This window comes from Mesorhizobium sp. M0276 (assembly GCF_040321755.1).
In the GTDB taxonomy this organism is placed as follows: domain Bacteria; phylum Pseudomonadota; class Alphaproteobacteria; order Rhizobiales; family Rhizobiaceae; genus Mesorhizobium.
In genome coordinates, this window is sequence record NZ_JAMYSC010000022.1 from 57,672 (window position 1) to 114,307 (window position 56,636).

Genomic DNA, 56,636 nt, shown 5'->3' on the forward strand with positions numbered 1-56,636 from the left:
TGTCGATTACCAACTGCAATTCGCCGCTGGTCTGGGACGCCACCATGCTGGACGCGATGAAGGTCTATGCGCGCAGCAACCAGCCGGTGATCCTGGCGCCCTTCGCGCTGTGCGGCGCCTCGACCTCGGCCTCCGCCGTGGGGGCGGTCGCGCAAGTCAACGCGGAAGCGCTGGCGGGTGTCGCCTTCACCCAGCTGTTGCGACCAGGGTCGCCGCAGATCTACGGCCAGTTCATGGTCACCGTCGACATGAAGACCGGCGCTCCGATGGGCGGCACCCCGGAGGCCGCGCAGATGATGTATCTGATGGGTGCGCTGGCGCGGAAATACAAACTGCCGTGGCGCACCTCAGGCTTCCATGTCGGCTCGAAGCTGAACGACGCCCAGGCGGGCTACGAGGCGAACATGCTGATGCATGCCGCCATCCTCTCCGGCGCCAACTACATCTGGCATTCCGCCGGATGGCTCGAGGCCGGTCTGAGCTGCGGCTATTCGAAATTCGCGACGGACTGCGAACAGCTTGTCGGCTGGTACAAATATGCCGGCGGGCTTCCGTTCGACGATTTCAAGGAGGCGATGGCGGCAGTCCGCGAGGTGGGCCCGCAGGGCCATTTCCTCGGCACCAAACACACGCTCGAACATTTCGAGTCGGCCTTCTTCATACCCAGCATCATGGACTTCAATTCGTACGAACAATGGAAGGCTGAAGGGGCGAAGGACCACGACACGCGCGGTCGCGAGAAGGCGCGCAACATGCTCGCCGACTATGAGGAACCGAAGCTTGACGAGGGCATCGCCGACGGCCTGACGGATTTCATCGCGCGGCGCGAGGAGCGGCTGCCGGACAGCGTCAGTTGAAGACGTAACGGGAACAAAAGGGAGGAAAAAATGACACTCTTCAGAAGCAATGGCGACCGCGTCCCGGGCGCTATCGAGGCAATGGCGAAAGAGACGCGTGCAGGCCATATGGACCGGCGCGAATTCCTGGCGCTGGCCAGCGCCTTCGGCGCGTCGACGGCTTTCGCCTACAGCATGATCGGCCTTGCCGAGCCGACCAAAGCCCTGGCTGATGAACCGAAAAAGGGCGGAACGCTGCGTGTCGCGATGTCGGTCAAGGCGCAGAAGGATCCGCGCACCTATGACTGGACCGAGATGGCAAACGTCACCCGCAGCTGGCTGGAGCCGCTCGTCCGCTACACGCACGAGTTCACCTTCGAGCCGGTCCTGCTCGAAAGCTGGGACGTCAATGACGACGCCACCGAATACACACTGCATCTGCGCAAAGGCGTCACCTGGAACAATGGCGATGCCTTCAACGCCGATGACGTGGTCGCCAATCTGAACCGCTGGTGCGAGAAGGGTGCGTCCGGCAATTCCATGGCGGCACGCGTCGGCGCGCTGATCGACACAAAGACCGGCAAGGCCAAGGATGGCGCCATCACCAAGGTCGATGACCTCACGGTCAAGCTGAAGCTGACCGAACCCGACATCGCGATCATACCGGGCTTCACCGACTATCCGGCGCTGGTCGTGCATCGCGACTTCGACAAGGATGGCGCCGACCCGATCAAGAAGCCAATCGGCACCGGACCTTTCGAACTGGTGTCTTATGCGGTGGGTACGAAGGCGGTCGTCAAGCGTCGCGAGAACAGCAAGTGGTGGGGTGGCGAAACGCCGCTCGACGGGGTCGAGTTCATCGACTACGGCACCGACTTCAACGCCACGCTAAATGCCTTCGAGTCCGGCGAGATCGACCTCGATTTCGAAACGCCGGCCGACTTCATCGACGCCCTCGACAAGATGGATCTGGTAAAGTCGGAGGTCGCGACAGCGACCACGCTCGTTGCCCGCACCAACATCACCCACAAGCCCTATGACGACCAGCGGGTGCGCAATGCGCTGCAGATGGCCGTCGACAACAATGCCGTCATGCAGCTCGGCTACGCCGGGCTCGGCACGGTCGGCGAGAACCACCACGTCGCCCCGATCCATCCCGAATACTATCCGCTGCCCAAGAAGACACGCGATGCCGCCGCCGCCAAGAAGCTGATGGCGGATGCGGGGCAGGCCGACTTCGAGCACGAACTGATCACCGTCGAGGACGAATGGCAGAAGAACACCGGCGATGCGATCGCCGGCCAATTGCGCGATGCCGGCATCAAGGTCAAGCGTACGGTGCTGCCGGGCTCGACCTTCTGGAATGACTGGACGAAATATCCGTACTCGATGACCATCTGGTACATGCGGCCGCTGGGCGTCCAGGTGCTGGCGCTCGGCTATCGCACCGGCGAAGCATGGAACGAAACGGCCTATGCCAACCCGGATTTCGACGCCAAGCTGAAGCAGGCGCTCTCGCTGGCCGATCCTGCCAAGCGCAAGGAAGTGATGAAGGACGTCGAGCAGATCTTGCAGGATTCCGGCGTCATCATCCAGCCGTTCTGGCAGAAGCTCTACTGCCACATGAGCAAGAAGGTGAAGAACTACGGAATGCACCAGACCTACGAAATGGACTTCCAGAACGTCTGGCTGGACGCCTGATTTAACTCCCGCGACTTGCAAGCAAATGCTGCCGGCACCTATGACAAAGGTGCCGGCAGCCCGTAAATCACTGACAAGCAATTGGCGTAGGCAAAATGTCCGACGACGAGATCATCCTTTCCGAACTTTCCGACGACGAGTTGGTGCAGCAGATGCACGACGATCTCTATGACGGGTTGAAGGAAGAGATCGAGGAAGGCACCAACATCCTGCTCGAGCGCGGCTGGGCGCCCTACAAGGTGCTCACCGAGGCGCTGGTCGAAGGCATGCGCATCGTCGGCGAGGATTTTCGCGACGGCATCCTGTTCGTTCCCGAAGTGCTGCTGTCGGCCAATGCCATGAAGGCCGGCATGTTCATCCTGCGTCCGCTGCTCGCCGCCACTGGTGCGCCGAAGCAGGGCAAGATGGTGATCGGCACCGTCAAGGGCGACATCCACGACATTGGCAAGAACCTTGTCGGCATGATGATGGAGGGCGCCGGCTTCGACGTCATCGACCTCGGCATCAACAATGCGGTCGAGAAATATCTCGATGCGATCGAGAAGCATCAGCCAGACATCATCGGCATGTCGGCCCTGCTGACCACGACCATGCCCTACATGAAGGTCGTCATCGACACGATGAAGGAAAAGGGCATCCGCGACGACTATGTCGTGCTGGTCGGTGGCGCGCCGCTGAACGAGGAATTCGGCAAGGCCGTCGGCGCCGATGCCTACTGCCGCGACGCGGCGGTGGCGGTCGAGACCGCCAAGGATTACATGAAGCGCAAGCACAATGTTCGCGCTTCATAGCCCCAATGCAATTTTCCGTCCTTCGTGGAAGGCGTAGGGCGCCTGGCGCGGGGCGACGGCGTCGCCGACCTCCAGGAAAGGCTGGGACGTATTTTCCAACTCTTTCGCCAGCCAATTCGCCGCCACATTGGTGGTTGCGAGAACAAGGCAATCGCCGGGCACAAAGCTCTCTTCACTGGTGTTGTGGTCAACGATGGTCGCGCCATCCCCGTGCCATTCCAGCACGCTGACATCCACCAACCAAGTGACGCCGAGCTGGCGCAATGTCCGCCGCAGCGGGAAATCGGCAGCCGTGCGCTGCAGTTCCTTGCCGATCAGCGGATCGGCCGTGAGAATGGTCACCTGATGACCATCCTCGGCAAGTTTCCAGGCTGTACCGCCACCGCGCCAACCGCCTCCCTCGTCCAGCAAAAGCACGCGCTTGCCTGGTCGCGCAACGCGAGCCATGACGGATTCGATCGAGAAGACGTTGCCTCTTTCGATGCCGGGCAGGCTCGGCATTGCCGGCAGCGCCTTCTGAAAGCCGGTTTCAGGAGACACGGACCCCGTGGCCAGGATGACGGCATCAGCCTGGAATGAGGGGATTTCCGACGCCTCGACATAGGTGTTCAGTCGCACGTCGACATTCAGTTTGCTGAGCTGGCGCTCATACCACCCAAGGAGGTCGAGGATTTGGCCGCGGCGCGGTTGCAGTCCGGCAAGCAGAAAGTTCCCGCCCAATCTGCTGGAAGCTTCGGCCAGCACGACGTCGTGACCCCGCTCGGCGGCAACCCGAGCCGCTTCGAGGCCGGCGGGGCCGCCGCCGACGACAAGTACCCGTTTCTTGATAACAGCGGAGGTGAACCGGTCACCGCCCCATTCAAACTCGCGCCCTGCAGAGGGATTGATAAGGCAGCTGATCCAGTAGTCGCGCGAACGACGGCCCCAGCACATTTGGTTGCAGGATATGCATCCCCGCACGTCCTCTGGCCGGTCTGCCGCAGCCTTGCGTGACAGATGCGGGTCGGCGATCTGGCCTCGGACGATCGAAACCAGATCGGCAGCTTTCTCGCCGAGCACGGTTTCGGCGTTTTCAGGCGTCCTGATATGGCTCTCGGCCACCACGAGGGCCGTCTTGACCACGCCCTTGAGGGTCGCCGCAAGATCGGCGCCAAGCTTCTCCGGGTAGAGAAAGGTCGGCATTATCTTGTAGAAATCGAGGTAGCTGCCGGTTCCGCAGGTCACGTAGTCGATCAGCTCCTGCTTATCATGCAGCCGAACGATCTCCGCCAGCTCCTGGCGACTGAGCGCGACAGTGTAGTCTGGCTCATCGCTGACCGAGAGCCCAACGATAAAATCTCGGCCGCAAGTTTCGCGGATGCGGGTCAGGATCTCGCGGGAGATCCGCGTGCGGTTTTCGAGCGAGCCTCCCCACTGGTCCTGGCGTTGGTTTGTCCAGGGTGTCCAGAACTGATCGACCAGTCCAAGATAGGAGGCCCAGACTTCGACGCCATCGAAGCCGGCCTCCCGGCAGCGGCGCGCGGCCTGGACAAAGCCGTCGATGGTCTCCCAAATCTCATCCTCGGACATAGCGTGGGAACCGTCGCTGTCATGGTAGCTTGGAAGGCCCGAGGGCGACCAATGTGCATGAAACGAGTTGTCCGAATCGCCATGCGCACCGACATGATAGAGCTGCTGGATGGCGATCGCCCCGTGGTCCTTGATCGCGCGCGTGACCTGCTGGAAATGAGGAATGACGCTATCATCGCCAGGTCGAAAATTGCCGCGTGTCAGTACGGCGGCCTGATGGACGGGCATGGGCTCGACAACAATCATGCCGGCCCCGCCGATAGCTCGTTCAGCATAGTAGGCAACGTGTCGTTCGGTCGGCACGCCATTTTCGGCCATGTTGGCCGTATGAGCCCCGAACACGATCCGGTTTCGCAGCGTGCGGCTGCCCAGCTTTACCGGCGAGAAGAGATGCGGAAAGAGTTTTGACATAGTATCTCACCAGCGGTCGGAGGGAGGCACGGCTCGTGCGGCTGTCAGGTGGCTTGTCCCATAGCCACAGATTTCTGAAGCGCTGCAGCAAGGCCGCCTCGCACGGCTGCTTCAAATCCGGCTGCGCGCATGGCCTCGATCGCTGCCGCGGTAGTGCCGCGGTAGTTGACGAAAGTCTGGACGATATCTTTGGGGTTTTCTGCGCGAGCCGCGAGGAGTTTGCCGGTTCCAATCAGCACCGCGCTGACGCCCCGCCGGGCAATATCTGGGTTCATTCCTCGGCTGACCGCATCGTCGATCATCGCTGCCGCCAAAAGCGCCGGAAAGGCTGGGCCGGAGCCTGTAAGGCCCGTCATATAGTCGATATCTGCTTCGCTTTTGACCTCATCGGCAGCACCACAGGCCTCCAGAATACGGCGAACGACATTGCGGTCATCCGCGGTGACCTCCTGGGAGCCTATCCAGGGACTATAGGAATACCGCACCTCTGCCGCTGCATTCGGAAGCGTGCGGACGACACGGTCGGTCTTGAGACGTTTAGCCAATTGGTCGAGAGGGATTCCGGCCATGACCGACATGACGAGCTTGCCATACGCAGAAATCTCGATAGCAGGCCAATCCTGGGGGCCGACCGATACGATGATGACATCAGATCGATCCGCCAGCTCCTGATTGTCCCTGGTCCATGTTGCGCTTGGCTGAAAGCCGGGTTGCCCGCTTCTATGAGAGAGAGTGAGTTGCTCGGGGGACACTATTTGCGCATCGATGATGGCCTCGGCGAAGGCGCGTCCAAGCCAGCCACCTCCGCCGATTATTCCGATGCTCAAGGGTTCGCCCATTGTCAAACCTGCCTCACCCCCCCGAATAGCCATGTCTGGCGAAGAACCGGTCTAGCTCGCGCTTCTGCGGGGCCTCACCTGTAAAGATCTCTACGTACCCGGGAATGCGGTTCATGCGGTTCGCGAGATCTTCCTTGGTCTGCATTGAGATGTAGCCAATCTGCACAAGGTAGATTGTGCGCGCTCGAACATCGGCTGAGCTTTCCTCGTAACCGAAGCGGACGAACATTTGGCTCATTGCATTGAGACGCGCCTGGTCGGCTTTATGCACCTCTGCCAGAATGTCAGGAGATTGAAGCGCCCAGCTTCTGACTGCGAACTCGAACTGTGAATCGAACAAGGACTTGTCGAGCCAGCAGTCGAAAACGTTTAGCATCGCTTCGGCGACCGTCTCGGCATAGGCCTCAGCCTGCTTTACGAGGTTGCCAGTGTTCTTGTCCCGCCAGCGGGTCACGAGGGAAGCCAACAGTTCTTCTCTATCCTTGAAGAACCAATAGAAGCTGGTGCGCGACAAGCCCAACTTCTTGGCCAATGGCGAAATTCTCACAGAGTCGACGCCGGATTCCAGAAGCAAGTCGTAGGCGGCTTCAAGCCACCCCTCCGGTGATCCGCGCCATCCGCTGTCGTTCGAAATTTGCTCCATGAGCGACGAACCTAACAAACTGTCAAAGGGAAAACCAGAAAAATGTACATCGATGTCTATTTAGTCGACGCCTCGGCTTCGAAACTTGACATATATGTACATTTTCGAATAGCGTTCGCATATACCGTCCCATCCCGGAGTCCGCCAGATGTCGAACGATCCCCTTCTGCAGCCGTACAAACTCAAGCATTTGACCCTGCGCAATCGCATCATCGTGACGTCCCACGAGCCGGCTTATCCGGAGGACGGGATGCCGAAGCAGCGCTATCTTGCCTACACGGTGGAAAGGGCTAAGGGCGGTGTGGCGATGACGATGACAGCCGGGTCCGCGGCGGTTTCGAAGGACAGCCCCCCGGTCTTCAATAACCTGCTCGCCTACAAGGACGAGATCGTGCCGTGGATCAGGCAGATGACCGATGCGGTGCACGAAGAGGGTGCCGCCATCATGATCCAGCTAACCCATCTTGGACGGCGTACACGCTGGGACAAAGGCGATTGGCTTCCGGTTGTGGCGCCGTCCCATCATCGAGAAGCCTCGCACCGCTCATTTCCCAAGAAAATTGAAGACTGGGATATCGAACGCATCATAAAGGACTTCGCGGACGCAGCGGAGCGAATGAAAGCAGGCGGGATGGATGGCGTCGAGCTCGAGGCTTACGGCCACTTGCTCGACCAGTTCACGTCTCCTCTCACGAACGAACTTGACGGTCCTTATGGCGGTGCGCTTGATAACCGCATGCGCTTCTGCATGGATGTCTTGAAGGCGATCCGGTCACGGGTCGGCGAGGACTTCATCCTGGGCGTTCGCTATACCGCGGATGAATGTCTTCCCGGCGGCACTGGCAAGTCGGAGGGCATTGAAATCTCCAAGCGCCTCAAGGAAAGCGGACTTATCGACTACCTCAACGTGATCCGCGGCCACATCGACACCGATGCGGGCCTGACCGACGTCATTCCGATTCAGGGAATGGCGAATGCGCCGCATCTTGATTTTGCCGGCGAGATTCGTGCCGCGACCAACTTCCCAACCTTCCATGCAGCGAAAATACCGGATGTGGCGACGGCGCGCCACGCGATTGCATCGGGCAAAGTTGACATGATCGGCATGACGCGCGCCCACATGACTGACCCACACATCGTGCGGAAGATCATCGAAAAGCGCGAAGACGAAATCAGGCCCTGCGTGGGTGCCAACTATTGCCTTGACCGCATCTATCAGGGCGGAGCGGCATACTGCATTCACAACGCCGCGACCGGCCGCGAACTGACCATGCCGCACATCGTCCCCAAGGCAGAAACCCGCAGGAAAATTGTCGTGGTCGGCGCAGGTCCGGCTGGCCTCGAGGCCGCCCGCGTGGCGGGTGAGCGCGGACACGAGGTCGTGGTCTTCGAGGCCGCCAGTGGGCCGGGTGGGCAGATCCGCCTGACAGCGCTGAGCCCGCGCCGCAAGGAGATGATGAGCATCATCGATTGGCGCATTGCCCAGTGCGAAAAACATGGAGTGACCATCAAGTTCAATAGCTGGGCGGAAGCAGAAACCATCGAGGCGGAAAATCCGGACGTCGTCATCATAGCGACGGGCGGGGTGGCGCATACCGACGTCCTTTCCAAGGGCAACGAGTTCGTGGTGTCGTCATGGGACATCATTTCCGGAGACGTGAAGCCGGGAAGCAATGTCCTCATCTTCGACGACGCGGGTGACCACGCGGCACTCCAGGCCGCGGAATTCCTCGCTGGCGCGGGAGCCAAGGTTGAGATCATGACACCGGACCGGTCCTTCTCACCCGAGGTCATGGCTATGAACCTCGTGCCCTACATGAGATCTCTTCAAAAACTCGATGTGACCTTCACCGTTACCTATCGACTCGAGTCTGTTGAAAAGAATGGCAACCAGCTCATTGCAAACGTCGGCAGCGACTACGGCGGAATATCCAAGCAGCGCGTCGTGGACCAGGTTGTCGTCAATCACGGCACCCTTCCGCTCGACGACATCTATTTCGAACTGAAACCGAAATCGACCAATCACGGCGAGATTTCGCATGATGAGCTCATTGCCGGACAAGCGCAGTCGGTGGTGCGGAATCCGCAAGGCCTATTCCAGCTCTTCCGCATCGGAGATGCCGTTTCAGCTCGCAACACCCACGCTGCGATCTACGACGCACTTCGCTTGGCGAAAGATATCTGATTGCCGGGCGGCGGACGACAGCGTTCGCTCTTCATAACAAGGGTTCGGTCATGGTCAGAAGTGACGCGCTGCAATATTTTCTAGACACCGCATTCGTGGCATTCGACCGGTTCTCCCACGACCTGCGGTCGCGCCGATCGATCATCCAGCTCTTCGCCCAAGCGGAGGTTCCCGGGCCTGAAAGGACCACGGCTGGGAGCCGTTTGCCAGTCTGTTCCTATCTCGGCCCGGCGTTGGCAGAAGAGACGGTTCCGTCCACACTTCGCAATCTGGTCGAACGCTTCAAGGCGATCGAGCCGTTGCTCGAATGGCGGCTGAAATCGAACCCCGACCCGTCTGCAAGCAGCAATTTCCGCGACGGTCATGCCAACGCGATGATACTTGGCCCCGGCGGCATTGAGGACAGAAACGATCTGTGGCTCGGCGTCACGTTGATGGCGCCTCACGTCCGCTATCCCGACCACGATCATCCGCCGGAAGAGACCTACCTCGTGCTTTCACATGGCGAGTTCAAGCAAGCCGACAAGGATTGGTTTTCGCCGGGCACCGCAGGTTCATTCTACAATCCGCCGGGCATCAAACACGCCATGAGATCGCTGGATGCGCCGCTGTTCGCTTTCTGGGCGCTGTTGGTGGATCAAACTCATCACTGAGCTTGGCCGAAACCCGGCCGCGGCTCGAGGAAGCAGCCAATCAAGGTTGCCCTGTCGGTGAAGCGCGTTTCATCAATAGCTTCGCCTATCGACTTGGGTTGACCGCGGACCGTCAAGGCGCCGCCGCGCCTGAAGAGGCACCTTGATCAAAGATCGCGGAATGGTTGCTATACGTCGACTTTCACATGGCCGACCGGGTTCGAACAGCAAGCAAGGATATAACCGTCGGCAATCTCTTCGTCGGTGTGTCAATTACCACCGAATCGGACCCTGGTTTTTCGCGCAAAAGGAATTTTGTACGCCGATCCACACATTGCGCAGCCTGACTGCTCCTTTGCCTGCATACCGGTTGGATGACGCGCGAGACGGCGACGCACTTCAAGCTGTCGGCGGAGCCGCAGTTTTCCCGTAACCGCCCGATTGTCACCGCCTGCCTGACATCCTCGTGATGGCGTCGTTTGCGGCGTGTCTTGTGCGACGTTTGCGATGCGTGTCGAGATTCTTGGTGCTGAACGGCGGCGTCGCTGGGGTGATAAGAAGAAGCTCGACATCGTCATGTCGGTTGGAATTGAGGGGCGACCGTGACTGAGGTTGCCGAGCGGCATGATGTGACGCGGCAGCAGATTTACATCTGGCGGCGAGAGCTGAGGAGGAAGGGGCTCTTGTTGCCGTCGGCGGGTCCCATGTTCCTTCCCGTGGACATGCCCGTGGCGCAGAGCGAACCCCGTATGGGCAACGGCACTGACAGATTGTCAGCGTCGCTGGTTGAGTTGCAACTATGCTGTGGGCGGAACCTGCGCTTTGACAGAGAGATCGATCTTGCCACTCTGACCCGGCGAACAATCGCGGCCGGATCGAGAGCGAGCTTGCCAAGCGGCGCGGTGAATTGGAGCGGATGATCGACCTCGGATCAAAGGCGTGATCTCGGCCGATCGCGTGGTCGAGCGCAAGGCTCCGCTCGACGCCGAGATTGCTTGACTTGAGGCCGAGCTTGTCGTCGCGCCGCCGATCAGTGCCGTGGAACTTCATCCGGGCGGGCGCCTTCGCCTTTGAAGGAGAGGTTCCGGCGCGGGCGTTCCAGACGACCTTCGAGCGCCGTGAAATGCCGCTTCCCACCGAGACGCCATTGGCGCTGACGACGGGCTTCGCCGAGGCAAAGCAAGTCCAGTGGGCGGCGTTTCTGAGACGGACCGAGGTCGCCCTCGCACAAGAACCACTTCGGAAATCCAGGCGCGCATCGCCGAGCTTGTCATGCCGCCCACGATCGCAACGACGGAGGCTGCGCCTTTCAATGCGCGTTGGGCGGCAGGCCGTCCCTGGGTCGACAGATAAACATTTGCGCAACATCAATGCAGCCAGTGCCGAGACCTGCCGAGACCCCGATGGCATTGGTTTTCTAAGCGCGATATGGTTTGATGACGCTGGTTTTAGAGGCAGATTCGGGCGCGTCGCCAGAGGACGAGAAGGGCATAAATCGTCCGACTGGTCCCGATAGTTGGCGAAACCTCATAAAATTTTCACGGCGATTTTCCTTTTAAATTCAATACTGTAACTTTTTGACGGGCCCAGCGTCGGAATCTTCTCACCGTCAGACTAAATTTGTCAGCAATTTCAGTTGGTGCATGCTGTTTAAACAATTGAGTGGGAATGCTTGCCGGGCACTTCTGCGGCGATCCTGCCTCAGGTGAGCCCGTGCCGGACGAGATGGCGAACGACCGGCGAAAACATCTGCTGGCCGATATAAGATCCGGTGTTCGCCTGCTCGAAGAGTGTTTCGGCGGCTGCCGCATCCTCAACTATGGGGATACCTGCCTGGCGCGCTTGAGCCATTATCTCGTGGGCGGCGCGGCCCTGACCCTTGCCGACGACCGTCGGCACAGGCGTTTCGCCCTTAACGTAGCGCAACGCCACGGCGCGGTCGGCGGACGCGAAAACGATGACGGCATTTTTCACGCCCAGCTTCGCAGGTTGCATCACCGTTTCGCGCCGCTGTCGCTGCTGTTCATGGCGGATCAATGGATCTCCTTCGAGATCCTTGTGCTCGCGCTTGTATTCAGTTGTCGTCATGCGCATGTCGCGAAGGAACAGCCAGCGCTGAATGGGAACATCGATCAAGCCGATAACGACAAAGGCCAGGGCAGCGGCAACTCCAAGGGGCGTCAGCACCGCCTTGATAATCGGCTCCAGACATGACTGACCGCAGCCTGGCGCATCGAAGAGCGGCTGCAGCCATTCGGCCAAGACGAATACGAACAGGCTTGCCAGCAACACCACCTTGATCAGGCCCTTGATGAACTCGACGACGTTGCGGAGCGACAGGACTTTCTGAAGGCCCTTCGCCGGGTTTATGTGATCGACCTGCGGCTTGAGCTGCTCAAACGAGAAGACCGGCCCGAATGTCCCCAGCATGCCGAAGGCCATGGTGAAAACGACAACGATCCCGACCAGCGGCAATGTCGCAAGCATCAGCAACGAAAACGAATGGCGGATGGCCCGCAAACTGACCTCCTCGAACGAGCCGCCGGGCACCGTCACGGTCTGCACGAGTTCCGAAAGGCGGCTGAAGAGCATCGGCCAGGAAAAATAAAGATACGCGAGCGCTGCGAAAAGCGTGAAGCCGGAGACCAGGTCGCGGCTTTGCGAAACCTGGCCTTTGCGGCGGGCGTCACGAAGCTTCTTGTCGGACGCTGGTAATTTCTTTTCCTCAGCTTCTTCGGCCATGTTGCAATCTTATCGCACTGTCGTGGTTCCAGTGGGCCGCGCTGGCCTGTGTAAGGTGGGGCGGGCTTGAATACGGAGAGGTGGATATGCGGTTGCATGCCGTATTCTTGCCCGTCGTCATCGCGCTGGCGCCGGCGAGAATGTCCGGGCGACATTGTCGAGATCCCTTGCCTCGTCGACGCCGCGTGCCTCGCCCATCGCAACAATGCGGGTTCCGAAAATATGGAGATTTGTCGCTGAGTTCGGCTGCATTGCATGCTTCGCTTCATTGGCGGGCGTGACATCGGGCGTGACGCGGAATTGGGCCGTTGCCTCGATCTGCTCATCGGTGGCGATCGCGATGAGGTTGGTCAGGCCGGGTTTGAGGCCGTACACATAGACCATGCTCGGCGACACGACTTGAAGGTCTGCAATCGTGGTGTCGGCGATGAGGACGGATTCGACCGGTTCGTAGATCCGCAGCAAGCGTCCTTGCCCGACCGGCAGGTCGAGCGCTGGCTTGCTCGACAAGGGCGAAACCTTCTGCGCCGACGCGTCGGCAAATGTGAACAAGACTGCCAGCAGGAAGCCAACCGTCGCGATAGCGAGCCGGCGCAAATCTGTCCGCCTGGCGACAGCGGCTGATCGAACGCTTGCTGCGCTATCGTGGATTGTCATGCCGTTCCTCTCCTGATTCCCCAAATGTCCCCGTCCGTCCGGCTGGCGTCATGAGGTTGCCTCTTGCCCGGCCTTCGGCTGAGCCGATGGCAACGACTGGGAGACGCTGCGCGCGCCGGCTTTGCCCGAGCGGCCCGAGATCGTGGCCAGCGGCTGGACGTTGAATTCTTGCGCGAGTTCCTGGAAGGACAGAACCGGAAGCTCGATGGCATTGTGCATGAGCAGGCTACGCATATGACGCCGCACATCCATCGCGGCGAGGACCACCGGCGAGACATCGGTGGAGTTCTGCGCCAGCGCCCGCTCGATTTCGGTGACCAGGGCCTGCGCATCATCGTCGGAAAGATTCAGGAATGTCCCGGTCGAAGTGCTTTGCACTGCGTTTCGCAGGATATCCTCGGCCGACCGCTGCAGGACATAGGCGGCGATGATGTTGGTGCGGCCGGCGGAGCGGAAGCTGATCTGGCGTTTCAGGGATGTGCGAACATATTCCGTCAGCAGGACGACGTCCTGCTCGCGCTGGCCCCATTCGATCAGGGCTTCGAGGATCAGGCGCAGATTGCGGATCGGCACGTTTTCACCGACGAGCCGGCGAAGCACTTCCGCGATCTTCTGCAGTGGCACGATCTCCTGTGCCTGCCTGACCAGGTCTGCATAATCCGGCTCCATGTCCGACAGAAGCCTGCGTGTTTCCTGAATCCCGACGAAATGGCCGGCATAAAGCCGAAGCGAATTTCCGGTCCATCTGGCCGCTGTTTCGGCCGGTGTGGAGAAGGCGAAGCCGGCTTCCTTCAGCACCGATATGTCGCTGTCATCGACCCACACGAATTTGCGCTGACCGGCAACCGAAGGACCTTTTTCGTAGGTCACTTCGAGCAGATCGAGATGCGTTGCGTCCGCTTCGACAAGAACGCGGTCGGCTGGAATTTCGGCATCCAGGATGGGTGCTCCTTCCAGATCGATGCGGATGCTTCGTGGTGAAAGCATCTCGTCGACCTGCGTGCCGATAGCCGGAACGTCGATACCGAGATCGCCGAAGAGTTCGCGGCGCACGCCGTCGGCGAGCGCGGCGAATTCGGGCTCGGGAATCGAGCGTCCGAGTTCTGTTCCGAGGCGTACCACGACGCGATAGGAAGGAGGCAGTATTCCGGTGGGGATTGCTGAAAGCGAGGCGGAATTCCCCGACCGTTCGGGCAGCTCGCCGATGTCCTTGGGCTCGGATTCCTGGGCTGTGCGCCGATTGACTGCATAGGCGCCCGCTCCGAAGCAGGCACCAAGCATCAGGAACACGATAAAGGGGAAGCCCGGCACCATGGCAAGGCCGACCATGATCACCGCGGCCAGCGCGAGCGCTCGGGAATCCCGCAGGAGCTGGCTGGTTATTTGCTGGCCAAGATCGCCAGTTCCGTCGGCGCTGCCGACGCGCGTCACCATCGTACCGGCGGCCACGGCGACGAGCAGTGCCGGTATCTGCGCCACCAGCCCGTCACCCACGGTGAGCAGCGAGTAGGTGGCAGCCGCGTCCCCCAGGGACATATCGTGCTGCAGCGTTCCGACGGCGAACCCACCGACAAGGTTGACCAGAATGATCACGATCCCGGCGATGACGTCGCCCTTGACGAATTTCATGGCGCCGTCCATCGCGCCGAACAGCTGGCTCTCGCGCTCCAACTGCTGGCGCAGACGGCGTGCCTCCGCCTGGTCAATGTCGCCGTTGCGCAACTCGGCATCGATACTCATCTGCTTGCCCGGCAGCGCATCGAGCGTGAAGCGCGCGGCCACCTCGGCGACGCGTTCGGCACCCCGTGCAACCACGATGAACTGCGCGACGGTGATGATCAGGAAGATGACCAAGCCCACCGCAATACTGCCGCCGACGACGAAGGTACCGAAAGCGGTAATGATATCCCCGGCGTCGGCCTGGAGCAGGATCAGTCGCGTGGTCGTGATCGTGATGGCCAGCCGGAACAAGGTGGCGATGAGGATGACCGACGGCAGCGACGAGAACTGGAGCGGATGAGAAACGTAAAACGAAGCCAGCAAGATAAGCACGCTGATGGCGATATTGGCGGTGATGAGAATGTCGACGAGGAATGTCGGCAACGGGATAAGCATCATCACCACTGCGACGAGCAGCAGGACGGCAATGACCAGGTCGCTGCGGCGTGAAAGCCTGGCCAGGAATCGCAGAAGTCGCTCCGATATGGTCATTCAACACCTCGGTGCGACAGGAAGCTCAGCAAGGCACTGCGCGCCTCGGTCTTGCGCCCGGCCACGAGCAAGGCGCGACTCTTCAGCAATGCAAGCGCCGGGTGGTCCATTCCGTCCAAGGTCTCCAGCCTGGCGATCGTGGCAAGCGCCTTTTCCGCCTCGCCATCGAGTATGAGCAGGTGCGCCAATGTCCGCAGCACGCCGGCATTTCCCGGCGAGAGCTGTGCAGCGATAAGCAGGTACGCCGCGCCCCGCTTTGCCTGCCCGTGACATCCATAGAGATAGCCCAAGACATGCAGCAGGTGTACGGTGTCATGCGGGTCGGTCAGATTTCGATTCCTTCCTGCATGCGACCAAGCAGATCGCGATGACGCTCGATTTCATCCTCCATCAGCGTTCTGGCGAGTGTCTTGAGTTGCTCGCCGCCCTCAAGGTCAGGGACCAGGTGCGTTACAAAATGCTGGAGAATTGGCACGGAGCGCCGCAGGATGGCTGGCTCGGGAATATTGGGCATGACGAAGTTGACGAGTATCTCATCGAGCGATTCCCCGGCGGCACCCTGAGAGCGCTGGAATTCCGCAGTTTCTGACATTTCCGTGCCAGCGGCTGACTTCGTTCCCTGGGCACGGTTTGTGGCTTTGTCGGCGCCATTCATCCGTCGCCGGTGGATCGATTGACCGCGTACGCTTTCGGCCTGCCGGACCTCGCGGCCGGGTGTGTCAACCCTTGCCGTGTCGAACCGCGGCCCTTCAAGCCGGCGGTTCACGGATATTTCAGCGCGACCGTGGCGCCGCCCTTGGTCAGGAGAAGTTCCGTCTCGCCGATGTGCTTTATGGTCCAGCCGTCATTCGTGAATGCGCCTTCGTGATAGCGTGCGCCGTCGGCGGTAATGACGTATGGCCGCTCGCCATACCAGATTGCCTGCAGCGTCAGGCGCGGAGCCTGCTCCGCGTTGCCGATCATGACGTTGGAGACGAGGGCAATATGCGCGCCAAACGCCTGGTCGAACCAGGATTGCGTTTCCGTCCAGACACCACTTTTGTCATTGGGGATCATCCCCGAGACCACGAGGCGTCCCGATGATCGCTGAACGGTCAATGTACTTATGCCGGATTGCTCGAGATGCTGCTTGAGCTGGCTTTCCGCGTCGGCGGCACTTTGGATTTGCGCCGGCGATGAATCGTCCAGGACTTCTTGCCCTGCGTCACCCGCAAAGGCCATCCTGACCGGTTCGCCGTCTTGTGAGGCCAGCTTCTGGCCAATATCGGGCTTGGCGAAGGAGAACCCGTTCGCCGCGACGGAAACAGCGAATACAGCAAGCAGAACGCTGCCTGCAACCAGGAGAGGGCGATTGGAAACAGCCCACCGATTCGATGGGCGTTCGGAGTTGACCAACTGGATGCCGGCGTCACCGACGCTTAGGGTGAACGGCAGCCTGCAGCGGCTGCCATGTCCCTCGTGGATGGTCTCGCCTGTGGCCAGTGCGACATCGCCGCCAACGGCTTCGATTTCAAACTGGCTGCCCTGGCGCCGCAGCCTTGCATGGATCGGCGCGATGCCGGCATCCCTGAGGACGATGTCCGACTCCGTGCTGGAACCGATCGTAAAGACTGGGTCGACCAGACTGATTTCGGCGCCGGCGTGAAATCCGTGGGTTACGCTGAGCGCGACGGAATGTCCGGCTGCCGGGGAGGGAGCGATAATCGAGCGGAACCGGCGCGCCGCCGGCGCCGGATCCAGATATCTGCCGATAGGGCTAGCGGTCATGCCACTTCATCTCCCGCCGATGACGATTTCAAATGCAGCCAGACGACGGCGTTGAAAGGCCGTGCAGTACGCCGCCGATTGCTTGCGGCGGCGTATGGGTTCGAGAATCCGCTGGCTCAGGCCTTTTCAGCCGATTGGCCGAGCGTCTTCGCGGTGCTCATCAGCATGTCATGTTGGGATTTCGCGATCTCTTTCGTGATCTCCAGCCCAAACATGCGCTCCTGTTGCTTGATCATCTTGTCCAGGTTCTGTTCCGGCGACCCGGTAGAGCCGGAGGTAATGGGAGGGGTAGCAGCCATCATTGTCTCCTTGAGGGACTATTCATTACGAACTCCGGACTCACACGCTGCGATCCGGCAGGTTGCCAACGCACTCTAAGGCAGCATGGCCGAAATTGAAAGTCCATTTGGAATATATGAGCCACTCAAGTTCCAAGTGTTGCATTGCCAACGTGTGAGGAGTAATCTGCCAGGCGGGTGAATGGGGTATTTCAGGATGGAAAAAGGTCCTTTGGCCGAGTTGTTGGTCGAACGGTTTGAGAATATGCCGCCTCAACTGCGGGTCGCCGCGCGTTTCGTGCTGGATCATCCCAAGGATGTCGCACTGATGTCGATGCGCGAGCAGGCGAACCAGGCCGGTGTTTCGCACAGCACGATGATGCGGCTGGCGCGATGGCTTGGGCTTGAAGGCTACGAGGATATGCGCAGCCTTTATGCGCGCGCTCTGCGTGAGACGATCGCCGGGGAGCCGGCGCGACAGGGTATCGAACAGCGTGGCGATCCGGGATATTCGACGGCCGGCGTCGTTGCCGACACGCTTGCGGCCCAGATTTCAAGTCTTGGTGAATACGGCAATGCCATGCAGTTCATTGCCGCCGCCGACCTGCTTGCAAGATCGCGCGATCTTTTCGGTCTCGGCTCACGCTCCGCCTACCCGGTCGCAAGCCACTTCGTTCACGTCATGTCGTTTCTGGCTGGCGGTTCCCGCAAGGTGACGCTTGTCGGCGAGATGGCCGGACAAGGCCTGAATGCCCTCCAGCACGCGGGACGTGGCGACGTGCTGCTGGCTGTGGGCATGGCGCCTTATGAACGCACGACCATCGACGTGGCGCGCCAGGCGGCTCGGCAGGGCGTCGGCGTGGTGGCAATCACTGACAGCAGCGTGTCTCCGCTGACGCGGATCGCGCGGGAGACAATCATCGTCACGTCGAATTCGCAGTCGTTCTTCCGAAGCATGGCGCCGGCGTTCGCCGCCGTCGAACTTCTGGCGGCACTGACGGCAGCGCGGTCCGAAACGGATGCCGCAGAACGGGTAAAACAGTCGGAAGAGCAGCTTGCCGCTTTCGGCATTTATTGGAAGCCCCCTCGATAACATCCGAAAGGGTGCGATCGGGCGGGCGTGCCGGCGGCCAGGCTGCCGGCAACAGTGATTCCGGAGGTCGTCCAGATGGTTCGCCTGGTAACGCTCAACAAGCCGCCCGTCCAGCCGCAAAAGGTCAATGCCACGGCAAACGCCGAGCAGATAGCGCGGCTGGAGGCGCAGGCGGCGAAACTCCGGGAGCAGATCAGGCTCGCCAACCGGATGGGTGAGCGCGACTGGGCGGCGCAGGCCCGCCAGGAACTGGCGCAGGTGAACACGCAACTGAGTTCCCTTCAGCCGCCGCCGGCTGCGGCTCCGGCAGCGCCGGCGTTGAACGCCAGCACCGGCATATCCGGCAACGGCACGACGGTGACGCCGGCGCTCTATGTGCGGACTGATCTCGCGGCACCCACGCTGATGCCGGTGAAACTTGACGCAAGCAAGCCCGACGACAACGCCGCGGAAGCGACGACTGCCCGCAACATCGTCAACGACGTCACCGGTGGCAAAAGTATCGACCAGATTGCGTCTGCCCGCGGCATGACGCGCGACCAGGTCATCGCCGCGCTCAGGTCTGGCGGGATGACCGTGTCGACCGCCGACCCCAGCGGCAATGGTGACGTGCAGACAACGAAAATCACGGATGCCAGCGGCCGCACCGTCACGCAATATTACGACTATCAACACGACAGCTACTATACGAGCGTCGAGCAACCCAACGGCACCGCGACCACCACACCGATCCGGAATGGGCTCGGGCGCAAGGAAACCAGCAACTACAATCCCGATACCGGCGCCATCACGACGCGTTACGAAGACGATCTCGGCAACGGCACCGTCACCGAGCGAACGTCGCTGCCCAACGGTGCTTCGGTGGAAACGGTGACGCCAGGCGCCGGTCCGTCCCTTCCCGTGACCACCGTCACCGGTCCTGACGGCCACAAAACCATATTGGCGGCCGCGCAGGATCCGGGTGGGAAAAGCACGCAGAACATCAAGCAAGGTCTGGCCGACGGGAAAAGCATCGAGCAGATCGCGCAGGACAACGGCCTCACCAGCGAGCATGTGATGGCCGAACTGCAGGCCGCCGGCTATCAGGTCAAGACGCAGGCAGCGGCAAGCGGCAATGGCGACGTGCAGTCGGTGGAGCTCGTTGACCCGCACACTGGCGACAAGACCGTCTACTCGCACGACTATCAGCACGACGAACGCTCCGTCGTGACCACGGCCGACGGCAAGGAAACCTCGCAATCCGTCGATGGCAACGGCAAGACCCGCAACAGTGTGCACAACACCAAAACGGGCGAGACCACGACCACGATCGTCGATCCGAAAACGGGGACCGAAACCAAGATCGTCACCGACAAGGACGGCCGGGTGACGACGACCATCACCGAGAAGATCAATGGCGGCAAGCCCGTCGAGCACGAGGTCAAGCCCGGCGACAATTTGACCCTTATCGCGCAGCAATATGGCGTATCGCTGGATGATCTCAGACGGACGAATCCTGAGCTTTTCGATTCGTCCCGAGATCCGGACATCATCAAGCCCGGAGAAAAGGTCACCATCGAAAACGGGACGCGCACTACCGTGGAGGTCACCTTCAACGGCTATACGCTGACCACTAAGCCCGATGGCAGCATGACGCTGCACAACAACACCACCGGCACCGACCTGAAGATCGAGGCAGGAAGCACGCAGGCCGCTTTGGCCAGGACGCTATTGGCGGTGATCCCCAACAGCAGCAATTTCGAGGAGGCAAAGGAAGGCCAGGTCGTGAAGACCTTTGTCGAAGGGCTGTTGGCCGGTGAGACCTTGCCCAGCCTCATCGACGCCGCGGAGAAAGCCGGACAGGACAAACAGGCCCTGATCGACAAATACGGTTTGGGCACGGCCGCCAAGCCCAAGCTGGATGGGCAAAACAGGGTTGTCGATCCGTTCGGCGATCCGCCACAGGGCAACGCACCTTCCGGCGGGAAGTGGACGCCGATGAAGATCGACGGCGTCTGGACCTGGGTCGATCCCCAGGTCGCCCAGGCCATCATTTCCGAGAACATCGCCCTGTCGCGCATCACCGAGACGCGAGCTCTGGCCGGCCAGCAGCAGGAGCAGTTCAACGTCGATATGCTCGATCCCGCCTACAAGGACGCCGTTGATGGCGCGCAGACCATCATAAACAGGGCACTGGCGCCTAACGGTCTGCAATGGACCGCGCAGAAACCGAAGGGCACGCTCGCCGATGCGCGGGAGCGGCTGACCAAGGCCAACACCTTGCTACAGAACGCGCGCGATGCCCGTGGCGAATATGAGAATGCCGCACGCGTCCTCAAGGATGCCATTGCCGGGCAGAGCAAGCTGACGCCGCTGGGTGATCCCGATGCAACAGCTGTCGGCCCTGTCAACGGCCCGAACCGGTATACCGAACACGCTCAGGGTGTCGCCGAGCACGCGGCCGTCGACAAGCTGTTTTCCGAGGTCGGCCTGCATCTGAGCAAGGGCGACAAGCTCACCATCGATTTCCTGGTGGGCAAGGCCGAACTGGACGGCGTCCCCACGGACTCGAAGGAATACAAGGACCTCAAGGCGCTGCAGACGACAGCAGGCAGTCAGCTCGAACTGGCGCAGGCCTACCAGAACTACTTCGACGCTCATACCACTGCCGCACAGGTCGGCGCGCAGCAGACGGATCTCGAGCAAAAGCTGCTTGGCCAGTATCTTGGCGAACAGGAGTTCGACCCCAACGAGGAATACAACCGGTATAGCGGCGACTACCTCGGACACTACAAGACATCGACGCTCGAGGTCCGCGACGGCCAGCTCTGGGTCGTCAATCATTTCGACAAGGGAACGACGGAGCAGCAGCTCACCTACAGTCTGAACGACAAGAATATCTCGGACGAATATCGGGACCGCCAGCTCAACAAGGACTGGCAACAGCTTCTGAGCGGTTCGACGGAGAAGATGTGCACCGCCAACGGCCTGGAAACCGCGAAGGCCGGCGAGGCGCAAGCGGCAAAGAATCTGAACGATGTCCTAGACAAGCAGCTCGGCAACAGCATCACCGACCTGAAAACGAAGCTGACGAGCCTGCAGACCAACTTCAACAATGCGCTGACGCAACACGGGCCTGGAGCGGTCGATGCGCCCCAAGGGACGCTGCCCGATGGCGTGCAGCCGGTCGAAATCGAGGTCGCAGGACAGACGATCAAGGTGGCGCCGGAGGTTGCCCAGAAATACAACCAGACAGGGATCGATGCGCTGACCCAGGGCGGCAAGGCAATCTGGATCGACCTGGACACACAGGATAACGATCATGGTGGCCGCTGGGTCGACCCCGAACTGGCGGTCTCCAAGCTCAAGCTTGATGCGACAAGAGCTCAGATAGCACAGGCCGAGGATCTGCGCCGAGTGGTGCAAGGGTTCAGCGATTACCATGAGCTTCGGCTCAGCGATCCCTCGCTCTTGGCCGACCGCAACAGCATGGTGGACAAGACCTATCTGGACGAACATCAGCAGCAGACGCTCGACGGCATCTATCAGCCGAAGTTCCAGCAACTGCTCGACAGCGGCTACGACAACGAGTTCCGGGGACAACCTGGTCCGACCCTCGATGACACGGTCGCCAGAACGTTCGGCCTGAATTCTTCGACCGATGATGGCCGCGAGGCGATCGAGAATGTGACGCATGAGATCCGCGATATTGGCGGCGACGATCCGTATGTGCGCAGCGTGCCGATCTTCTATGTCGACGACGAGGTCGGGACGCAGCAGGTCACGCTCTTTGCCGTGCGCGACGGAGACGGCAGCACTCGCTATGTCGACGTGACAGGCAAGAAGTTCGACGACCTCGGCGACTTCCAGGACAACAACACCCAGTTTGGTGAGAGCGGCAAGCTCGTCGTTCCCAAAGGACTGGAGATGAAGGCGGGAGACGACGGCAAGATCGCGCTTGAAGTGGTGAAGGCGCGCAACGTCTCGGTCTGGGACAAGGTCGTCGATCCGCTGGTTGGCATCGGGACCGGCATCGCCACCATCCTGTCGTTCACGCCGGCCGCGCCGATCGCGGCCCCGCTGGCCTATACAGGTGCTGCCTATCTCGGAACCCGAGCGGTCATAAACCAGGTCAACCATCTGGAACATGGCGGCGAGTGGGACGATAGAGAGTCACTGATGAACATCGCCAGCGCGGCGACCACGGTTCTGCCCATGGCATCCAGCGGCCTGCGCACCATTGGCTTGGCGGGAAAGGAAATGACCGCGCTTCAGGCCTTCCGTGGCAGCATAGGTGCGACACGATCCGGCTCTTCCCTGGCGCTCGAAACCCGCGGTTACATGCAATCGACCGCCGGCCTGAACAAGGCGGCGTGGGGAATGGATGTCGGCTCGGTGATTGTCGGCGCACCCTTGCTGGCGACCTCTGCCTATGATCTTGCCGTCAACGGAGATCAGATGAATGGTCTCCAGCTTGCCAATGCGCTTACCGGTCTTGGCACCGGCATCACCGGCACCGGCCTCGGCATCCACGGCCTGCGTACGTTGCGGCCGGGAACGGGCACGCAGGCGAGCTCCAACGGTCCGGACGCCAGTCCGCCACCGGGCAGCGACGGACCGCACCAGCAGCCGCCTGGCGGCAACGGACCGCGGCAATTGCCGCCGGCGCCGGAGCCCAATTCCTCGGGGCGCCCAATGAATGTCTATGAGATCGGTGCCGATGGCGTTTACAGGCCGACCGGGAAGCAGGTTTTCCACGACCCCAGCCATCCGGTGATACCTGGAGAAGTGATCAAGGCCGATGACGGCAGCGGCGATGGTTCGACAATGCAGCCGGGCCACGATCCTCAGGGGTCGACCCCGCCCGGTACTGCCCATCCCGCCGATGGCGATCCCATCATCGTACCGGGCAAGCCGACAGGACAAGACGGAACGGTGCGCCTCGTCTGGGACCCGGAGACACGCAGCTTTGCCGGCACGCCCGGACACGACACGAGCGGGTATGTCTACACCAGCGGCAAGGATCCGAGGACGCCCTCGGCCTATCTCGACGGCTTGGCCGTCGAACAGCTTGTGGCCCGCTACGAGCAGGAGAAGGGCTATTATTCCAGCCGCGAGATGGCCGAGCGCTATGGGCCGGACGGCGTTCAGATTCCGCGCACGCTGCTTCGTGACATACTGCCGGACTTCCGCGTCGGTGTCACCTTCCGGGTCCGGTTGAACACCGGCGATGCATTCGGGATCGGCTCGCCGACAATCGCGGCCATTGGCTTCGGTGTCGGAACCAAGACCGATGTCGGCATGATCGGGTGGTCGATCGTCGACAGCGTCAGCCAACGCAGCCTGACGCCGTTCAAGGACGCACTCGGCACCCAGGGCGTCGTATCCTACCGGGCACGCGAATACAGGAACATCACAGGCCTCCAGGCCGGTGTCTGGCCGGTGTCCAATCAGACGGCCTTCCCGGTTCGCAGCAGCGATCTGTCGGCGGCGGCGAGCAAGGCGATATTCAGCGATGCGACCGGCTATGACGCCAAGCCGCTGGACGCTGCCATCGTTGGGATGACACCCGATGGCGAAGGCACCGTGATCGAGATGGCCTACACGCCTTTGCTCAAGGGCGAGGAGGTCACGCTGGCACCTGGCCAGCATGACTTCTTTGGCGTGCCGGCGGAAAACAGATCCGGCCACGTCCAGTTGCAAGGCGCGCTTCCGTTCGACCGTGTCATGACCGAGACCAAAGCCGGTATACGCCTGCCGATCGTGGCCAATCATGTCGCGGCGGTGAACCAGATGCCGCGCGTCGGCTTGGAGAAGCGCCCGGAACTGTCGGTGAAGGACACGCTCCAGCCGGGCGACATCGTGTCGACGCAGGCATACGACCAGATCCAGTCCGCTCTCGGCTCGACAAGCCTGAAAATCCAGTTCGCGGTCAAGGACCCGGCGAAGGCGTCCGAACTCATCGCAGCTATCGGCCAGGGCGATGGCATCCGCTCGATCCGTGATCTCGTCAACGCCGGCCAGATCGATCCGTCGAACACGGTTTCTCTGGTCGATGAGCCGACGCTGAGCGGATTGCGTCTTTCGGCAGTACCGGGCAAGGCGCCGACGGCAGACATCGTTTTGCTGACCGGCGAGAAGGCTCGAATTGTAAATCCCGAGGCGATGCTGGTCGACGTCATCTTCAACGATCACAACAGGCTGCCTGGCGTACTGGGTTTCAATCCCGACCGGATGGTCACGTCCGCGACCTACAAGGTGAAATCGACGGTACAATCATGGCTTCCCGCGCGCTTCCAACCCGACGGATCACCGCAGTCCCGCTACATGCCGAGCGCCGGCAACATCTATAAGAACCTCTACGGTTCGCACGGCACCCCGGCCACGCGCTACACGCTTTCACTCTCGACGCATCCTCTGCCTGCAGGTGCGTTGACTTTCAGCGCCGAGGTGAGAATCCAGTACAAGTCCAGAGCGGCCAGCATCGCGCCGTCGATCGCCAAGAACGAAACCGCGACACTGACCTTCGATCGCGCCGACGGGCAAAATGAGGAATTGACGATCCCCGCCTGGCTCGCCCACGCCGTGGAAACCTCGCGCGACGGGGCGGCGACAGGCATCCCGAAGGGCGGCAAGGCCTCCCTGGAGCAGTTCCTCGGCGAACTGGAAAAGAATGCAAGACCCGACCAGCGCGCGGCGATCGAGCAGTTCCGGACGGAATTCGGCCCATCGATCGTCGATGGCGGCTTCATGCGCCAGAACGTTGCCCACGGCGTGCTGACCTTCCTCTCCTCGCAGGTGGGCAGCCGCCGAAACGGCCCGATCCAGATAAGGGACGAGCACGGTCAATCCGTGACCGCCACCCGTTATGGACCGCTGCCAAAGAGCGCAGAGAATGTCTATGTGCCGCCCGCCGATGGACCGCCAGCGCGCGGCGACGAACCGGAGCTGATGCACAAGTCGCATATTCTGTTCCGCGATCCCGAGACCGGAGAGGCATACGTCCTGCCATGGATGCGCGGCGCCTCCGAGGACCATGTGCCGGGCACTCAGGGGCGGCCGGAGGGCGAAAGCGTGCCGCCGGCGGCGAACCCTGCCAGGAAGGCAATCGAGGCGGCGCCTCCCACGACCTATTCGCTGCAACAGGTCCGCAACATGCGCCAGCCTGAGAAATGGCAGGCCGGCGAGATCTATACGCGCGAACTCAATGGGTCGCCTGGAGAAGCGCATTTCCCGGTCGATGCCAACCTGGGTGGGTCCCACCCCGTCTCAGGCGTGGGTGGGCGATATGTGGATTCGCCCGTCTTCAAGAGCGACGACGTGATCGAGGCGATCGAGGTCAAGACCTATCATCGCTGGACGACGATCAACGGCGTCGCGCAGATGCGCGAAGTGCCGCTCACGCCGAAACTGCAGGAGCAGATCAACAAGGATGTGGCACTGCGGAACGAGAACCCGGGCTATCAACCGCGCTGGGTTTTCCTCGATGCGCCGCCTTCCGCGGACTTGCAGCGGGCGCTCGACGATGCGGGAATTGTCGGCAACATCTTCGGACACAACAGACCCGCCACGGCTGCGCCGCAGCTACAATCGGCAACGGCCGGAACCGGTCCGGGCCGAACCCTGCAGCTCAAGGACGAGAGCGGCAAGGTGATCACCGCGACAATGTTGGGCACCGAGCCGAGGGGCTCGGAACAGGTCTATGTGCCGCCTTCCGACGGGCCTCGTGCGCCGGCCGATGCACCGGAGCTGGCGGACAAGACGCACATACTGGTGTACGACCCCGACACCGGCGAAGCCGTCGTGCTGCCGTGGATACGCGGTGCTTCCGGCGGCCACGCGCTCACCCGAGATGGCGTCAGGGCGACTTCGCTTGACCAGGTGCCGGATCTCAACATGGCCGATTTCGAGCCAAACCAGATCCCCTGGCTCAGGCGTGAGCAGGTGGCCGAACTGACGGAACAGCAGTTCCGCGACATGGATCAGGCCGGCTTGCTGCCCTCTCTGACCAGGAGCCAAATGCGGGGTATCGCGAAGGCAAAGATAGGCCAGGTCAACATCGCGGGCCTCGACGGGAAACAGATTCCTTGGCTGACCGAGGGCCACATCCGGAATATGACCGGCCAGCAGTTCCGGGATCTCGGCAAAGCCGGTTTGACGCCTCACCTGACGAAATCACAATTGCAGGCGATCAAAGGAGACAAGGTCGAGTTTGTCGACGTGTCGAAGTTGGAAGCGCGCCAGGTTCCGTGGTTCAAGCCCGGCCAGGTCGCGAAGTTCACGTCACAGCAATTCAAGGATCTGAGCGAGGCCGGATTGCTGAAGAACCTCACCGAGCGCCAGGTTGCGGCGATCCCCGAAACCATGGTCGGTTCCCTGGACGTGGCGAAGCTCGATCCCAAGCAGGTGCCGTGGCTGACGGAGAAGCAGATCCCGGCGTTGACCCGCGATCAATGGGGCGCCTTCACGATCCACCACACCGAAGCGCTGACCCAGCCGCAAATCGAAGCGGTGACACCAAAACAGTTCGAGGAAATGAGCCCCGGCCAGTTCCGCAAGTTCACGCTTGAGCAGTTCGAGTGGACGAGCGGGGATCACACGAACGGCCTCTCCGTGCTGCACCTGACGACCTATCGGGCAACCCATAAAAAGGCGATGACGCCGGATCAAGCGACCCGCGTCGATCTGGCGCTGAGCCATGCCAGGATGAGGGAAAACGCTCAGGCGCTCGCTACCTTTGGTGGCATGTCGACCACCTCCTACACGCTGTGGACTTCGTTGCCGCCAACTTGGACCGCCACCGCGAGTGGAGTGGCATTTGGCGTGCGAGGCTTCGTTTTCGGGGCGCAGGCGCTCTTCCCCAACGCAACCGCGGCTCACAAGCCGTTCGGGCGATTCCTCAACGCGCTCGGCGGAGCCACATTCATTGCCGCAGCACCAGGTGCCGCGACCGGGATGATCCAGGGTAAGGATCTTGTCGTCAACAGCACGTTTACGCTCGGCAACGTCGTCTATGGCACAAAGTCGATGCTGCAGTCGTTCACCGGCAGACCGGTGATCCGAAACCTGGCCGAACATCTGGCTGGACCAGGCTATGTGCTTGGCTGCGCCGTCTATACGCTGCATTCCTGGCCGGCGCCGATCGCAACAGTCGCCGGCACCATGTTCACGTTCGGCTGCGCGGAATTCTGGGCGTCGGCCATAAGGACGGACCGAATGAATAGCCGTTCGGTACCGCGAACCGATGCCGATATCGCGGCGGCGGAAAAGTCCGACAAGAGATGGACCGCATGGGATCGGTGGACCCTGGGCATCACCTTCGGCGTTGGAATGCTTCTCTTCTCGCTGGACTCCCTCCTCGCGGAGCCTTGGGAGGGCGCGAAGACGGCCCCTCCACCCGACCCGAAAAAACCGGCTGGCGATGCCTCGTCCCAGCGATCCGATGATCCTTCGGACGTTCCAGGTGGGGAACAAACCCCGCCAGAGACCTTTCCGCAACTTGTCGTCCAAGCGGATGACGGCCTGAATTTGCGGACCCAGCCCGACGGGCATTCGGCAGTGGCGACGGTTCTGCAACCCGGCACATTCGTCGAACAGACCGCGAAACCTTCGACCGATTCTTCGGGAGAAGCCTGGATACCCGTCGACGGTTTCGGACCGGACGGCGAAATGCATAGCGGCTGGGTCTCCGGCGACTATGTCGATGTTCACCCCAAGGGCAGCAGCAATTCCGAGGGCCGCACGAATCCAACGCTGGAGAAGAATGGCTATCAGTGGGTCGACGTCAAGAACGGCGACTCTATCCGCCTGATCGCCAGGATCCATTCAGCGGATGTGGCGGCCACGGTGGTGCTCAACATGGATCATATCCTGAGTCCGGACATGATTTTCTCCGGCGACCGCATCTACCTGCCGGTCACGTCGGTCGGCTGAAGAACTGCCGGCCCAATCTAGCGTCCGTCAGCAGGCTGCGCCTTGCCGCTTCTCGCGGCATAGGCGTGCGCGACGCAGGCGGCCAGCTTCGCCGCCCGCTCCGCTATCGGATTGGATGGTTCGGAAGAATAGGAGGCGGTAAACCGCAGGTCGGACGGGTGCCATTCGCAGTCGACAATGCGCAATGTGCCGCTTGCGGTATAGTCGTGGACGACTTCCTCGGGGAGCGAGGCTATCCCGATACCGTTGAGAGTCATCTTGATGGAGGCGGCCAGCGAATTGGCCGGAAAGATACGCGGCGTCTTTTCCAGTTCGCTGGTGAGCTTGCGGTAAAGTTCGCTGTAGGGTCTGGTGGTGCGCGCGTAGCTGATGATCGGAAACTGCATCAGATCATTCAGCGTCAGCTTGCTTCGGTTGGCCAATTTCAATTGCGGCGAACAGACCCAGACGAGCGGAAAGGATGGCAGCTCGATGTTCTCGATGCTGTGCTCCAGAATCGGGCCCATCAGCACTGCAAGATCGAGCCTGTGGGACATGAGTTCGTTGCGAAGGGTCGTCGTCGCATCAACGACAATATCCGTATCGACAAGCGGGTAGTTTGCTTGCAATTCCTTCAGGAAATCCGGAAGCCAGGTGTGCACGATGGATTCGGCAACCCCGAGCCGAAGCACCCCTGCCGTCTCTGAAAGAGAGTTGGCCGCCAGCTGCAGCCGTTCCGCTACGCGCAGGACCCGTTGAGCAGGTGGCAGCAGCCGTTGTCCCTCGGCGGTCAGCCTGACGGTGCTGCTGTGCCGTTCGAACAGCTTGGCGCCCAGCGCTTCTTCCAGGCCGGCAATTCGGGTGGATACCGCCGGCTGCGTCGTGTTAAGGCGTTCCGCTGCCTTTCGAAAGCTTCCGAACGTGGCAACCAGGAGAAAGGTTTCGAGCTGCTTGATGTTGAAAGGGATCACGATTCAATGCCGGACAATAATCTGAGCTCCAATCTTTACGCGGTCATATAGATCGATAACGTCTTCATTGGTCAGGCGGATGCATCCCGAGGAGTTGGCCTGTCCGACGGTCCATGGCTGGTTGGTGCCGCGGACGCGATAAAGCGTATTTCCGATATAAAGGGCGCGGGCGCCCAATGGGGTTTGGTCCTCCCGCGACATGAGCGGGCAGCAAGCGACCCTTGGATGCTTTCCCGGATCGCATATCGGCAGGCGGTCGCCAATCCGGCCAGTTTCTCTTGCTCGAAATCGTGTCGCGACCGGCCCACTCCAGGCCCTCCTTGCCAACCCCCACTGCATACCGCAGCGCTTTGCCGTCCCCAACGATGTAATAAAGACGCCGCTCCGTGGTGTTGATGACGATCGATCCCTTCGGTTGAGCCCCGCTGAAGTTCACGATTTGCCTTGGGATCGCTAACCGCTCAGGCAGCATTCCTTCGTCCGACGTCTGGTCGGGAGCGGAAGGGGAGACCAGCACATTTCTCGCCTGATCGTAAGTCCAGCATCTAGGGTCATAAGCGCTGTTCGATTGGGCCTGCGCTGAAGCCATGGCGGCAACCAGCGTGGCAGCAACCAAGGCTGCCGCTGCCAGTCTCCGGCTGAGACGTGGGCCGAACAGGATACTGCCTCCCGCTATGCTGGCGGGAGCGAACGCGTTCGCGAGCAGGGCCCTGTTTGCCACCACCGACACCTTTCTGCATCCAGGCGTTGAACAGGGGATCACACACGGGTCCCGCCTGATTCCAGCGCGCACCATATCGCTTTGCTCACTGTTCGCAACATTTGGCACCGAACTAGCATCGGCAATCCAATTGGACTTCCAATTTCGCAGTGCGCACGTTAGAGTGAACCCGGCGGGCAAAACCATGAAGCGAGCGATGCGGGTCACCACTCGTGGGTCGCTTGCAATAGGACAAAAGTTGACGGGACGCGGTATTTGCCATGCGGATCGGTTGTCGGGAGCCAGGGCTGCCTTTGCCGCCTGCGGCCTTGCCGTGGTCCTGGCGCTCGGCTTTGGCTCGCAGCACGCATACGCTGCCGAACCGCGATGGCCACCTGGCCCTTACAAATACATCACGGTCGACCAGTCGGTGGCAGACGCGCTGGTCGAGTTTGGCCGCAACATGCGAGTGCCGATGCGCGTCAGCAAGCTTGTGAAAGGACGCCTGAGCGCCGGCATGCCGGCGGGGACGGCCCACGAGTTTCTGGAACAGATTTGCAATCGATACGGGCTGGTCTGGTATTTCGACGGCATCGTCATGAACGTTGCGACCGAAGCCGAAATCCAGACGGAAATGATCCCGCTTGATGCAAACACGGCTGCCGGTGCGGAAGATCGGCTTTCGCGGCTGGGCGTCATCGATCCGAGGTTTCCGGTAAAGGTTTCCAAGCAAGACGATGTCGTCTCGGTATCGGGGCCACCCTCCTACATCGAACTGGTCAGGAAAACGCTCGGAGTTCCCGCGGCAACGGGCACGAAGCCGGAGCCGGGCAAGGTTGTTTCGGTCCGCGTTTTCCGCGGAAGGCAGGTGGAGGCGTATGACGTCCCCTCCGCCGAGAAGAACTAGGGAACGGGAGGCAGGTTCATGCAGATCGCACCGATTGGAGCCTTGGAGGCTACGCTTGCAAACTTGACCACCAGCATAAGCTCACAACAGCAGATCACCGCTGGCGCCGCGGCGCAGCCTGGCAATCGAATGGCCGGTGCCAAGCAGGAAAAGCACGACGCCGTGAGGGTCAACACGCCTGAGCGCGGTGATGTCGCCACACGGGAAGGTCAGCAGGTGGCACAAGCGTCGTCCGGTGCCAATCCGGCAATGGCTGGGCAATCCTCCAAGCCGGAAAGGACGGAAGCGATCGTCGAACGCCAACTCTTCGACTATCTGGCCGAGGCAGAGAAGGCAGGGGGCGGGGCGTTCACGGATCCGTCGGCCCTGTTCGGGTCGGCCGTTCGGTCGTTGGACGGAACCATGCAGCAGGTCCAGAAAGCCCTGGGCCAGGCGAACGCCCCGGTGAGCGCCGATGCAGCTACGGTGCAGGATGCCGCCGGCAAGACGGCCCCGTCAGGCAAGGAAGCAGAAAATTCCCCGGCAAAGAATGCCGAGCAACTTCTCGAACGGTCCATTTCGGTGATGTGGGCAGCCGCCAATCTCGAGGTGGTGACGAGCAGCGTGACGGCCGTCACGTCGTCCACCAGCACGCTGATCAAACAACAGTGAATGCCGCGGGGTGTTTCGTGCCGACGCTAACCTTGCCGTGGCGGTCAACGCTATTGAATCGATGCGGCGCCCGGTGGCGCGTGGCGTTGATTGTTATCGGCATGCTTGCGTTGCAGGCGTGCTCGGAGGAGCTCTATTCCAACCTCAACCAGCGGCAGGCCAACGAGATCGTGGCCACGTTGATGCGTCATGGGATTCCTGCCCAACGCGAGACCGCTAAAGATGGGAAAATGACGGTTTCCGTGCAGAAAAATCGGTTCGCCGACGCAATGGCGATTCTGGATGAAAGCGGATTGCCCAAACAGGAATTCCAGACGCTGGGCGACGTGTTCAAGAGAGGTGGGCTGGTGTCCTCGCCGGTGGAAGAGCGGGCGGCGATGATCTATGGCCTGAGCCAGGAGCTGTCGCAGACGATCTCGGATATCGACGGCGTGCTTTCCGCGCGCGTCCATCTTGTCCTGCCCGAAAACGATCCGCTGAGACAGCAGCTGGTGCCGTCGTCCGCCTCCGTCTTCATCCGGCATCGCGCATCGGTTCCGATGAATGAGCTGATCCCACAGGTCAAGATGCTGGTGGCCAAGGGTATCGCCGGACTGACCTATGACAATGTTTCCGTCACCCTCATTCCGGTAACGGCGGCGGCCCCCGAGCAGGGAACCGGCGAGGCGGGCTTCACGACGTTCCTCGGCCTTTGGTTGCATCCGGACAGCGTCGTCGCCGCGATGTGGCTGTTCTACGGCATGGCGGCGGCCATACTCGCGCTGGCTGCCCGGCTGGCCTACCTCCGGTGGTACCGACAGCCCGGCGTCTATGCGCTCGATGCTTCGGCACTGTCTGTGAAAAAGACATGACCGAGACCGGCTCGAAGCAAACCGCCAGCCCGGAATGGCAGGCATTCGTATCCAACCCCGCATCCTATGTGGATGCGGCCAGGCTCGCGGAATGCCTTGACGGCACGATCGGCGAGGCTGTCTGCGAGCGCATGCTGCAGTCGCGACGCCTGCATGAACGATTATCGGAGCTTCTGGCGGAGCGTCATAAGCTGTCTTCAGCAGTCGAAGAGCCGGCCGACGAGGTTGATCGAGCGATCGCCTTGTCCTCCGGCGAGGAGCTGGAGGAACTTGCGCTTCGCGCCGGCGCGATCTACTGGGCCGGCAGTCTGGCCGCTGTCATTGTTGGACGCGAAGCGGCCGCGTGGCAGGCAGCGCTTGGCGCGGATCTCTGCGCTTTCGCGGTCGCCAACCGAGATCTGGCCGGTCCGATGCAGCGGTTGGAACCCCTGGAGGACATTTACGGCCGTGTCTATGCCCACGGCCTGAGTTGCCTTGGCGCCTGGTGTCAGGCGATGCCTGGCGATACGAGCATGCGGGTGCGCCTCAAGCTGGTGCCGCACGAGCTTGTCGATCAGAGGGCAGGCGAACCCTTTGCCGAGACCGGTCCCGCGATTGTTCGACGAGCGATGAGCTCGGCGGGATGATCGAACCGGGCAAAGCGACCGATGCCGTGCCGGGGCGCCCTTTCGCCCGGATCCTGCGCGCCGCCGAGGTGCGCGCCCTGCAGGATGGGCATGCCTTTCTCGATGAAGCAAGGCGCGATGCGCAGCAGTTGCGTGATGCCGCTCGGCGAGCCTATGCGGCTGAATATGCGCAGGGCTATGAAGACGGCAAGGCGCAAGGCGATGCGGACGCCACACGCTTGATCAGCGAGACGGCGGTCAAGGTGGATCGCTATTTTGGCGGGCTGGAAGCCGAAGTCATCAGCCTGGCCCTCGATGTCGTCAGGCGAATGCTTGGAGAATTCGACGTCAGCACGCTTGTCGCGAAGGCGGCAAGGCAGGCTGTGATTGAAATTCGCCGCGCCAAATATCTGAAAGTCCGAGTTCATCCCGCTTCCGTCGACAGGGTTCGCGATGAGTTGGACGCTGTCTTGCGCGAGAGTGATCTGGGCATGACGGTCGAGATCGACGCGGATGACGCATTGGCAACCGGCGCCTGCATCGTTTCGACCGACTTTGCCGTCGTCGATGCGAGCATCGACGCGCAGCTCCAAGCCATAGCTGCCGCGATTGCGTCAAAGGCGGAGGTTCCATGAAAGAGCCCGCTGTTGATATCGAAAGCCGTCTGGCGTCCCTCATTCCGAACCTGCGCTCCGCCCTCCGCAACGATGCCAGCCGGCCCAGGAAAGGGCGTGTACGGCGGGTCACCGGCACGATCATCCATGCGACCGTCGAGGAGGCCCGGATCGGCGAGATATGCGAACTGGTCGACCCCAGGACCGGCAAGACGACCAAGGCGGAAGTCGTCGGCCTCATGGACGAAATGGCGATCCTTGTTCCGCTTGGCGATCTGAGCGGTCTTTCAAGCCTGACGGAGGTAGTCGCGACCGGAAAGGACCAGCGTGTGCCCGTCGGTCCCGGGCTTCTCGGCCGGGTGATCAGCGCGCTCGGCGAGCCCTTGGACGGCAAGCCGCTTTCGCAGGATGGCATGACCGGCAGCTATCCGGTCAATGCCTATCCGCCATCTCCGCTGGAGCGCAGCTTGATTTCCGAGCCGATCCAGCTCGGAATCCGCGTCCTCGACGGGCTGCTCACCTGCGCGCGCGGGCAGCGCGTCGGCATCTTCGGCGAACCTGGCGTCGGCAAGTCGATCCTGCTTTCAGACATCGTCAGAGGCACCGATGCCGATGTTGCCGTGGTCGCCCTTGTTGGAGAGCGCGGACGTGAAGTGCGTGAGTTCCTCGAACATCAGCTTGGACCGGAAGGGCGGCAGCGGGCAATCGTCGTCGTCGCGACCTCCGACCGGCCTGCCATCGAGCGCGTCAAGGCCGCCTATGTGGCGACCAGCATTGCCGAATATTTTCGCGACCAGGGTAAGCATGTGCTGCTTACGATGGACAACATAACGCGGTTTGCCCGTGCGCAGCGCGAGATTGGCCTGGCCTCGGGCGAGCCATCGACGCGTCGCGGCTTTCCATCTTCGCTGTTCGCGGTCTTGCCCCGCCTGCTCGAGCGCTCAGGCCCCGGCCGCGTCGGTTCCATCACAAGCCTCTACAGCGTTCTGTTGGAAGGCGACGGCACGCTGGATCCTGTCGCCGAGGAAATTCAGGCGCTCCTCGACGGCCACGTCTTCCTGTCGAACGAACTCGCGCAGCGGAACCATTTCCCGGCCATCGACGTCCTGCGCAGCCGAAGCCGCCTCATGGATGCGGTTGTACCGCCGGCCCATCGGTCTGACGCCAGCCGCCTGCGTGAGTTGCTTGCCCGCTACGCCGACATCGAACTTCTCCTGCGGGTCGGTGAATACGAAAAGGGAAGCGATGCCGTCGCGGACGAGGCGGTGGCGAAGATCGATGCCATCAACGCCTTTCTGCGTCAGGCGTCCGCTACACACGAGAGCATCGACAAGACGCGCCAACTCATGCGGGAAATCGTCAATGAAAGATCGTGACATGATCGCTCGATTGGGCGACCTCAGACGCCGCCGGGAAGAACGCGCCAAGGAAGGCGTGATCAGAAGGCACGCCGCTGCGCATCGGGCCGCGAAGGAGGTTCAGGCGGCAGCCGCTGCGGTCACCGAACACCTCCGGCGCACGGTTGACGCAGAAGAGGCAGCGTTCGGTTCGCTGGTTGGGCAGCCGGTAAAGGCTGCCAGCTTCCATCGGCTTCAGGGACGGTTCGAAATCGCCGCCAGAAAAACCGAGCAGTTGCGCGAAAACGAGAAGATTGCCGGCGCCGCCGAGGAGCGACGGAAAGAGGAGTTGTCGGCAGCCCGCAATGATCATCGTGCGAGCCTGAAGGCGGTGACGAAGCTGGATGGCCTGTTGGAGCATCTGACCAAACGCAGCGCGCGCCGTCGCCTCGCTCTTTCCGAGCTTGTCGAGGAAGAGGAACGCGATCCGCCGCGCTTGCCAACAGAACGATAGCCCATCCGTGATCGTGGATATGGAAGTGTAATGCCTCAGGCCCTGGCGTCGGCAAAAACGAAAGCGCGCGGAAAACCGGTGAAACGCTCAGCCGGACTGCCGGGCGTCGGCGAACGGCTGACACTGGAATCCGTCGCGGCCGCGGAAGTCGGGGCATTGAACGCCTTCTACCGCCGCCGCGCCCCAGCGCAGATCACCATCGCGGGGAAGGCAATGACGATTGCTGCCGTCTGGCCGGCGGCGAACCCTGCGGACCAGCGGCTGTGCACGATTGCGTTCACCGTCGCAGGCAAGGTCGCCAAATTGCGCCTGCCGCTTTCTGTGGTCGAACGAGCCTTCGCCAAGGCGGACGAGCTGGTCGACATGAAACGACTGGCGCCCACTCACGCCGCACTGCTGCTGGAATCCGCATTCGAAGAGGACCTCGAAAGGATTGAGAGCAAGCTGGGTGAGAGGATCGCGCTCACCTCGGTTGAACGAAGAGATACGGTTTCGGAGCAAATCCCCCTCGCTTTTGTCATGGCCGGCAACGACGAAACGATAGACTGCGTGTTGAACACGACGGACGCCGGCCTGGCGGTTCGGATCGGCCGCCTTCTCGACGAGATCGGCAAAGCGAGGCCGCCGATTCCGGCCGAATTCCCACTGTCGGTGTGCCTTCGACGTGGCGCGCTGACGATCACCCTTGGCGAGCTTCAAAGCCTGCAGCCTGGCGATGTGGTGCTTTTCAGGGATGCGGAGGAAGAACGCATGGCGGCACTCATCATTGCCGAGCGTCTTTATGCGCCGGTGACCTTGACTGCCGGTGGCCCGCAATTGCTTGCCGCGCCGTCTGCAATCGCTGGATCGAATTGGGAGTGGACCATGAACCAGAACACGCCGCCGCCAGCCGGCCAGACATTGGAAGAGTCGACTCTGGACGAGTTGCCGGTCGCGCTTGCCTTCGAGATCGGCCGCACGGCAATGCCTCTTGGGGACGTAAGGCAGCTTGCGCCCGGCGCTATCATTGCGCTCACCGATGTAACGCAGGAGACTGTCGACATCATCGCCAACGGCAAGCGTGTCGGTCGTGGCGAGATCGTGCGGATTGGGGAAAACCTGGGCGTGCGGATCGTCCGTATGTTCGACAATGCTTGAGAATTCGCCCAACCTCCTTGGGATTCTGATCGCTGTAGGCTTCGTCGGGTTGCTGCCGCTGGCCGTCGTCACGATGACGGGCTTCCTGAAAATTTCGGTCGTGCTGTTTCTTGTGCGCAACGCGCTTGGCGTCCAGCAGATGCCGCCCAATCTGGTGCTCTACGGAATAGCGCTTGTGCTTACGGTCTATGTCACCACGCCGTTGCTGAGCGAGATGTCGGGCCGGCTTCAGGAAGGACAAATTCAGTTCCAGACTACGGACGACCTTGCCAGGGCGGCACAAATGGTCAGGGAACCATTGCAGCGACATCTGATGAAATTCACCCAGCCGGAAGAACGGCAGTTCTTTCTCGATGGCACAAGCCGCCTGTGGCCGGAACAGGCGCGGCAGAATCTCAAGGACGACGATCTCTCGATCCTTGTTCCCGCCTTCGTCGCATCCGAGCTTACCCGCGCCTTCGAGATCGGCTTCCTGCTTTATCTTCCTTTCCTCATCATCGATATCGTTGTTGCGAACGTCCTGATGACGCTCGGCATGATCATGGTCTCGCCGGTTCTCATTTCGATCCCGCTGAAACTGTTCCTTTTCGTCGCCATTGATGGCTGGTCGCGGCTGATGCATGGCCTCATCCTGAGTTACGTCTGACACCGCTGGGTTCGCATGAGCAATGACTTCATCCTGGCGAAGGTCCAAAGCGCGCTTCTGACGGTGCTGCTCGCGTCCAGTCCGGCGATCATCGCGGCGTTGGCTGTCGGCATCCTTGTCGGCCTTGCCCAGGCGCTGACGCAGATTCAGGACCAATCGCTGCCGCAGACGATCAAGCTCGTCGTGATCCTGTTGGTCATCATCGTCTTCGGTCCGCTGCTTGGCCAGCAGATCGCGGAGCAGGCCTCGACGGCGCTGGACGAATTCCCCGTCGTCACGCGCTGAGGCACGCGGATGCCGGTCGAACCACTCTTCGCGTCGGTCAAAGAGCTTCAGTTCTATCTTCTGGCAGGGGCTTTCGCGCTCGCACGCCTGACCGGTTTCATGCTCCTGATGCCGCTCTTTTCACGCGTGCCGCTATCCGGCCTTCTGCGCAATGGGGTGGCCCTGGCGTTGGCGGTTCCGGTCTTTCCGATGATCATGACCAAACTGACGAACACCGATATCACGACAACGATGATCGTTCTGTACATGCTCAAGGAGGTCGTTGTCGGGGTGACGCTCGGGCTGGCAATGGGCATACCGTTCTGGGCGGCGGAGGCTGCGGGCGATATCCTGGACCTGCAGCGCGGTTCCACGATGGGGACCCTGATCGATCCGATGATGACCCATGAGACGAGTGCCACCGGCACCTTGCTCGCCGTCATCATGGTGACGATCTATCTGGCAGCCGGTGGCCTGCAGCTCTCCCTGACGAGCCTCTACGACAGCTACGGCCTTTGGCCGATCGACCAACTTCTGCCTGTGTTCAGCAAGGATGCTGCCTGGATATTTCTCGATCTGCTGAATCGCATCCTGGTGATGGCGTTGACCCTTGTGTTCCCGGTCGTTGTCAGCATGCTCTTGTCCGACATTGTGCTGGCTTTCCTGGCGCGCGCCTCGCCGCACCTGAATGTCTTTGCGCTCTCGCTGGTCGTCAAGACGCTGGTGTTCAGCCTCGTACTTGTCCTCTACGCGCCTTTCCTGCTCTTCTACATGAACCGGGACCTGGCCTTTCTGCACGAAGCAGCCCGACAGATAGAAGCGATCGGCTGCCGCAGCTGCCAATGAGAGCGAAAGATTTATGAGCAGAGGCTAATAATAACAGAGGCCTCTGTTGGTCGACCAATAAATACAATTTATCGACGAGGAAAGATTCTGATAATTTGACAGGCGGCCAACCCGTCGATGATCTTACGCCTTCTCGACGTGTCTCTGAAACATGCACATCCTCGGAATCCATGGCTCGCCAGACCACTTCATTGATCTACGAGGACTTGCGACTGGTCGATGCAGATAGGCTGCGCAGACTGGTTAGAACGGGCGCCTATGATGGGCATACGGGAGGGCTTGCGCGCGGCAAATTGCAGGCCAACGTTGTGATTGTGCCCCGCAGCTTTGCCGGAGATTTCCATCAGTTTTGCGTCCGCAATCCGAAACCCTGTCCTTTGGTGGCCGTGAGTCGTGCCGGCAGTCCATTGCTCCCCGCCTTGGGTGACATCGATATCCGCACCGATGCGCCCCAGTACAACATCTATTGGTTTGGGGAGATGATCCGTCGGAAAACCGACATCATCGATTTATGGCGGGATGACTTTGCCGCTTTTGCGCTAGGCAGTTCGCTTACCGTCGAGGCAGCACTTGCCGAAAAGGGCGTGAAACTCCGTCGCATCGACGTCGGAAAAACTTCTCCCAAGTTTAGAACCAGGATCGAGACCTTCCAAGTCGGATCGTTTGGTGGCGAAATGGTCGTCTCCATGCGCCCGATAAGACAATGCGACGTCGACAAGGTTCGCGCCCTTACCGCAGGTTTCCCGCATGCGCACGGCTCCCCCATCCATGTCGGGGAGCCGGTGACCATCGGGATACGAGATTTGATGGCTCCCGACTGGGGCGATGCGGTCGAAATCAGGGAAGGGGAGGTCCCTGTATTCTGGGCCAGCAGCCTGACCGCTCAAGACGCTCTTGCGCGTGCCGAACTCGCGATCTCGATCACGGTGTCGCCGGGCCATATGCTGATCACCGACGTGGATGCACAAGCCGTTAGAGCAGTCAGTGTTCGGACGGACTTGAGAACCAGGGCCTGCTGAGGATGCTGTTCGACATATCGACAGTGTCGGCCGGAGGCTAGATTGATTGCCGACGGTGGTGCCACGCTGGCAGCAAGCCTCGGCAAAGCTGCATCCAGCTCAGTAAAGGTAATTTCAAGCGCTTCGGCTTCGTCCATCGTTTTCCTCGCCAATACACCATGCGCCACCCCCATCGGAGCGGCAACTTGCATTCAGCATCCGGTGGAACAATCCGCCCTTCGCCGGGTTTCTCCCGCCGAAGGAGACCTTCATGATCCGTTGGCTTGTCAGAATCGGCGCACTCTATGTTGCGTATAAATTCGGTGAAGAAGTCGGGCGCGCTCAGGCTCGAGTTGATTTGCGCCTACGACCGCAGCCCGATTATGAGAGCACCCCGACCGCCCGTAACGAAGAGGAGTTCGGCGAGCCGATCTGATTGTCATTCGCCGGCCGTAGGTCGGGTCGGAGTTTCCATAGATCCGCCCAACCGAGGCGACACACCTGCACAGTGCCGTCGCTAAGCGCGACGGTGTGGGGAAGTGGTCATGTTATGTCTTTGGGGAAATGGGCGCGATATGGCGGATATCGGAACGCCCCTATCCCCTAGAAAGCGGTGGATAAAAGTCGGCGCCGCCCAAATAGTTCTTGCTAATTTTTCATTTTCGGCGCCAGCGTCTGCTGGGGCTTACTGAAGGCGAAATGCTAAACCGCGTAGCTTCCACCACATCTAATTTGCGCCATTTTAACTTTATTGTTCCCGACGACGTCATTGACGCTGTCGAGGGATATCTCTGCTTTTGTGCCGCCGGACGCATCGTTTCTACCTTTTCGGCAGTTCAAGCAGTGCGAGACAAAGTCCTAGACTGCGAGCTTTCCGACGAGCAGATTGAGTGTTACGCTGTATTGGCTGCGGTCGATGAAGGCCTAGCCGTCCACTTCGATCGGCGAGGACGACAACCGGATCCCTACTCGAGTTTGAGTAGGTGTCACTGGCATCTGGTGCCGATCTGGAAAACCAAGGTGCGGTTGCGAGTTGCCCACGTGTCATTTCGCCGGCCGAACGTAGTCGGTCCTGCCGGCCGTACCCCTCCGCTCATTATCATTGGCAGAACGCAAGCCAGGCCGCAGCGAATAGAATTCCTTCCATGAAACGCGCCTGCCGCGGAATGGTTCGGCGCTCTCCGTAGTGCTGGTGACGCTCGTTGATCGGGGTGCAGGGTTCATGCTGCTTTAACACTGTCGCGCAGTGATGGGATAATCTCGCCATCACCCACATACGACGAACGACAGGTTTTCGTTGTCGTCCTGCCTGTAGGTGACGCCAACCACCTCAACCGACGCGCCGTCGTTGTCTTCTGCCTGAAAAGCGGCGATCGGCATCATCACAATGCCGAGGCCCGCCATGCTCCAGATGCTGGCCGTGTTCGCTGAGTTTGAGACGGCCATTCGCTCGGAGAGGCTGTTGGATGGGATTGCCAAGGCCAAGGCCATCGGCACCAAGTTCGGTCGCAAGGTCAAGGCAACCCCGGAGCGGATCTTCACCATGCGCGCCGATGGCGAGACCGGCCCTGAGGCGATGCGGGATCAGCGCTCACCTAAGGTCATGATCCCCAAACAGTTCATTTACATGACAAATGATCTACAAACAGATCAACCCCTTGACATTGACAGCACAAAAGATGCTTATGCGTATCAAACTAGCTTTGAATGAAACCCATAGGTATCACCATGCCATCGGAATATGCGGGCCTGCTTGAAATAGGTCACCTGCTGAAGCAGGCGCGGCTTACCGCGTCGCTGACGCAGGAGCAGGTCGCCGATATGGCCGGCATATCGCGTCCCCGATATCGCGACATCGAAACGGGCGCAGCCGCGGCACGTGCGACCACCCTGATGAACATCACCCGCGCCCTAGGCCTGGAGATGATGCTGATCCCACAGTCCATGGTTCCTGCCGTCAAGTCCTTGCTGCGACCGCATGACGACGATCTCCCCGCCTTTGTTTCCCAACCCGACGAGGATGATCGTCCCCCGAATGTTTAAAGCACCCAAGGCCATCCCCTCCCTTGACGTGCTGCTGAACGATCTGAAGGTCGGAACGATCGTCAGGACGCCAGGCGATTTCAATGCATTCAATTTCGACGACGCCTATCGAGCGACCGGGGGCTTTCCCGTCCTCAGCCTTTCTTTCCGCGCGGCGGCAGGAGGATTGCGGAAGGATCCAAAGCCTCTTGCCGGGGCCTTACCTGCATTTTTCGCCAACCTTCTTCCAGAAGACAAACTGCGCGAAGCGATGGAGAAACACCACGCAGGCAATGTGCGCGCAGGAAACGATTTTGATCTGCTGGCCGCGCTGGGTGCGGATCTTCCGGGCGCCGTGCGTGTCTTGCCGACCGATGGCACGACGGCAGTTGCCGAGGATGCCTCAAAGGATAGGCCAAAAGCCCGGTTCTCGCTCGCGGGCGTACAGATGAAACTCTCTGTGATGAAGAACACCGGCAAGGGAGGTGGGTTGACCTTGCCTATGGGCGACGAGCAAGGCCAGTACATCGCCAAATTTCCATCGTCGGCGTTCCCCGGCGTCTCTGAAAATGAGTTTGCCAGCCTAGCGCTGGCGGCGGCGATCGGCATGGACGTGCCCGAGCGCGAGCTTGTCGAGAAGTCCGATTTCGAGGGAATTCCCGAGGAGTTCGACACGCTGTCGGACGGCAAGGTTCTCCTCGTCAAACGCTTCGATCGCGTCGTTGGTCGTGAGCGCGTCCATATCGAGGATTTCGCGCAGGTTTTCGGTGTCTATCCCTCGCGCAAATATGAGGGCGCCGCATATCATGACATTGCCTCAGCCCTGAGCGCGGCCGTCTCGCCGACGGCCGCGCTCGAATTCGTGCGCCGTCTGGCGCTGACGGTCATCACCGGCAACGGCGACATGCACCTCAAAAACTGGTCGCTGATCTACCGGGGCCCTGGCGACAAGCCAGAGCTTGCGCCAATTTATGACGTCCTGTCGACCGTGCCCTATATTCCCGCCGACTCGATGGCGCTCTCGCTCGGCGGCGAACGCTCCTTCAAGGCGCTCGCTGCCCCGCGATGGAAGGCGTTCGCCAACCGTGCAAGGCTGCCAGAGCCGGCCGTGCTGAGGACGGTGATCAAGGTCGTCGAGCGCGTCAACGATCATTGGTGGAGCCTTCCGGAACGGGCCGTTATTCCGGAGAAGGTGCTCGAGCGGATTGATGAGCATGTGAAAACGATGACCCCGATACTCGGCACCTGCGCCGCATAAGGAGGGGAATCGCGGCGATGGGATGGCTCCCTACTTGCGCAGATCGATTTCGGAAATGAAAGCCTCGCCGATATGTAGCCTGGCGCTGTAGCGGCCGATGTAGGTCGTCGTGCGCTCCTTGGCCGCCCACATGTTACCGTCCACCTCCTGGATCGGCTCCTCGACCAAGGGAGATTGGATTGATATCATCGAGTAAAAAACCAGTATGCCGTCATTCTCTGATGATCCGAGAGACCAACAAGCGGTCCAGGAACCCGGATGCCTTCGAACGGGACGTTCGCGAGCGCGATCGCCGCGCGCTGGGCGGCATTGGAAACGCCGAAAGTCATTTGGGTGCCAGGCACCATCTGACGCGGCGCCGTGAGGAAGGTGTCGAGCGACTGACTGTCCCAGACGATGTTCGACTCCCGCAACGCGGCTGAATAGCGGGCTCCCTCGATGCTGCCGGCAAGGCGGCCGATGACGCCAGACAGATGCGGACCGGCCCTGTTCTGGCCAGGCTCCATGCTGTGGCACGCCCCGCAGCGCTGCCGGAACAGCCGCTCGCCGTCGGCCTGCTGCGCGGAAGCGGCGGCAGGCAACAGCAGGCCGGCGGCCAACAGCGTAGCCAGGGATGCACGCGCTCGCATGATGGACGTCGCCAGGGATGCGGTTGCAACTCCAGCGGACATAAGGGGGCTGTGTGTCGTGGCTTGTGATTGGTTCATCGGATGGCCTCTGCGAAACGTTGAGGGGAGGAGCTTTGCTGCGGGCCGGAGGCTTCCGGCAGGACCAGCCGCTCGACAGCAACAGCGGTGGCTGGGCAGGGAGGGAGAGGATGCAGGTGATGACTTGTCCTTCGTTGCGACGGCGATGATCCAATCGTGGCGGCAGCGCGGCAGTCCTGATCGCGGGACGGGCTTCGGTCAGACCGGCAACGATCGTAGTCCGGTCGGAGGGTTCGTCTCAGGCACCGGCGCCGGGGCAAGGTGCTTGGCCATGTCGATGAGCGGCAGCCTGATGACAGCGCGAAGGCCCCCGCTCCGGTTCTCCAGCACGATATCGCCGCCGTGGTGACGGGCGATGGGGCGGGCGATTGATAGGCCGAGCCCGACGCCGCCGGTCTCCCGGTTGCGCGACTGCTCCATGCGGAAGAAGGGAGCGAACACCTGTTCCATGTTGCCTGGCGGAATGCCGGGTCCTGCGTCCTCGACCACGATGTCCAGACTGTCGGCACTCCGGACCAGGCTCACCCTTGCCTGTTCGCCATAGCGGACGGCATTCTCGACGAGGTTGCGGATCGCCCTGCGCAGGGAGTCCGGCCGGCCGCGGTACAGCACCTTGGGTCCATCGCTGACGGTGATGTCTTGGCCGAGCTCAGCGAGATCGTCGCAGAGGCTGCCGACCAGCGCCGAAAGATCGACGGTTCGCGTCTCCTCTACCGTGGCGTCCTCGCGCGCGAATGCGAGCGCCGCTTCCGTCATCGTCTGGATCTCCTCGATGGTCAACTGCTTCGACCATGGCGATATGACCTCGATCTGGGGTGGGTACAAGCAGACGGGCAACGGGCGCGACAAGTGCCTTGAGGCGCTATCACAGTACACGCAGACAAAGTCGGTGTGGGTGAATCTCGGCGGCTGATACCTTGGAAGGCCGTCGAGCCCTGCGGGCCCCGGCGGCTCTCTTCTCGCCTCGCGTTGATGTGGCATCCTTCCAATCGCGCGAGGTCGCATTCGCCGGAAATCGGCAGCAGGGCGAGCGACCGGGAATGGAATACTACAGTGATGTTTCTTCTGGAGAGAGGGCGGGTCGCGGCCTGGATGCTAGGTCAATAGCTTCAGCTTCGCCAATTCCCGTCATACACAGCAGCCGAATTACCGTTTCCTGGGTGACGGAGGTGGTTAGCTCCTCCTTCGCGAAAGCAAGGCTCACGCCCACAATGGCAAAAGTCGCCATTTTCCAGGTGAGTTTTGCGTCTTCCCTTGCCGGTGGAAGTCGCCTGGTTCGACCACCCAACTTGACGAGCGTCATGCGGCGAGATCATGCTGACGAACAGAGAGACTTTGACTGTCTCCTCCATTTTCTTCCGCTCCTAGGACGTTGTCGGTCATGACGCGAGCGACCGCGACGCCGAGGCTTGCGCAAGGGAAACAGCTTCCGCGGACGGGCCTACCAAAAAAATTTAGTGAAAGACGCGGACGTGCGCACCCGGAGTCGCCCCCCGAGGACAGCCTTGCCGATTCGACAGAGGCAGCGTCAGGAGAAAATCAGTTGGGACGCAAGGACAGCCGCGCGATGTTCCAAGCCTGCTCGACATGGTGCCGGGCGGCGGCTTGCGCCTTGTCGGCCTCACGTGCCCTTATCGCGTTCATGATATCTTCCATCTCGGCGATCGCGGGACCGCGCCGGTTGGCCGAGGCGATCGTCATCGATCGCAATTGATTGATGCGCACGTTCAATCCTTGCACGATTTCCCAGGCGATCAGCTTGCCTGCGGCAACAAACAAATTCTCGTAAAAGCGCGATGTTGCCCGCATCACCTCGACGGGGATGCTTGAGGCCCATGCCTTGAGCAGGTCCTCATACGCGCGTTCGAGACCTTCAATCTGTTCGCTGGTTGCGGTGAGGGCGCAGGCACGCGCCGCGATCCCCTCAAGCAAGGCACGCAACTCATAGATCTCCTCCGTACGGTTGAGGTCGGGTCGCGCTACCGCCGGCCCGTGCCCTGGAATCATCTGGACAAGGCCCTCGGTCTCCAACTGACGCAGCACTTCTCGAACCACGGAACGACTGACGCCGAGTTGGTCGCAAAGCGGCCGTTCGACAAGCCTTTCACCTGGCTGGAACCGAAAATCCATGATCGCCTCGCGCATGCGTTCCAGCGCTAGGGTCCGAAGCGTTTTTGTCGAGCGCTCGATGCGAAGTGTATCGTCCATGGATTGGTCCTTTCACGAATGACGAAACCAGATTCGAATGCCTGTTGACAAGGCGCTTTGGCCGATAATAGTATGGTATACCATATTATGGAATGTGAGTTCAACCTTGGTCAGTTTCCAGAGGACCTCTATGAGCCCTGCTATTCGGAAGATAGTGACCCATGTCGAGACCACTCTGATCGAGGGTGGCAAGGCGGCACCCAGGCCCCTGCGCCTAATAGGCGTCGCTGCTGTCTTGGACAACCCGTGGGCAGGCAAGGGGTTTACCGATGACCTTTCGCCCGCGATACGGGCTTATGCGCCGGTGCTTGGCGAGTTGCTTACCCGTGAGATTCTTGCCGTCGCCGGTTCCGGCGAGGCGATCGAGGGCTACGGCAAGGCTGCCATCTGCGGCACCTCAGGCGAGATCGAACACGCCTCGGCGCTGATCCACACCCTGCATTTCGGCAACCACTATCGCCGTGCCGTTGGCGCCAAGACCTATCTCGCCTTCACCAATCTGCGTGGCGGGCCGAACACGCCAATCATGATCCCGCTGATGGACAAGAACGACGAAGGCCGCCGCTCCCACTATCTGACCGTGCATTTCCAGATCGGCGACGCGCCGGCGCCGGACGAACTGGTGGTGGCGCTCGGCGCCTCCATTGGCGGACGTCCGCACCACCGCATCGGCGACCGCTATCAGGATCTGAAGGAGGTCGGTGATCTGCATGGCTGACGCCGCCGCCCTTGCATGGGTCCGGGACACGGCTCCGGACGGAACCGGCTTCATCCGTGCCGGCTCCGGCGCGCCGGTTCTGCTCATCCACGGCGTCGGCATGAATGCCGGGATCTGGCAGGCGCAGATCGAGCTGATGCAGGATCGCCGCGAGCTGATCGCCATCGATATGCTCGGCCATGGAAATTCGCCGCTGCCGCCGGAAAACTCCAACCTGTCCGACTTTGCCGACCAGGCGATCCGCTTGCTCGATCACCTCGGTCTCGCCTCTGTTTCGATCGTCGGCCACTCCATGGGGGCGCTGGTCGCTCTCGAAATCGCCCTTCGCGCACCGTCGCGTGTCGACTCCGTCATCTGCCTCAACGGCGTGTTCCGTCGTCCTGAGGCATTGGCGCAGGCGGTGCGCGAACGCGCGGCAGCACTCGGCTCTCATGGCGATCCTTCGGCCATCGCCGCAACGCTTGCCCGCTGGTTCGGCGACCCGCTGCCGGCCACCCTTGCCAGTGCAGCCGCAACGGCACGCACGGCGCTTGAAGGCGTCAGCGCTCAGGGCTACGCGCGCACCTATCGCCTGTTTGCCCGCGCCGATACCGAGCATGTCGACCGCCTGGCCGAGCTCGCAGCGCCGGCACTGTTCATGACCGGATCGGAAGACAGGAATTCCACGCCGGCCATGTCGGCGGCGATGGCCCGACTGGCACCGCACGGGCAATGTCTCGTTCTCAGCGGCGAAAGACATATGATGACAATCGCTTCGCCGGAAAAAGTGACTCAACACATGATGGCGTTTCTCGATGCGGAGAAAGACGCTGCCATTAGGCCGGAGACGGCTGCTGCATTTGACGCCGGCGAATTCAGGCGGGCGCTCGGCTCGTTCCTGACCGGTGTCACCATCGTCACCACGGTCAGTGCGGAGGGCGAGCCACGCGGCTTCACCGCCAACTCCTTCACCTCGGTCTCGCTCGATCCGCCGCTGGTGCTTGTGTGCATCGCCAAGAAGGCGTTGGGGCACAGCGCCTTTTCGACCTCAAGAGGTTTCGCCATCAACATCCTGTCGGAGAGCCAGAAGGCAGAATCCGGCATCTTCGCCTCCAAGGCAGCCGATAAATTCGCTTCTGTTGCCTGGCAGTCCGGGCAAACCGGCAATCCGCTGATCGACGGTTCCGTCGCCGTATTCGATTGCGGCATGGAGCAACTGGTCGACGCAGGTGACCATTCGATCCTGATCGGCCGCGTTCGCGACTTCACCCACAATGGCGCGCAGCCGCTTGGCTATTGCCGCGGCACCTATGTCACACCCGGCCTCAGCCAGGAGGCGCTGGCGGCAGCACCTCATGGGACCGAAGTTGGTGCCATTCTCGAGAATGAAGGCCGCGTGCTGTTCTTCGAAACACCGGGCGGTTTCCACGAATTGCCGGCGGGTCGCGGGCTGGGCTCGCCGAAGGACGCTCGCAGCCTCAAGGGATGCCTCGCCGCCAAGGCTGTCGACGCACAGCTCGGCTTCCTGTTTGCGGTGTGGGACGACGCGGCCGATCCGTCGCGCTCACACGTCTACTACCGGGGAACGGTTACCGCACCCAATCCCAGCGATCGCCAGACGCGGCTTGTCGAGATCGACGATATCGCCGATCTGAAGATCGCCGATCCGGCGGTTCGTTCCATGCTGACCCGCTATATCAGTGAACGCACGGAAGATGCTTTCGGTGTCTATGTCGGCAACGAGGTCGAAGGCGAAGTCCGGCCGCTCGCCAGGGCCGCGTCGTCCCAAGCTCTTACTGGTCGCAGGTGATGCCAATGAAATTTTCGCTTTTCGTCCACATGGAGCGCTCGGAGCTGGAGAAGCCGCATTCCGAGCTGCTGACGGAGCTGGGAGAACTCGTCCAGCTTGCCGAACAGGCCGGCTTCGAGGCCGCCTGGATCGGCGAGCATCACGGCATGGAATTCACCATCTCGCCGAACCCGTTCATCAACATCGCCTATCTGGCCGGCAAGACGTCGACCATCCGCCTCGGCACCGGAACCATCATCGCGCCCTTTTGGCACCCGATCAAACTTGCCGGCGAAGCGGCGATGGCCGACGTCATCACCGGCGGCCGGCTCGACATCGGCATTGCACGCGGCGCCTATGCATACGAATACCAGCGGCTTTTCCCCGGGCTCGAAGCCTGGGGCGCGGGTCAGCGCATGCGCGAAATGGTGCCGGCGATCCGTGGCCTGTGGGATGGCGATTTCGAACTCTCCGGCGAATTCTGGTCGTTCCCGTCGACCACCTCGTCGCCCAAACCGCTGCAAACACCTTATCCGCCGATCTGGGTGGCGGCGCGTGACCCCAATTCGCACGACTTTGCGGTGGCCAATAAATGCAATGTCCAGGTGACGCCGCTCGCCTCCGGCGATGGCGAAGTGGTGAGCCTGATGGAGCGCTTCAACACGGCCTGTGCTGCTCATCCCGAAATAGCGCGACCCGAGATCATGCTCTTGATGCACACATTCGTCGCCGAGGACGCAGCCGACGCCGAGCGTCTGACGCAGGACCTGTCGCAATTCTATTGCCAGTTCGGCGCTTGGTTCCAGAACAAGAAGCCGGTGCGCCAGGGCGTGCTGGAAGAACTGACGGAGGGCGAGATTGCGGCCATGCCGCAATATGCACCGGACAAGATCCGGCAGCATCTTGTGATCGGCGAGGCAGACGAAGTGATCGCCAGGCTGAAGGCCTATGAGGCGCTCGGTTACGACCAGTATTCGATCTGGATCGACAGCGGCCTTTCGCATGAGCGCAAGAAGAAATCGCTGCAGCTATTCATCGACAAAGTGATGCCGGCCTTCCAGGGACCGCGCGCGTGACGAGCACCGGCGAATTCAGGAACTACATAGACGGCCAGTTCGTGGAGGCCGCCTCGACCTTCGACAGCATCGACCCGTCGACCGGCACAACATGGGCAAAAATGCCCGCGGCTTCAGCCGCCGATGTCGACCGCGCCGTCGCGGCCGCACATCGGGCACTGCACTCCGGCCCATGGGCAGCGATGACCGCAACGGCGCGCGGCAAGCTTCTGGTGCGGCTCGGCGATCTGGTTGTCGCCAATGCCGACCGGCTGGCGGAACTCGAGACGCGCGACACCGGCAAGATCATCCGCGAGACGCGCGCCCAGATCGCCTATGTCGGCGACTACTACCGCTATTATGGCGGGCTGGCCGACAAGCACGAAGGCTCATTTGTCCCGATCGACAAGGCCGACATGGAAGTGACCATCCGACCCGAGCCGATCGGCGTCGTCGCGGCGGTCGTGCCGTGGAATTCGCAACTCTTCCTGTCCGCCGTCAAGCTCGGCCCGGCCTTGGCGGCCGGCTGCACTGTCGTCCTCAAGGCTTCGGAGGATGGCCCCGCCCCACTGCTGGCCTTTGCCGAACTCGTGCACGAGGCGGGCTTTCCCGCCGGCAGCGTGAACATCCTGACCGGCTTCGGCCATGATTGCGGCCACCGCCTGACCAGCCATCCGCTCATCGCCCGCGTTGCCTTCACAGGTGGTCCGGCAACCGCCTGCCAGATCGTCAGGAACACCGCGGAAAACCTTGCCTCCACGACGCTCGAACTGGGCGGCAAAAGCCCCGTCGTGGTGTTTGCCGATGCCGATCTCGACAGCGCCGCCAACGCTGTTGTCGCCGGCATTTTCGCCGCCACCGGCCAGAGCTGCGTCGCCGGCTCGCGCCTGCTGGTCGAGCGTTCAGTGAAGGACGAGTTCCTCGCCCGGCTCAAGCACAAGGCCGAGGCGATCCGGATCGGCGACCCGCAGGATCCCGAAACGGAAATGGGGCCGCTTGCCACATCGCGGCAGCGCGAATGGATCGAGAAGACCGTCGCCGAAAGCCTCACCAGTGGCGGCCGGCTGGTCACCGGTGGCAAGCGCCCCGAGGGCAAGGCGGACGGCTTCTACTACGCGCCGACGATCATCGAGGCATCAGACCAGAACCTTGCCTGCGTGCGCGAAGAGCTGTTCGGTCCGGTGCTGAGCGCGCTTGCCTTCGACAGCGAGGCTGAAGCGCTGTCGCTTGCCAACGACACCAGGTTCGGCCTCGCTTCCGGCGTGTTCACCACCAATCTCGCGAAAGCCCATCGCATGGCGCGCGGCATCCACGCCGGTGTGGTCTGGATCAACACCTATCGCGCCGTCTCGCCGCTGGTTCCGTTCGGCGGCTATGGCCAGTCAGGCCTTGGCCGCGAAGGCGGCATGGACGCGATCCACGACTACACGCGTTCGAAATCGGTGTGGATACGCACCTCCGACGACCCAATTCCCGATCCTTTTGTCATGCGGTAGCCGCCGCGGACGGGGATTCGCGATCAAGGCGAAAACGCCGATCGCGAACAGCCAACAACGAAAACAAACAGAGGAGAACGACATGAAACTGATTTTCACCGGCATTCTTGCCGGACTGCTTGCAACGACGGCCGCCAAGGCCGAGGAAATGGTCTTCACCAGCTGGGGCGGAACAACCCAGGAAGCGCAGACCAAATCGTGGGCCGAGCCCTTCGCCGCCGCATCCGGCATCAAGGTGCTGCAGGACGGGCCGACCGACTACGGCAAGCTGAAGGCCATGGTCGACGCCGGTAGCGTCAACTGGGATGTCGTCGACGTCGAGATGGATTTCGCCATCAAGGCGGCCAAGGACGGCCTGCTGGAGCCGATCGATTTCGCCGCTGTGCCGAAGGCCGATCTCGATCCGCGCTTCACCACCGACCATGCCGTCGGCAGCTTCTACTATTCCTTCGTGCTCGCCTGGAACAAGGGCGCGGTGTCAGGCGAACCGGCCGGCTGGGCCGACATGTTCGACACCAAGAAATTCCCGGGCAAGCGCACCTTCTACAAATGGTCGGCGCCCGGCGTCATCGAGATCGCGTTGCTGGCCGACGGCGTTCCCGCCGACAAGCTATATCCGCTCGATCTCGACCGCGCCTTCAAGAAACTCGACACCATCAAGTCTGACATCGTCTGGTGGAGCGGCGGCGCCGAGTCGCAGCAGCTGATCGCTTCCGGTGAGGCGGCGTTCGGCCAGCTATGGAACGGCCGCGTCTTTGCGCTTCAGCATGACGAAGCCGATGTCGGTGTGTCCTGGAATCAGAACCTGACGGCAGCCGACGTCCTGGTGGTGCCGAAAGGCGCCAAGAACAAGGATGCGGCGATGAAGTTCCTGGCTGCGGCAAGCAGCCCGGCCGGCCAGGCGAAATTTGCCGCATCCAGCGGCTATGCGCCTGTTAACACCAAGGCCAAGGCCGAAATGGCGGCGGACGTCGTGAAGTCGCTGCCGGATGCCCATGTCGACGGGCAGATCAACCTCGACATGAACTACTGGGCCGAGCACCGCGACGAGATCGCCACGCGCTGGTATGCCTGGCAGGCGAAATAAGCCTGCCTCTTGAACAGCACGAGACGAGGCGGCCAGCACCGTCTCGTCCCATAGCCGGATCACTGCCATGTCGGTCGAAACACGCCAGAGCCTACCAGGATTCCGCATGCCGGCAGGCTTCAACAGCCTGCTGCCGGCGCTGGTCCTGATCGTGCTGTTCTTCGTCGTGCCGGTCTTGGCCCTGCTCTTGCGCAGTGTCACCGAGCCCGAACCCGGCCTGCAGAACTACGCAACGCTGCTGGGTGACGGCACCTATGCCAGGGTGTTCTTCAACACCTTCCTCGTCGCGGCGGTGGTCACCGCCGTTACCGTCGTCGTCGCCTTTCCAGTCGCCTGGATGCTGGCGATCATGCCCTCGGCGCTGGCCTCGATCATCTTCGGCGTCATCATCCTGTCGATGTGGACCAATCTGCTCACCCGCACATATGCCTGGATGGTGCTGCTGCAGCGCACCGGCGTCATCAACCGAGCGCTGCTCGCCATCGGCATCATCGACCAGCCGCTGCCGCTCATCAACAATCTCACCGGCGTGACCATCGGCATGGTCTACATCATGCTGCCGTTCATGATCCTGCCGCTGGTCGGCACCTTGCGGGCGATCGACCCGATGACGTTGCGTGCCGCAGCATTGTGCGGCGCCAGCCCCATCCAGGCATTCCGTCGCATCCTGCTGCCGCTGTCGCTGCCCGGCCTCGCCGCTGGCGGCCTGATGGTGTTCGTCATGTCGCTCGGCTATTTCGTCACCCCGGCACTGCTCGGCGGCACATCGAACATGATGCTGGCCGAAATGATCGCGCAGATGATCCAGTCGCTGCTCAATTGGGGGTTGGGCAGCGCCGCCGCCTTCATCCTGCTCGTCGTCACCATGGCGCTCTACGCATTGCAGCTGCGCCTTGTCGGCGCCAGGCGCATGACGGGAGGCATCTGAGATGCTGCTCGACTACGACCGCATGGGTTGGTTGAAAATTGCGCTGCTCGGCTTCACCGCCCTGGTCGCCGCTTTCTTGCTCCTGCCGGTGGTTTTCATTGTTCTGCTGTCGTTCGGCTCGTCGCGCTGGCTGGCCTTTCCGCCACCTGGCTGGACGCTGAAATGGTACCAGGAGCTGTTCGCCGACCCATCCTGGCTGGAGGCGGCGCTGACCAGCGCCCGCATCGCCACGATGACGGCGATCCTTGCCGTGATGATCGGCCTGCTTGCCTCCTTTGCCCTGGTTCGCGGCCAGTTTCGCGGCCGCGAAATCCTTCGCGGTCTGCTGCTGACGCCGATGGTGTTGCCGGTCGTGGTGTTCGCCATCGCAATCTACGCCTTCTTCCTGCGCCTCGGTCTCGGCGGTACGACGATCGGATTCGTCATCGCCCACACAGTGCTTGCCCTGCCCTTCGCGATCATCCCGATCGCCACGGCGCTCGAAGGCTTCGACAAGTCGATCGAGGATGCCGCGATCGTCTGCGGCGCCAGCCCGCTCGAGGCAAAGCTCAGGATCACCTTGCCGTCGATCCGTATCGGCATCCTTTCCGCCGCGATCTTTTCCTTCCTCGCCTCCTGGGATGAAGTCGTGGTGGCGATCTTCATGGCTAGCCCCTCCTTGCAAACCCTGCCGGTCAAGATCTGGGGCAGTCTGCGCTCGGATCTGAGCCCGGTCATCGCCGCCGCCTCCAGCCTGCTGGTCGGGCTGACGCTTGCCCTGATGGTGGTGACGGCGCTGCTGCAGCGAAAGGTCAAGACATGACCCAGCCCTTCCTCTCCATCCGCAAATTGCACAAAGCGTTCGGCGCGTTCACCGCCGTGCACGACGTCACCCTTGAGATTCCCAGGGGCGAATTCCTGACCTTTCTCGGGCCGTCGGGTTCGGGAAAATCAACGACGCTCTATGCCATCGCCGGCTTCCAGGATCCGAGCTCCGGCGATGTCCAACTGGAAGGCAAATCCTTGCTGGCGATACCCTCGCACAAGCGCAGCATCGGCATGGTCTTCCAGCGGTACACGCTGTTTCCGCATCTGACGGTGGCCGAGAACATCGCGTTTCCGCTTCGGGTGCGCCGCCGACCTGATGCCGAGGTGAAGAAGAAGGTCGCCGACATGCTGACCCTGGTGCGGCTGGAAAGCTTCGCCGCGCGCTTGCCGGGCGCACTGTCGGGCGGCCAGCAGCAGCGCGTGGCGCTGGCCCGCGCACTGGCCTACGACCCGCCAATCCTGCTGATGGATGAGCCATTGTCGGCGCTCGACAAGAAACTGCGCGAGGAGATCCAGGCCGAGATCCGCCGCATCCACCGCGAGACCGGCGTTACCATCCTCTATGTCACGCATGACCAGGAGGAAGCGCTGCACCTCTCGGATCGGATCGCGCTCTTCAGGGACGGTCGCATCGAGCAGACCGGCAGCGGCGAGGACCTGTATCTCAGACCGGCCACCGACTTCGTCGCCGGCTTCATCGGCAATTCGAATTTCCTCACCGCCGAACATCTCGAAACCGCCAATGGCGCGGCAACGATCCGGCTGGCGGACGGTTCAGTCGTCTCCGGCGTGAGCGTCAACAGGACCTTCGACAAGGGGCAAAAAACCAGGCTGATGATCCGGCCGGAAGCGTTTGGCATGGAACGAAAGCCGGCGAGCGCGGAACTCGCTGTCGAGATCGTCGATGTCGCCTTCTATGGCGAACGACGGCGCATCGTCGCGCGCACGGCCACTGGACAGGAGATCGACATCAGGCCGACCTCCGCCGCCATGCGGTCGCAGGATCTGACGCCCTGCAGCCGTCAAGTCTTTTTCGATCCGGCGGCGGCATTCCTGTTTTCCGCATAACTGCCCGATCGAGAAAGCTCCTGCCAATGATCCTCCCGCCGCTCGCCGACGCGCCCCTCTTTCAACACCGGTGCCTTGTCGACGGCGAATTTGTCCGCACGCCGTGCGACCTCAGTCGAAAATCCGGCTGACGGCGCGCTGATCGCGCATGTTCCCCGCTTAGGGATCAAAGCGCAAGGCCGATTACCAAGCCGGAGAGGGGCGCCGCTGATCTCTTAGAGCGCCGTGATAGCAGTGTCCTAAGATTGCCTGGTGGCTTCGCGACCGAGTGCACGCTTTCCATGGGAGTCGCGGGCGAGCCTGATACAAGCCGGAAGGCCTTGAACGGTCAAAAAATGTGCTCTCTCAAATGTAGCCGACGTGCTTTTTGAGAGAGATTTCTCTTTCGCAAACTACGAATCCGTGGTTGCACAGGACGATGTGGTCAACGAAGCATTTTCATTTAATGTCAAAGTTCCATAAGATATCTTATGCGACTTTAACAGTAAAACGTCAACAATCTTCAATATTTCTAAGTATGCATGTTGCTTTCCCTAAGTCTTATCGACGGCTTCGAGAGGCAATCCGTCAGTGTTGCACAATGCCGTTTACTCGACTTCTAATCTCCGTTGCTGTTAAAAACTCGGGCAAATGGATCAGTTTCGTTGTTGGCCAGTAAGCGGATCGATAACTTGTGTGATCTCGGTGATGGCTGCAACCGGGATTCCACTCAGGTCCGAGTGCCTGCGGATTGCCGCTTGGAGATGTCCTCCGAACTACCTCATGAGCTCCTACCCGAAAGCCGCGAGAGATAGGTTTCGTACCAGCGGCGCTGGCGGTAGAATCCGTGGCGCTGGCTCGCGTCTGCCAATTCGCTGTTGAGAACACGGTCCAGCCTTCATAGACCGCCGTTCGTTCTTCAGACGGGTGTTCAACGCGGTTGCACCTGCGCGAGCAGCGCCTCAACCATAGGGAGCATGTTTCTAACGATGATCGCATCACCCGCTGCATTTGGGTGGTCGCTGTCCGCTTGCAGCAACTCCCGATGCCCAGTCACACCCTCCTTGAAGTCGGCGTAGAGCAAGACTCCATGCCTGGTCGCCAGCTCGGAGAACATCTTTGAAAATCGCTGGGCATAATCAGCCCCATGCCCAGCAGAGAGAATAGACGAGCAATAGTCATAGGCCGCGGTTCCAACTACAAGCACTGGTACGCGCTTCTGGGCGAGGATACTCAGAATCTGGTCGAGGTTCGCTCGCGTGTGATCCAGGTCGATACGAGCGCAATCGTTCTGACCCAATTCAATGATGACAACGTGGTTTGCAGGGCTCGCCCGCAGGTCAAGGCCGTCCTTGGATTCCGCCAGCCAAGCGAGACCCCGTTTGGTGGTCGCCGTGTACCCCACCTCGAGAATTGTCACTGGGTGCCCGGCAGCGTTCAGCCCCGACTTGAGCCTGGTCGCAAAGGTCCCAGGGGCGAGGGTCCGATTATCGAGCAGGACATTGTGCGGGTCACGCACGCACAAAGTGCCGGAGACTACGTGAGCCTTGGCCGCGATGTTGAGAGCCAGGTTCTCGCCCGTGCGATCCACGCTCACATCCATGGTCGCGTTTTCATCAACGGAAGCAAGGCGGTGGTCTTCCCGGCATCGCCCGGATCCTATGCCTCCGAACGCATGGGGTAGCCCTCCAGCAGCCTCAAAGAAGGGTTCAGTCCCAAATGAAAGTGGCAGTTCTGGGCGCAGGCATCGTCGGTGTGACATCCGCCTACCAGTTGGCAAAGGCGGGACACGAGGTCATCGTCATCGACAGACTAAAGGGGCCAGCGCTGGAGACGAGCTTCGCCAACGCCGGTGAAATTTCCTTCGGCTACTGTTCCCCTTGGGCTGCCCCTGGCATACCGTTAAAGGCGATGAAGTGGCTGTTCATGAAGCATGCTCCTCTCATCCTTCGCCCGAAATTGGACACGGCCATGCTGTCCTGGCTGACTAGGATGCTCGCCAACTGCAATTCGGAACGGTACGCGATCAACAAAAGCCGGATGTTGCGCCTTGCCGATTACAGCCGCGTTTCGCTCGCAAGCCTTCGTGCAGAGACGGGCATCGAATACGATGGGAGAAAGCGGCAGACTTTATCTCACAGTGCGTTGCCGCCTGGGGGCTTTGGGGCCGTGTATGGACGGCTCTCCGTTGGCAAGGGATTTGTGAGCTTTTGCAGTTGCTGGTTGGTGCGGCCATGTATCCGACCTG

51 protein-coding genes and 3 pseudogenes (1 of these 54 only partly in view) are annotated in these 56,636 nt (G+C 61.2%); 34 read left to right on the top strand and 20 right to left on the bottom strand.

Going from position 1 to position 56,636, the window contains the following annotated elements; translation table 11 throughout:
* From NKJ01_RS18590 to NKJ01_RS18600, 3 genes are all read left to right on the top strand, one after another.
* Positions 1-857 carry the 3' portion of a trimethylamine methyltransferase family protein gene (locus NKJ01_RS18590; protein WP_031260047.1) on the top strand. The gene continues 694 nt to the left of window position 1, outside the view, so the window shows 857 of its 1,551 coding nt (coding positions 695-1,551); its start codon lies beyond the left edge, outside the window; the stop codon is at positions 855-857.
* A 30-nt stretch (positions 858-887) separates the two neighbouring features.
* Entirely contained in the window at positions 888-2,537 is a 1,650-nt protein-coding gene (locus NKJ01_RS18595; protein WP_031260045.1) for an ABC transporter substrate-binding protein, read from the top strand.
* Between the two features lie 95 nt (positions 2,538-2,632).
* Positions 2,633-3,328 carry a cobalamin B12-binding domain-containing protein gene (locus NKJ01_RS18600; protein ID WP_352485956.1) on the top strand — a complete coding sequence of 232 codons (696 nt, stop codon included), beginning with the start codon at positions 2,633-2,635 and terminating at the stop codon, positions 3,326-3,328.
* On the opposite strand, the gene NKJ01_RS18605 is transcribed toward NKJ01_RS18600, so the two are convergent.
* The 3 genes from NKJ01_RS18605 to NKJ01_RS18615 are packed head-to-tail and all read right to left on the bottom strand — an operon-like array spanning position 3,323 to position 6,790.
* Positions 3,323-5,308 (bottom strand): oxidoreductase, encoded by a 1,986-nt coding sequence (locus NKJ01_RS18605; protein ID WP_352729983.1) that lies wholly within the window; start codon positions 5,306-5,308, stop codon positions 3,323-3,325. The genes NKJ01_RS18600 and NKJ01_RS18605 overlap by 6 nt on opposite strands.
* A 44-nt stretch (positions 5,309-5,352) precedes the next feature.
* Entirely contained in the window at positions 5,353-6,147 is a 795-nt protein-coding gene (locus NKJ01_RS18610) for a pyrroline-5-carboxylate reductase family protein (RefSeq protein WP_352730048.1), read from the bottom strand.
* Between the two features lie 13 nt (positions 6,148-6,160).
* A complete protein-coding gene (locus NKJ01_RS18615; RefSeq protein ID WP_352729985.1) occupies positions 6,161-6,790 on the bottom strand; it encodes a TetR/AcrR family transcriptional regulator in 630 nt (209 codons plus the stop codon).
* Positions 6,791-6,938: 148 nt separating this feature from the next.
* On the opposite strand from NKJ01_RS18615, the gene NKJ01_RS18620 reads away from it, so the two are divergent.
* The 3 genes from NKJ01_RS18620 (at position 6,939) to NKJ01_RS18630 (ending at position 10,527) form a co-directional block, all read left to right on the top strand.
* Positions 6,939-8,975, top strand: a complete 2,037-nt coding sequence (locus tag NKJ01_RS18620; protein WP_352729987.1) for an oxidoreductase — start codon at positions 6,939-6,941, stop codon at positions 8,973-8,975.
* A 50-nt stretch (positions 8,976-9,025) separates the two neighbouring features.
* Positions 9,026-9,628, top strand: coding sequence for a dimethylsulfoniopropionate lyase (locus tag NKJ01_RS18625; protein WP_352729988.1), 603 nt, complete (start codon positions 9,026-9,028; stop codon positions 9,626-9,628).
* Positions 9,629-10,209: 581 nt separating this feature from the next.
* Positions 10,210-10,527 carry an IS66 family insertion sequence element accessory protein TnpB gene (locus NKJ01_RS18630; protein WP_352729990.1) on the top strand — a complete coding sequence of 106 codons (318 nt, stop codon included), beginning with the start codon at positions 10,210-10,212 and terminating at the stop codon, positions 10,525-10,527.
* Between the two features lie 781 nt (positions 10,528-11,308).
* Here NKJ01_RS18630 and NKJ01_RS18635 read toward each other — a convergent pair.
* The 7 genes from NKJ01_RS18635 to NKJ01_RS18665 all read right to left on the bottom strand — a co-directional run bounded on the left by NKJ01_RS18635 (position 11,309) and on the right by NKJ01_RS18665 (position 17,283).
* Positions 11,309-12,349: an EscU/YscU/HrcU family type III secretion system export apparatus switch protein gene (locus NKJ01_RS18635; RefSeq protein WP_352729992.1), complete on the bottom strand. Its 1,041-nt coding sequence runs from the start codon at positions 12,347-12,349 to the stop codon at positions 11,309-11,311.
* A 117-nt stretch (positions 12,350-12,466) separates the two neighbouring features.
* Positions 12,467-13,006, bottom strand: a complete 540-nt coding sequence (locus NKJ01_RS18640; protein ID WP_352729993.1) for a pilus assembly protein N-terminal domain-containing protein — start codon at positions 13,004-13,006, stop codon at positions 12,467-12,469.
* 48 nt (positions 13,007-13,054) lie between these two features.
* Positions 13,055-15,217 carry a type III secretion system export apparatus subunit SctV gene (sctV, locus tag NKJ01_RS18645; protein WP_352729995.1) on the bottom strand — a complete coding sequence of 721 codons (2,163 nt, stop codon included), beginning with the start codon at positions 15,215-15,217 and terminating at the stop codon, positions 13,055-13,057.
* A complete protein-coding gene (locus NKJ01_RS18650; protein WP_352485947.1) occupies positions 15,214-15,417 on the bottom strand; it encodes a hypothetical protein in 204 nt (67 codons plus the stop codon). Before NKJ01_RS18650 ends, sctV begins: the two co-directional genes overlap by 4 nt.
* Positions 15,418-15,542: 125 nt before the next feature.
* Positions 15,543-15,983, bottom strand: coding sequence for a hypothetical protein (locus NKJ01_RS18655; RefSeq protein WP_031260040.1), 441 nt, complete (start codon positions 15,981-15,983; stop codon positions 15,543-15,545).
* Positions 15,980-16,984, bottom strand: coding sequence for a SctD/MshK family protein (locus tag NKJ01_RS18660; protein ID WP_352729997.1), 1,005 nt, complete (start codon positions 16,982-16,984; stop codon positions 15,980-15,982). The genes NKJ01_RS18655 and NKJ01_RS18660 overlap by 4 nt, the downstream gene beginning before the upstream one ends.
* A gap of 116 nt (positions 16,985-17,100) precedes the next feature.
* Positions 17,101-17,283, bottom strand: a complete 183-nt coding sequence (locus tag NKJ01_RS18665; protein WP_031260038.1) for a hypothetical protein — start codon at positions 17,281-17,283, stop codon at positions 17,101-17,103.
* A 211-nt stretch (positions 17,284-17,494) separates the two neighbouring features.
* On the opposite strand from NKJ01_RS18665, the gene NKJ01_RS18670 reads away from it, so the two are divergent.
* Positions 17,495-18,355 (top strand): MurR/RpiR family transcriptional regulator, encoded by an 861-nt coding sequence (locus NKJ01_RS18670; protein ID WP_352729999.1) that lies wholly within the window; start codon positions 17,495-17,497, stop codon positions 18,353-18,355.
* A 75-nt stretch (positions 18,356-18,430) separates the two neighbouring features.
* Positions 18,431-28,267: a LysM peptidoglycan-binding domain-containing protein gene (locus tag NKJ01_RS18675; protein ID WP_352730000.1), complete on the top strand. Its 9,837-nt coding sequence runs from the start codon at positions 18,431-18,433 to the stop codon at positions 28,265-28,267.
* Positions 28,268-28,284: 17 nt separating this feature from the next.
* Here the strand turns inward: NKJ01_RS18675 and NKJ01_RS18680 are convergent, their stop codons facing one another.
* Positions 28,285-29,217, bottom strand: a complete 933-nt coding sequence (locus tag NKJ01_RS18680) for a LysR family transcriptional regulator (RefSeq protein ID WP_352730002.1) — start codon at positions 29,215-29,217, stop codon at positions 28,285-28,287.
* A gap of 3 nt (positions 29,218-29,220) precedes the next feature.
* Positions 29,221-29,806, bottom strand: a pseudogene (locus tag NKJ01_RS18685) (L,D-transpeptidase).
* A gap of 85 nt (positions 29,807-29,891) precedes the next feature.
* Between NKJ01_RS18685 and NKJ01_RS18690 the strand changes: the two are divergent.
* The 6 genes from NKJ01_RS18690 (at position 29,892) to NKJ01_RS18715 (ending at position 34,921) form a co-directional block, all read left to right on the top strand.
* A complete protein-coding gene (locus tag NKJ01_RS18690; protein WP_352730004.1) occupies positions 29,892-30,824 on the top strand; it encodes a hypothetical protein in 933 nt (310 codons plus the stop codon).
* Between the two features lie 18 nt (positions 30,825-30,842).
* Positions 30,843-31,475: a hypothetical protein gene (locus NKJ01_RS18695; protein ID WP_352485942.1), complete on the top strand. Its 633-nt coding sequence runs from the start codon at positions 30,843-30,845 to the stop codon at positions 31,473-31,475.
* 80 nt (positions 31,476-31,555) lie between these two features.
* A complete protein-coding gene (sctJ, locus tag NKJ01_RS18700) occupies positions 31,556-32,326 on the top strand; it encodes a type III secretion system inner membrane ring lipoprotein SctJ (protein WP_352730006.1) in 771 nt (256 codons plus the stop codon).
* On the top strand, positions 32,323-32,952 hold the full coding sequence (locus NKJ01_RS18705) for a SctK family type III secretion system sorting platform protein (RefSeq protein WP_352730008.1): 630 nt from the start codon (positions 32,323-32,325) through the stop codon (positions 32,950-32,952). The genes sctJ and NKJ01_RS18705 overlap by 4 nt, the downstream gene beginning before the upstream one ends.
* Positions 32,949-33,566: a type III secretion system stator protein SctL gene (sctL, locus tag NKJ01_RS18710; RefSeq protein WP_352730010.1), complete on the top strand. Its 618-nt coding sequence runs from the start codon at positions 32,949-32,951 to the stop codon at positions 33,564-33,566. The genes NKJ01_RS18705 and sctL overlap by 4 nt, the downstream gene beginning before the upstream one ends.
* Positions 33,563-34,921: a FliI/YscN family ATPase gene (locus NKJ01_RS18715; protein WP_352730012.1), complete on the top strand. Its 1,359-nt coding sequence runs from the start codon at positions 33,563-33,565 to the stop codon at positions 34,919-34,921. Before sctL ends, NKJ01_RS18715 begins: the two co-directional genes overlap by 4 nt.
* Here NKJ01_RS18715 and NKJ01_RS18720 read toward each other — a convergent pair.
* Positions 34,905-35,255: a hypothetical protein gene (locus NKJ01_RS18720; protein WP_198032217.1), complete on the bottom strand. Its 351-nt coding sequence runs from the start codon at positions 35,253-35,255 to the stop codon at positions 34,905-34,907. The genes NKJ01_RS18715 and NKJ01_RS18720 overlap by 17 nt on opposite strands.
* A gap of 219 nt (positions 35,256-35,474) precedes the next feature.
* Here NKJ01_RS18720 and sctQ point away from each other — a divergent pair, with 219 nt between their 5' ends.
* From sctQ to NKJ01_RS18750, 6 genes are all read left to right on the top strand, one after another.
* Positions 35,475-36,533, top strand: a complete 1,059-nt coding sequence (gene sctQ, locus NKJ01_RS18725; protein ID WP_352485938.1) for a type III secretion system cytoplasmic ring protein SctQ — start codon at positions 35,475-35,477, stop codon at positions 36,531-36,533.
* Positions 36,526-37,179, top strand: coding sequence for a type III secretion system export apparatus subunit SctR (gene sctR / locus NKJ01_RS18730; protein ID WP_352730014.1), 654 nt, complete (start codon positions 36,526-36,528; stop codon positions 37,177-37,179). Before sctQ ends, sctR begins: the two co-directional genes overlap by 8 nt.
* A gap of 15 nt (positions 37,180-37,194) precedes the next feature.
* On the top strand, positions 37,195-37,464 hold the full coding sequence (locus NKJ01_RS18735) for an EscS/YscS/HrcS family type III secretion system export apparatus protein (RefSeq protein ID WP_023758730.1): 270 nt from the start codon (positions 37,195-37,197) through the stop codon (positions 37,462-37,464).
* Between the two features lie 9 nt (positions 37,465-37,473).
* The gene (gene sctT, locus NKJ01_RS18740; RefSeq protein ID WP_352730016.1) at positions 37,474-38,289 is read left to right on the top strand and encodes a type III secretion system export apparatus subunit SctT; all 816 of its coding nucleotides are present in this window, start codon (positions 37,474-37,476) and stop codon (positions 38,287-38,289) included.
* Positions 38,290-38,459: 170 nt separating this feature from the next.
* Positions 38,460-39,308, top strand: coding sequence for a D-glutamate cyclase family protein (locus NKJ01_RS18745; protein WP_023758728.1), 849 nt, complete (start codon positions 38,460-38,462; stop codon positions 39,306-39,308).
* A gap of 250 nt (positions 39,309-39,558) precedes the next feature.
* Positions 39,559-39,723, top strand: coding sequence for a hypothetical protein (locus NKJ01_RS18750; protein ID WP_023758727.1), 165 nt, complete (start codon positions 39,559-39,561; stop codon positions 39,721-39,723).
* 830 nt (positions 39,724-40,553) lie between these two features.
* Here the strand turns inward: NKJ01_RS18750 and NKJ01_RS18755 are convergent.
* A complete protein-coding gene (locus NKJ01_RS18755) occupies positions 40,554-40,691 on the bottom strand; it encodes a hypothetical protein (RefSeq protein WP_352730018.1) in 138 nt (45 codons plus the stop codon).
* Between NKJ01_RS18755 and NKJ01_RS18760 the strand changes: the two genes are divergently transcribed.
* The 3 genes from NKJ01_RS18760 to NKJ01_RS18770 are packed head-to-tail and all read left to right on the top strand — an operon-like array spanning position 40,690 to position 42,567.
* The gene (locus tag NKJ01_RS18760; protein WP_352730020.1) at positions 40,690-40,998 is read left to right on the top strand and encodes a hypothetical protein; all 309 of its coding nucleotides are present in this window, start codon (positions 40,690-40,692) and stop codon (positions 40,996-40,998) included. The genes NKJ01_RS18755 and NKJ01_RS18760 overlap by 2 nt on opposite strands.
* A 17-nt stretch (positions 40,999-41,015) precedes the next feature.
* Entirely contained in the window at positions 41,016-41,330 is a 315-nt protein-coding gene (locus NKJ01_RS18765) for a helix-turn-helix domain-containing protein (protein WP_352601167.1), read from the top strand.
* Complete coding sequence (locus NKJ01_RS18770) at positions 41,323-42,567, top strand: type II toxin-antitoxin system HipA family toxin (protein WP_352730022.1); 1,245 nt, start codon at positions 41,323-41,325, stop codon at positions 42,565-42,567. The genes NKJ01_RS18765 and NKJ01_RS18770 overlap by 8 nt, the downstream gene beginning before the upstream one ends.
* Before the next feature lie 30 nt (positions 42,568-42,597).
* Here NKJ01_RS18770 and NKJ01_RS18775 read toward each other — a convergent pair whose 3' ends face one another.
* The 3 genes and pseudogenes from NKJ01_RS18775 to NKJ01_RS18785 all read right to left on the bottom strand — a co-directional run.
* Complete coding sequence (locus NKJ01_RS18775; protein WP_156938521.1) at positions 42,598-42,756, bottom strand: hypothetical protein; 159 nt, start codon at positions 42,754-42,756, stop codon at positions 42,598-42,600.
* Positions 42,753-43,166, bottom strand: a complete 414-nt coding sequence (locus NKJ01_RS18780) for a c-type cytochrome (protein ID WP_352730024.1) — start codon at positions 43,164-43,166, stop codon at positions 42,753-42,755. The genes NKJ01_RS18775 and NKJ01_RS18780 overlap by 4 nt, the downstream gene beginning before the upstream one ends.
* A gap of 306 nt (positions 43,167-43,472) precedes the next feature.
* Positions 43,473-44,051 (bottom strand): annotated as a pseudogene (locus NKJ01_RS18785) (sensor histidine kinase); the annotation flags it as partial.
* Positions 44,052-44,073: 22 nt separating this feature from the next.
* Between NKJ01_RS18785 and NKJ01_RS18790 the strand changes: the two are divergent.
* Complete coding sequence (locus NKJ01_RS18790) at positions 44,074-44,187, top strand: hypothetical protein (RefSeq protein WP_352601115.1); 114 nt, start codon at positions 44,074-44,076, stop codon at positions 44,185-44,187.
* 135 nt (positions 44,188-44,322) lie between these two features.
* Here NKJ01_RS18790 and NKJ01_RS18795 read toward each other — a convergent pair whose 3' ends face one another.
* Entirely contained in the window at positions 44,323-44,577 is a 255-nt protein-coding gene (locus NKJ01_RS18795; protein WP_352601117.1) for a hypothetical protein, read from the bottom strand.
* Positions 44,578-44,813: 236 nt separating this feature from the next.
* On the bottom strand, positions 44,814-45,482 hold the full coding sequence (locus tag NKJ01_RS18800) for a GntR family transcriptional regulator (RefSeq protein WP_023758719.1): 669 nt from the start codon (positions 45,480-45,482) through the stop codon (positions 44,814-44,816).
* Positions 45,483-45,612: 130 nt separating this feature from the next.
* Between NKJ01_RS18800 and NKJ01_RS18805 the strand changes: the two genes are divergently transcribed.
* From NKJ01_RS18805 to NKJ01_RS18840, 8 genes are all read left to right on the top strand, one after another.
* On the top strand, positions 45,613-46,200 hold the full coding sequence (locus tag NKJ01_RS18805) for an amino acid synthesis family protein (RefSeq protein ID WP_031260025.1): 588 nt from the start codon (positions 45,613-45,615) through the stop codon (positions 46,198-46,200).
* Complete coding sequence (locus tag NKJ01_RS18810) at positions 46,193-47,989, top strand: alpha/beta fold hydrolase (protein ID WP_352730027.1); 1,797 nt, start codon at positions 46,193-46,195, stop codon at positions 47,987-47,989. Before NKJ01_RS18805 ends, NKJ01_RS18810 begins: the two co-directional genes overlap by 8 nt.
* 5 nt (positions 47,990-47,994) lie before the next feature.
* Positions 47,995-49,044, top strand: a complete 1,050-nt coding sequence (locus tag NKJ01_RS18815; RefSeq protein ID WP_352730029.1) for an LLM class flavin-dependent oxidoreductase — start codon at positions 47,995-47,997, stop codon at positions 49,042-49,044.
* The gene (locus NKJ01_RS18820) at positions 49,041-50,519 is read left to right on the top strand and encodes an aldehyde dehydrogenase (RefSeq protein ID WP_352730031.1); all 1,479 of its coding nucleotides are present in this window, start codon (positions 49,041-49,043) and stop codon (positions 50,517-50,519) included. The genes NKJ01_RS18815 and NKJ01_RS18820 overlap by 4 nt, the downstream gene beginning before the upstream one ends.
* Positions 50,520-50,601: 82 nt before the next feature.
* Entirely contained in the window at positions 50,602-51,606 is a 1,005-nt protein-coding gene (locus NKJ01_RS18825) for an ABC transporter substrate-binding protein (RefSeq protein ID WP_352730033.1), read from the top strand.
* A gap of 67 nt (positions 51,607-51,673) precedes the next feature.
* A complete protein-coding gene (locus NKJ01_RS18830) occupies positions 51,674-52,534 on the top strand; it encodes an ABC transporter permease (protein WP_352601127.1) in 861 nt (286 codons plus the stop codon).
* Between the two features lies 1 nt (position 52,535).
* A complete protein-coding gene (locus NKJ01_RS18835; RefSeq protein ID WP_352730035.1) occupies positions 52,536-53,336 on the top strand; it encodes an ABC transporter permease in 801 nt (266 codons plus the stop codon).
* Positions 53,333-54,409, top strand: a complete 1,077-nt coding sequence (locus NKJ01_RS18840) for an ABC transporter ATP-binding protein (RefSeq protein WP_352730037.1) — start codon at positions 53,333-53,335, stop codon at positions 54,407-54,409. Before NKJ01_RS18835 ends, NKJ01_RS18840 begins: the two co-directional genes overlap by 4 nt.
* Before the next feature lie 910 nt (positions 54,410-55,319).
* Here NKJ01_RS18840 and NKJ01_RS18845 read toward each other — a convergent pair.
* Entirely contained in the window at positions 55,320-55,907 is a 588-nt protein-coding gene (locus tag NKJ01_RS18845; RefSeq protein WP_352730039.1) for a GDSL-type esterase/lipase family protein, read from the bottom strand.
* Between NKJ01_RS18845 and purU the strand changes: the two are divergent.
* Together purU and NKJ01_RS18855 are read left to right on the top strand one after the other, a co-directional pair.
* Positions 55,866-56,072: pseudogene (gene purU, locus NKJ01_RS18850) on the top strand (formyltetrahydrofolate deformylase); the annotation flags it as partial. The gene NKJ01_RS18845 and the pseudogene purU overlap by 42 nt on opposite strands.
* A 35-nt stretch (positions 56,073-56,107) precedes the next feature.
* A partial coding sequence (locus NKJ01_RS18855) for an FAD-dependent oxidoreductase (RefSeq protein ID WP_352730041.1) occupies positions 56,108-56,636 on the top strand: 529 nt, incomplete at its 3' end.

Excerpts from the sequence above, each read along its gene's own strand:
- NKJ01_RS18720 (WP_198032217.1), bottom strand. The coding sequence starts at position 35,255 with ATGATCATTGCGGGCTGCCGACAACTCCTCTTTCCGTCGCTCCTCGGC.
- NKJ01_RS18840 (WP_352730037.1), top strand. The coding sequence starts at position 53,333 with ATGACCCAGCCCTTCCTCTCCATCCGCAAATTGCACAAAGCGTTCGGC.
- NKJ01_RS18610 (WP_352730048.1), bottom strand. The coding sequence starts at position 6,147 with ATGGGCGAACCCTTGAGCATCGGAATAATCGGCGGAGGTGGCTGGCTT.
- sctT (WP_352730016.1), top strand. The coding sequence starts at position 37,474 with ATGCCGGTCGAACCACTCTTCGCGTCGGTCAAAGAGCTTCAGTTCTAT.
- NKJ01_RS18810 (WP_352730027.1), top strand. The coding sequence starts at position 46,193 with ATGGCTGACGCCGCCGCCCTTGCATGGGTCCGGGACACGGCTCCGGAC.
- NKJ01_RS18760 (WP_352730020.1), top strand. The coding sequence starts at position 40,690 with ATGCTCCAGATGCTGGCCGTGTTCGCTGAGTTTGAGACGGCCATTCGC.
- NKJ01_RS18745 (WP_023758728.1), top strand. The coding sequence starts at position 38,460 with ATGGCTCGCCAGACCACTTCATTGATCTACGAGGACTTGCGACTGGTC.
- NKJ01_RS18675 (WP_352730000.1), top strand. The coding sequence starts at position 18,431 with ATGGTTCGCCTGGTAACGCTCAACAAGCCGCCCGTCCAGCCGCAAAAG.
- NKJ01_RS18835 (WP_352730035.1), top strand. The coding sequence starts at position 52,536 with ATGCTGCTCGACTACGACCGCATGGGTTGGTTGAAAATTGCGCTGCTC.
- NKJ01_RS18790 (WP_352601115.1), top strand. The coding sequence starts at position 44,074 with ATGACCTCGATCTGGGGTGGGTACAAGCAGACGGGCAACGGGCGCGAC.
- NKJ01_RS18775 (WP_156938521.1), bottom strand. The coding sequence starts at position 42,756 with ATGATATCAATCCAATCTCCCTTGGTCGAGGAGCCGATCCAGGAGGTG.
- NKJ01_RS18660 (WP_352729997.1), bottom strand. The coding sequence starts at position 16,984 with ATGACCGCTAGCCCTATCGGCAGATATCTGGATCCGGCGCCGGCGGCG.
- NKJ01_RS18615 (WP_352729985.1), bottom strand. The coding sequence starts at position 6,790 with ATGGAGCAAATTTCGAACGACAGCGGATGGCGCGGATCACCGGAGGGG.
- NKJ01_RS18770 (WP_352730022.1), top strand. The coding sequence starts at position 41,323 with ATGTTTAAAGCACCCAAGGCCATCCCCTCCCTTGACGTGCTGCTGAAC.
- NKJ01_RS18705 (WP_352730008.1), top strand. The coding sequence starts at position 32,323 with ATGACCGAGACCGGCTCGAAGCAAACCGCCAGCCCGGAATGGCAGGCA.
- sctL (WP_352730010.1), top strand. The coding sequence starts at position 32,949 with ATGATCGAACCGGGCAAAGCGACCGATGCCGTGCCGGGGCGCCCTTTC.
- NKJ01_RS18825 (WP_352730033.1), top strand. The coding sequence starts at position 50,602 with ATGAAACTGATTTTCACCGGCATTCTTGCCGGACTGCTTGCAACGACG.
- NKJ01_RS18605 (WP_352729983.1), bottom strand. The coding sequence starts at position 5,308 with ATGTCAAAACTCTTTCCGCATCTCTTCTCGCCGGTAAAGCTGGGCAGC.
- NKJ01_RS18795 (WP_352601117.1), bottom strand. The coding sequence starts at position 44,577 with ATGACGCTCGTCAAGTTGGGTGGTCGAACCAGGCGACTTCCACCGGCA.
- NKJ01_RS18625 (WP_352729988.1), top strand. The coding sequence starts at position 9,026 with ATGGTCAGAAGTGACGCGCTGCAATATTTTCTAGACACCGCATTCGTG.
- NKJ01_RS18750 (WP_023758727.1), top strand. The coding sequence starts at position 39,559 with ATGATCCGTTGGCTTGTCAGAATCGGCGCACTCTATGTTGCGTATAAA.
- NKJ01_RS18640 (WP_352729993.1), bottom strand. The coding sequence starts at position 13,006 with ATGACAATCCACGATAGCGCAGCAAGCGTTCGATCAGCCGCTGTCGCC.
- NKJ01_RS18815 (WP_352730029.1), top strand. The coding sequence starts at position 47,995 with ATGAAATTTTCGCTTTTCGTCCACATGGAGCGCTCGGAGCTGGAGAAG.
- NKJ01_RS18830 (WP_352601127.1), top strand. The coding sequence starts at position 51,674 with ATGTCGGTCGAAACACGCCAGAGCCTACCAGGATTCCGCATGCCGGCA.
- NKJ01_RS18765 (WP_352601167.1), top strand. The coding sequence starts at position 41,016 with ATGCCATCGGAATATGCGGGCCTGCTTGAAATAGGTCACCTGCTGAAG.
- sctR (WP_352730014.1), top strand. The coding sequence starts at position 36,526 with ATGCTTGAGAATTCGCCCAACCTCCTTGGGATTCTGATCGCTGTAGGC.
- NKJ01_RS18735 (WP_023758730.1), top strand. The coding sequence starts at position 37,195 with ATGAGCAATGACTTCATCCTGGCGAAGGTCCAAAGCGCGCTTCTGACG.
- NKJ01_RS18600 (WP_352485956.1), top strand. The coding sequence starts at position 2,633 with ATGTCCGACGACGAGATCATCCTTTCCGAACTTTCCGACGACGAGTTG.
- NKJ01_RS18715 (WP_352730012.1), top strand. The coding sequence starts at position 33,563 with ATGAAAGAGCCCGCTGTTGATATCGAAAGCCGTCTGGCGTCCCTCATT.
- NKJ01_RS18800 (WP_023758719.1), bottom strand. The coding sequence starts at position 45,482 with ATGGACGATACACTTCGCATCGAGCGCTCGACAAAAACGCTTCGGACC.
- NKJ01_RS18620 (WP_352729987.1), top strand. The coding sequence starts at position 6,939 with ATGTCGAACGATCCCCTTCTGCAGCCGTACAAACTCAAGCATTTGACC.
- NKJ01_RS18635 (WP_352729992.1), bottom strand. The coding sequence starts at position 12,349 with ATGGCCGAAGAAGCTGAGGAAAAGAAATTACCAGCGTCCGACAAGAAG.
- sctV (WP_352729995.1), bottom strand. The coding sequence starts at position 15,217 with ATGACCATATCGGAGCGACTTCTGCGATTCCTGGCCAGGCTTTCACGC.
- NKJ01_RS18665 (WP_031260038.1), bottom strand. The coding sequence starts at position 17,283 with ATGGCTGCTACCCCTCCCATTACCTCCGGCTCTACCGGGTCGCCGGAA.
- NKJ01_RS18595 (WP_031260045.1), top strand. The coding sequence starts at position 888 with ATGACACTCTTCAGAAGCAATGGCGACCGCGTCCCGGGCGCTATCGAG.
- NKJ01_RS18805 (WP_031260025.1), top strand. The coding sequence starts at position 45,613 with ATGAGCCCTGCTATTCGGAAGATAGTGACCCATGTCGAGACCACTCTG.
- NKJ01_RS18695 (WP_352485942.1), top strand. The coding sequence starts at position 30,843 with ATGCAGATCGCACCGATTGGAGCCTTGGAGGCTACGCTTGCAAACTTG.
- NKJ01_RS18755 (WP_352730018.1), bottom strand. The coding sequence starts at position 40,691 with ATGGCGGGCCTCGGCATTGTGATGATGCCGATCGCCGCTTTTCAGGCA.
- NKJ01_RS18690 (WP_352730004.1), top strand. The coding sequence starts at position 29,892 with ATGCTGGCGGGAGCGAACGCGTTCGCGAGCAGGGCCCTGTTTGCCACC.